The organism is Acidobacteriota bacterium, assembly GCA_016715115.1.
GTDB lineage: Bacteria > Acidobacteriota > Blastocatellia > Pyrinomonadales > Pyrinomonadaceae > JAFDVJ01.
The window spans coordinates 1,302,843-1,360,513 of sequence record JADKBM010000011.1 but is presented as its reverse complement, the minus strand read 5'-3'; the positions used below and the strand labels follow the sequence as shown (position 1 = coordinate 1,360,513).

At 55.3% G+C, this 57,671-nt stretch carries 55 protein-coding genes and 1 riboswitch (2 of these 56 cut by a window edge); of the genes, 25 read left to right on the top strand and 30 right to left on the bottom strand.

Annotated features, from left to right (window positions below; translation table 11 throughout):
- The 4 genes in view from IPN69_14605 to IPN69_14590 are tightly spaced (at most 42 nt apart) and all read right to left on the bottom strand, a layout consistent with a single transcriptional unit that may run on beyond the window.
- A protein-coding gene (locus tag IPN69_14605) for an ankyrin repeat domain-containing protein (GenBank protein ID MBK8811944.1) crosses the window boundary here: on the bottom strand, positions 1-581 show its 5' portion. 58 nt of this gene lie to the left of the window's left edge; the window shows 581 of its 639 coding nt (coding positions 1-581); the start codon lies at positions 579-581; its stop codon lies beyond the left edge, outside the window.
- A gap of 8 nt (positions 582-589) precedes the next feature.
- On the bottom strand, positions 590-1,750 hold the full coding sequence (locus tag IPN69_14600; protein MBK8811943.1) for a hypothetical protein: 1,161 nt from the start codon (positions 1,748-1,750) through the stop codon (positions 590-592).
- A 42-nt stretch (positions 1,751-1,792) separates the two neighbouring features.
- A complete protein-coding gene (locus tag IPN69_14595; protein ID MBK8811942.1) occupies positions 1,793-2,302 on the bottom strand; it encodes a hypothetical protein in 510 nt (169 codons plus the stop codon).
- A 13-nt stretch (positions 2,303-2,315) separates the two neighbouring features.
- On the bottom strand, positions 2,316-4,250 hold the full coding sequence (locus IPN69_14590) for an RHS repeat-associated core domain-containing protein (protein MBK8811941.1): 1,935 nt from the start codon (positions 4,248-4,250) through the stop codon (positions 2,316-2,318).
- Positions 4,251-4,287: 37 nt separating this feature from the next.
- Between IPN69_14590 and IPN69_14585 the strand changes: the two genes are divergently transcribed.
- Positions 4,288-4,494 (top strand): hypothetical protein, encoded by a 207-nt coding sequence (locus tag IPN69_14585; protein ID MBK8811940.1) that lies wholly within the window; start codon positions 4,288-4,290, stop codon positions 4,492-4,494.
- 177 nt (positions 4,495-4,671) lie between these two features.
- On the opposite strand, the gene IPN69_14580 is transcribed toward IPN69_14585, so the two are convergent.
- The 18 genes from IPN69_14580 to IPN69_14495 all read right to left on the bottom strand — a co-directional run bounded on the left by IPN69_14580 (position 4,672) and on the right by IPN69_14495 (position 30,695).
- Positions 4,672-4,884, bottom strand: a complete 213-nt coding sequence (locus tag IPN69_14580) for a hypothetical protein (protein ID MBK8811939.1) — start codon at positions 4,882-4,884, stop codon at positions 4,672-4,674.
- A gap of 484 nt (positions 4,885-5,368) precedes the next feature.
- Complete coding sequence (locus IPN69_14575) at positions 5,369-7,948, bottom strand: RHS repeat protein (protein ID MBK8811938.1); 2,580 nt, start codon at positions 7,946-7,948, stop codon at positions 5,369-5,371.
- Positions 7,949-8,075: 127 nt separating this feature from the next.
- On the bottom strand, positions 8,076-8,771 hold the full coding sequence (locus IPN69_14570) for a hypothetical protein (GenBank protein ID MBK8811937.1): 696 nt from the start codon (positions 8,769-8,771) through the stop codon (positions 8,076-8,078).
- A 35-nt stretch (positions 8,772-8,806) separates the two neighbouring features.
- Entirely contained in the window at positions 8,807-9,376 is a 570-nt protein-coding gene (locus IPN69_14565; GenBank protein ID MBK8811936.1) for a hypothetical protein, read from the bottom strand.
- Between the two features lie 82 nt (positions 9,377-9,458).
- Positions 9,459-10,277 (bottom strand): ATP-binding protein, encoded by an 819-nt coding sequence (locus tag IPN69_14560; protein ID MBK8811935.1) that lies wholly within the window; start codon positions 10,275-10,277, stop codon positions 9,459-9,461.
- Positions 10,277-11,488, bottom strand: coding sequence for an IS21 family transposase (locus IPN69_14555; protein MBK8811934.1), 1,212 nt, complete (start codon positions 11,486-11,488; stop codon positions 10,277-10,279). The genes IPN69_14560 and IPN69_14555 overlap by 1 nt, the downstream gene beginning before the upstream one ends.
- 68 nt (positions 11,489-11,556) lie before the next feature.
- The gene (locus IPN69_14550) at positions 11,557-12,390 is read right to left on the bottom strand and encodes a hypothetical protein (protein MBK8811933.1); all 834 of its coding nucleotides are present in this window, start codon (positions 12,388-12,390) and stop codon (positions 11,557-11,559) included.
- The gene (locus IPN69_14545) at positions 12,320-12,886 is read right to left on the bottom strand and encodes a hypothetical protein (GenBank protein ID MBK8811932.1); all 567 of its coding nucleotides are present in this window, start codon (positions 12,884-12,886) and stop codon (positions 12,320-12,322) included. Before IPN69_14545 ends, IPN69_14550 begins: the two co-directional genes overlap by 71 nt.
- Before the next feature lie 73 nt (positions 12,887-12,959).
- Positions 12,960-13,568: a hypothetical protein gene (locus IPN69_14540; GenBank protein ID MBK8811931.1), complete on the bottom strand. Its 609-nt coding sequence runs from the start codon at positions 13,566-13,568 to the stop codon at positions 12,960-12,962.
- A gap of 22 nt (positions 13,569-13,590) precedes the next feature.
- Positions 13,591-15,498: a hypothetical protein gene (locus IPN69_14535; GenBank protein ID MBK8811930.1), complete on the bottom strand. Its 1,908-nt coding sequence runs from the start codon at positions 15,496-15,498 to the stop codon at positions 13,591-13,593.
- A 223-nt stretch (positions 15,499-15,721) separates the two neighbouring features.
- Positions 15,722-16,336 carry a hypothetical protein gene (locus tag IPN69_14530; protein ID MBK8811929.1) on the bottom strand — a complete coding sequence of 205 codons (615 nt, stop codon included), beginning with the start codon at positions 16,334-16,336 and terminating at the stop codon, positions 15,722-15,724.
- Positions 16,337-16,685: 349 nt separating this feature from the next.
- Positions 16,686-17,099 (bottom strand): DUF3805 domain-containing protein, encoded by a 414-nt coding sequence (locus IPN69_14525; GenBank protein ID MBK8811928.1) that lies wholly within the window; start codon positions 17,097-17,099, stop codon positions 16,686-16,688.
- Complete coding sequence (locus tag IPN69_14520) at positions 17,080-18,120, bottom strand: hypothetical protein (GenBank protein ID MBK8811927.1); 1,041 nt, start codon at positions 18,118-18,120, stop codon at positions 17,080-17,082. The genes IPN69_14525 and IPN69_14520 overlap by 20 nt, the downstream gene beginning before the upstream one ends.
- Before the next feature lie 1,559 nt (positions 18,121-19,679).
- Positions 19,680-20,651, bottom strand: a complete 972-nt coding sequence (locus tag IPN69_14515; GenBank protein MBK8811926.1) for a hypothetical protein — start codon at positions 20,649-20,651, stop codon at positions 19,680-19,682.
- Positions 20,652-20,660: 9 nt separating this feature from the next.
- Positions 20,661-26,030: a hypothetical protein gene (locus IPN69_14510; GenBank protein MBK8811925.1), complete on the bottom strand. Its 5,370-nt coding sequence runs from the start codon at positions 26,028-26,030 to the stop codon at positions 20,661-20,663.
- Positions 26,031-26,099: 69 nt separating this feature from the next.
- Complete coding sequence (locus IPN69_14505) at positions 26,100-26,402, bottom strand: VCBS repeat-containing protein (protein MBK8811924.1); 303 nt, start codon at positions 26,400-26,402, stop codon at positions 26,100-26,102.
- 417 nt (positions 26,403-26,819) lie between these two features.
- Positions 26,820-28,556: an aminopeptidase P family protein gene (locus IPN69_14500; GenBank protein MBK8811923.1), complete on the bottom strand. Its 1,737-nt coding sequence runs from the start codon at positions 28,554-28,556 to the stop codon at positions 26,820-26,822.
- 129 nt (positions 28,557-28,685) lie between these two features.
- Positions 28,686-30,695 (bottom strand): hypothetical protein, encoded by a 2,010-nt coding sequence (locus tag IPN69_14495; protein ID MBK8811922.1) that lies wholly within the window; start codon positions 30,693-30,695, stop codon positions 28,686-28,688.
- Between the two features lie 97 nt (positions 30,696-30,792).
- Between IPN69_14495 and IPN69_14490 the strand changes: the two genes are divergently transcribed.
- From IPN69_14490 to IPN69_14470, 5 genes are all read left to right on the top strand, one after another.
- A complete protein-coding gene (locus tag IPN69_14490) occupies positions 30,793-31,395 on the top strand; it encodes a DUF937 domain-containing protein (protein MBK8811921.1) in 603 nt (200 codons plus the stop codon).
- Positions 31,396-31,625: 230 nt separating this feature from the next.
- The gene (locus tag IPN69_14485; GenBank protein MBK8811920.1) at positions 31,626-31,823 is read left to right on the top strand and encodes a hypothetical protein; all 198 of its coding nucleotides are present in this window, start codon (positions 31,626-31,628) and stop codon (positions 31,821-31,823) included.
- 91 nt (positions 31,824-31,914) lie between these two features.
- On the top strand, positions 31,915-32,406 hold the full coding sequence (locus IPN69_14480) for a hypothetical protein (protein ID MBK8811919.1): 492 nt from the start codon (positions 31,915-31,917) through the stop codon (positions 32,404-32,406).
- 100 nt (positions 32,407-32,506) lie between these two features.
- Complete coding sequence (locus IPN69_14475) at positions 32,507-33,985, top strand: hypothetical protein (GenBank protein MBK8811918.1); 1,479 nt, start codon at positions 32,507-32,509, stop codon at positions 33,983-33,985.
- Positions 33,982-34,281 carry a hypothetical protein gene (locus tag IPN69_14470; protein MBK8811917.1) on the top strand — a complete coding sequence of 100 codons (300 nt, stop codon included), beginning with the start codon at positions 33,982-33,984 and terminating at the stop codon, positions 34,279-34,281. Before IPN69_14475 ends, IPN69_14470 begins: the two co-directional genes overlap by 4 nt.
- 105 nt (positions 34,282-34,386) lie before the next feature.
- Here IPN69_14470 and IPN69_14465 read toward each other — a convergent pair whose 3' ends face one another.
- Positions 34,387-34,689, bottom strand: a complete 303-nt coding sequence (locus IPN69_14465; GenBank protein ID MBK8811916.1) for a hypothetical protein — start codon at positions 34,687-34,689, stop codon at positions 34,387-34,389.
- A 33-nt stretch (positions 34,690-34,722) separates the two neighbouring features.
- Between IPN69_14465 and IPN69_14460 the strand changes: the two genes are divergently transcribed.
- Together IPN69_14460 and IPN69_14455 are read left to right on the top strand one after the other, a co-directional pair.
- Entirely contained in the window at positions 34,723-35,022 is a 300-nt protein-coding gene (locus tag IPN69_14460; GenBank protein MBK8811915.1) for a hypothetical protein, read from the top strand.
- A 535-nt stretch (positions 35,023-35,557) separates the two neighbouring features.
- The gene (locus tag IPN69_14455) at positions 35,558-36,076 is read left to right on the top strand and encodes a hypothetical protein (protein ID MBK8811914.1); all 519 of its coding nucleotides are present in this window, start codon (positions 35,558-35,560) and stop codon (positions 36,074-36,076) included.
- 81 nt (positions 36,077-36,157) lie between these two features.
- Here IPN69_14455 and IPN69_14450 read toward each other — a convergent pair whose 3' ends face one another.
- Complete coding sequence (locus tag IPN69_14450) at positions 36,158-36,484, bottom strand: ATP-binding protein (GenBank protein MBK8811913.1); 327 nt, start codon at positions 36,482-36,484, stop codon at positions 36,158-36,160.
- A gap of 804 nt (positions 36,485-37,288) precedes the next feature.
- Positions 37,289-37,364, top strand: a riboswitch (SAM riboswitch).
- 71 nt (positions 37,365-37,435) lie between these two features.
- Between IPN69_14450 and IPN69_14445 the strand changes: the two genes are divergently transcribed.
- From IPN69_14445 to IPN69_14395, 11 genes are all read left to right on the top strand, one after another.
- Positions 37,436-37,813, top strand: a complete 378-nt coding sequence (locus IPN69_14445; GenBank protein ID MBK8811912.1) for a VOC family protein — start codon at positions 37,436-37,438, stop codon at positions 37,811-37,813.
- Positions 37,814-37,993: 180 nt separating this feature from the next.
- Positions 37,994-41,539, top strand: a complete 3,546-nt coding sequence (metH, locus tag IPN69_14440; protein MBK8811911.1) for a methionine synthase — start codon at positions 37,994-37,996, stop codon at positions 41,537-41,539.
- A 42-nt stretch (positions 41,540-41,581) separates the two neighbouring features.
- Positions 41,582-42,178 (top strand): hypothetical protein, encoded by a 597-nt coding sequence (locus tag IPN69_14435; protein MBK8811910.1) that lies wholly within the window; start codon positions 41,582-41,584, stop codon positions 42,176-42,178.
- 1 nt (position 42,179) lies between these two features.
- Positions 42,180-42,383, top strand: a complete 204-nt coding sequence (locus IPN69_14430; protein ID MBK8811909.1) for a hypothetical protein — start codon at positions 42,180-42,182, stop codon at positions 42,381-42,383.
- Between the two features lie 61 nt (positions 42,384-42,444).
- On the top strand, positions 42,445-42,807 hold the full coding sequence (locus IPN69_14425; protein ID MBK8811908.1) for a DUF1428 domain-containing protein: 363 nt from the start codon (positions 42,445-42,447) through the stop codon (positions 42,805-42,807).
- Between the two features lie 11 nt (positions 42,808-42,818).
- Complete coding sequence (locus IPN69_14420; GenBank protein ID MBK8811907.1) at positions 42,819-43,196, top strand: DoxX family protein; 378 nt, start codon at positions 42,819-42,821, stop codon at positions 43,194-43,196.
- Positions 43,197-43,317: 121 nt separating this feature from the next.
- Positions 43,318-43,533 (top strand): hypothetical protein, encoded by a 216-nt coding sequence (locus IPN69_14415; protein MBK8811906.1) that lies wholly within the window; start codon positions 43,318-43,320, stop codon positions 43,531-43,533.
- Between the two features lie 14 nt (positions 43,534-43,547).
- Positions 43,548-44,684, top strand: coding sequence for a saccharopine dehydrogenase NADP-binding domain-containing protein (locus tag IPN69_14410; protein MBK8811905.1), 1,137 nt, complete (start codon positions 43,548-43,550; stop codon positions 44,682-44,684).
- Entirely contained in the window at positions 44,681-45,070 is a 390-nt protein-coding gene (locus IPN69_14405) for a nuclear transport factor 2 family protein (GenBank protein ID MBK8811904.1), read from the top strand. The genes IPN69_14410 and IPN69_14405 overlap by 4 nt, the downstream gene beginning before the upstream one ends.
- Before the next feature lie 22 nt (positions 45,071-45,092).
- On the top strand, positions 45,093-45,740 hold the full coding sequence (locus IPN69_14400; protein MBK8811903.1) for a metallophosphoesterase: 648 nt from the start codon (positions 45,093-45,095) through the stop codon (positions 45,738-45,740).
- Between the two features lie 4 nt (positions 45,741-45,744).
- A complete protein-coding gene (locus IPN69_14395) occupies positions 45,745-46,194 on the top strand; it encodes a GNAT family N-acetyltransferase (GenBank protein ID MBK8811902.1) in 450 nt (149 codons plus the stop codon).
- On the opposite strand, the gene IPN69_14390 is transcribed toward IPN69_14395, so the two are convergent.
- The 5 genes from IPN69_14390 to IPN69_14370 all read right to left on the bottom strand — a co-directional run bounded on the left by IPN69_14390 (position 46,186) and on the right by IPN69_14370 (position 53,258).
- Positions 46,186-46,812 (bottom strand): DUF1211 domain-containing protein, encoded by a 627-nt coding sequence (locus tag IPN69_14390; protein ID MBK8811901.1) that lies wholly within the window; start codon positions 46,810-46,812, stop codon positions 46,186-46,188. The genes IPN69_14395 and IPN69_14390 overlap by 9 nt on opposite strands.
- Positions 46,812-47,420, bottom strand: a complete 609-nt coding sequence (locus tag IPN69_14385) for an NADPH-dependent F420 reductase (protein ID MBK8811900.1) — start codon at positions 47,418-47,420, stop codon at positions 46,812-46,814. The genes IPN69_14390 and IPN69_14385 overlap by 1 nt, the downstream gene beginning before the upstream one ends.
- A gap of 147 nt (positions 47,421-47,567) precedes the next feature.
- Positions 47,568-47,957 (bottom strand): hypothetical protein, encoded by a 390-nt coding sequence (locus tag IPN69_14380; protein ID MBK8811899.1) that lies wholly within the window; start codon positions 47,955-47,957, stop codon positions 47,568-47,570.
- Positions 47,958-48,057: 100 nt separating this feature from the next.
- On the bottom strand, positions 48,058-50,211 hold the full coding sequence (locus IPN69_14375) for a M20/M25/M40 family metallo-hydrolase (GenBank protein MBK8811898.1): 2,154 nt from the start codon (positions 50,209-50,211) through the stop codon (positions 48,058-48,060).
- Between the two features lie 137 nt (positions 50,212-50,348).
- The gene (locus IPN69_14370; GenBank protein MBK8811897.1) at positions 50,349-53,258 is read right to left on the bottom strand and encodes a VCBS repeat-containing protein; all 2,910 of its coding nucleotides are present in this window, start codon (positions 53,256-53,258) and stop codon (positions 50,349-50,351) included.
- A gap of 132 nt (positions 53,259-53,390) precedes the next feature.
- Between IPN69_14370 and IPN69_14365 the strand changes: the two genes are divergently transcribed.
- From IPN69_14365 to IPN69_14355, 3 genes are read left to right on the top strand one after another with little or no spacing between them, the layout of a single operon-like run.
- Positions 53,391-54,257: a 1-acyl-sn-glycerol-3-phosphate acyltransferase gene (locus IPN69_14365; protein ID MBK8811896.1), complete on the top strand. Its 867-nt coding sequence runs from the start codon at positions 53,391-53,393 to the stop codon at positions 54,255-54,257.
- Complete coding sequence (locus IPN69_14360) at positions 54,254-54,595, top strand: hypothetical protein (GenBank protein ID MBK8811895.1); 342 nt, start codon at positions 54,254-54,256, stop codon at positions 54,593-54,595. Before IPN69_14365 ends, IPN69_14360 begins: the two co-directional genes overlap by 4 nt.
- The gene (locus tag IPN69_14355; GenBank protein MBK8811894.1) at positions 54,592-54,933 is read left to right on the top strand and encodes a hypothetical protein; all 342 of its coding nucleotides are present in this window, start codon (positions 54,592-54,594) and stop codon (positions 54,931-54,933) included. The genes IPN69_14360 and IPN69_14355 overlap by 4 nt, the downstream gene beginning before the upstream one ends.
- On the opposite strand, the gene IPN69_14350 is transcribed toward IPN69_14355, so the two are convergent.
- Positions 54,924-55,388: a YraN family protein gene (locus IPN69_14350; protein MBK8811893.1), complete on the bottom strand. Its 465-nt coding sequence runs from the start codon at positions 55,386-55,388 to the stop codon at positions 54,924-54,926. The two genes, IPN69_14355 and IPN69_14350, sit on opposite strands and share 10 nt — an antisense overlap.
- A 198-nt stretch (positions 55,389-55,586) precedes the next feature.
- Between IPN69_14350 and IPN69_14345 the strand changes: the two genes are divergently transcribed.
- The 3 genes from IPN69_14345 to IPN69_14335 form a co-directional block, all read left to right on the top strand.
- On the top strand, positions 55,587-56,048 hold the full coding sequence (locus tag IPN69_14345; GenBank protein ID MBK8811892.1) for a heme-binding domain-containing protein: 462 nt from the start codon (positions 55,587-55,589) through the stop codon (positions 56,046-56,048).
- Between the two features lie 209 nt (positions 56,049-56,257).
- On the top strand, positions 56,258-56,788 hold the full coding sequence (locus IPN69_14340) for a CAP domain-containing protein (protein ID MBK8811891.1): 531 nt from the start codon (positions 56,258-56,260) through the stop codon (positions 56,786-56,788).
- Between the two features lie 124 nt (positions 56,789-56,912).
- A protein-coding gene (locus IPN69_14335) for a TIGR04222 domain-containing membrane protein (protein ID MBK8811890.1) crosses the window boundary here: on the top strand, positions 56,913-57,671 show its 5' portion. Its footprint extends 216 nt past the window's final position; the window shows 759 of its 975 coding nt (coding positions 1-759); it begins with the start codon at positions 56,913-56,915; its stop codon lies off the right edge, out of view.

Genomic DNA, 57,671 nt, shown 5'->3' with positions numbered 1-57,671 from the left:
CCCTTATCAACCGCGACATCGAGAGCGGCTCTTATTTCTCCAGTTCCGCCATTGGACGATATGCAGACATCGGCGCCTTTCTCGATCAGCAACTTCACTACTTCGGAATGGTTGTAAAAGACGGCCGCCATCAATGGAGTCTTTCCCCAACTGTCTCCCTTGTCCAACCGCGCACCATTCTCGATCAAGAACTCGGCGATCTCTTTATGTCCACGCATCGCCGCTGTATACAACGGCGGAAAACGGTGCGAATACCAGCCGTTGACGTTTGCGCCCGAACTTAACAGATACTTGATCCGATCAAGATCGCCGTCAATAATCGCGTTATCGAGCTTTTCGTGAAGATCCGTACAACGAAGATATTTCGGCGTATAGCCCGGATCGTCCTCATACCGCTCGCCGTAATATTCAGCCGGACATTTGTTAGGATCGTCTCGATCCGGAGAAGGCGACGCGGCCACCCGATCTGGTGAATTGTTCGAATCGGTTGTGGTCACAACGGTGCACTGATCGCAACCGATCATTGACAGCGCCAAGCACGCGAGCATAATTGTCACGGTTATAACAGTTTTGAATGTCATGTTTCACCTCACGGTTTTCCTGCGTAACGCCGGACAGTTCGCGGCTCATGCCCTCTCGACATTGCCGAATCAAGAAAGGACAGCGTCTGGGCAATCGGAGTACCGTCAACTCCGCCACCCGCGTAAACGACTATTCCACCGCCGATGTAGATTGCTGAATGACCGCTTTCAGGCGGATTATTGCTTCGGTACGCCACAATGTCGCCCATTCTAAGCGACCCGTCTGTGACGACTGGTATGTTTCGCAGTCTCTGGACATCTCTGCTATCCCCTAACCAGTTGGCCGCCGGATACTTGCCGCCAACCAATGGATAGCCGGTTTTGCCCAAGACCGCCGCTCCACTCGTTGCATTGTTGATGGTTATTCCAACAAAAAGATTACATTTGTTTCCGGAGTAGGGCCCCCCGGTTGCATTCAGGGAGGTCTCGTCTCTGTAGTCAGTATCCCCGATGTGATTTATCGCCTGAATTGCTATGTTTAGCCCAACATCATTGTTATGCCCAGCTTCGATCCGGTTCAGGATTTCCGCTTTTGCCGCAGTCAGCGCTTCACCCAAATCGGTGATTGAACTGAAACCAAAAAATGAGCTTTTCTCCGCAGCAATGAGTTCATCCAATTTAGCGATCGCCTTCTCCTGATCAGGTGACATTGGCGGAGGAGGTGGTGGTGGTGGCGGAACCTGCGACTGCATTTCGCCGGAACCAGCTGACTCGATGCCCGTTTGCGGCTCGCTCGCTGAACTGCCGGCACTATCCTGAGTCGGCGCTGAGTCGTCGAACCACGAACCATCGAGGTGTCCGCCGAAATCGCAATTCGAGGCGGCAGCCGAACAATAGCTTCCGCCGGAGTTGTTGACAAATCCGGGTATCAACCCCAGCGGATCGGTAAACTTGTACGGCGAATTCAGGACGTAAGAATAGCGGTTGAACGTCTGCGGGTTCTTGACGTTTGCCGAGGCTGTCAGCGGATCGACCGACGTGAAGCGGCCGTGTTTCGGGTTGTAGTATCTCGCCTGGGCGTGCGTTGTGGCCCGATTCTTCGTCCTTTTCGTAGCCGGTTTAGCCTTTCCGCGTCTCTGGAACTTCGTCGTAGCCGAGGGCGACCTCGGGCGTATTTCAAAGAACGGTGATTTTTTCAGGGCGCAATCAACGGACGACCAATCCAAAATCGCAAATCCAAAATCGCAAAACGGCCACGATACTCAAGGCACTTAGTACCAACTTAATCCGCTTCCCTTGAGTGGATCCAACTTCAATTCGCGGGCCTTTTCGATACCGATCTCTTCAACTTTTTGAAACCATTTCCGATAACTCACGAAGGCTTCTTTGGCTTGAGCGTCCGTGTTCTTCTCCGGGCGACCATCGGTATAAACTAATGCGACGCCATCCGCGTGCTTATACGTTCCAGTGAAAAGATGCGAGATCCTGTAAAGGGCGCAGATTTCGACGGTAGTCTCGGGAAGTTGTGCTGAAACCCCAAAATGTGTGGCTCCCATGAATGGACCAATCGACTTGTCGCCTTCAAGTGTCAGAAGGCAACGAATTCCGCTCATGACGACAGCCGGGTCATTCCTGTTCGGCGCCGCGTTCGTGGGCCTCACGTTATCCACGCCTGCCCATTGGAACCAATAATCGCAATCCTGACTCCGAACGGAGGTTGCCGAAAGAAAAACGATGATTGCCGGTAAAAGCAATATCATGAGACGACTTAATATGTACATACCTCTCCTTTCTCTATTTTTTTTGTCTAGCTCTCTTTGTCCAAACTGTGAGCGTGGCGCTTGACTGCCAAGCTGTCCCCGAACCGACACCCGCCTTTGCATTTGAGTCTAACGGATTCAGCCCATTCTTCGTTCGTACAGTGGTTTCATCCTGATACCGAACGCTGTGTACGAATGCACCGTTCTTTTCATAGAGTCCAATATCTCGTTCTGCAGGAGTCTCATTAGCGTCAAGCTCTCGGAACCCAAGCTGGACGAGTTTTTCGGCATTTTTTCCACTAATCGCCTCCGGGGCAATCCATACTTCCCCATTAGCAAAGGTATTTCCATGACAATTTGATCGGTTATCGAGATTGGCTGCCTTGCCAGCTTTCTTAACCCGTTCCTTTAGATCAGAAATCTGACCCTTCACAAGCTTCTTGTCATCTTTGGACGCTGCTTTGATCTCTTTACCATTTTCGTCAACGATCTTATACTCAACTGGGCCGCGTCGCTGTGATGCTTCAATGCTTACGTCGCCAATTTTGAAGTAGCCAAAAGCAGCATTCCAAACGATTTCTATATAGGCAGTTCTCCCATCGATAGTGACCGCACTTCCCAAGATATCCTCCGTCGATTGTCTATCGTAATGAAAAATACCAGTGTGTGTCTCATTAAATCCTTCGCTCTCTGGAGTTGGCGCCGATTCGTCGAACCACGAACCATCGAGGTGTCCGCCGAAATCGCAATTCGAGGCGGCAGCCGAACAATAGCTTCCGCCGGAGTTGTTGACAAATCCGGGTATCAACCCCAGCGGATCGGTGAACTTGTACGGCGAATTGAGGACGTAAGAATAGCGGTTGAACGTCTGCGGGTTCTTGACGTTGGCCGAGGCTGTCAACGGATCGACCGAGGTGTAGCGGCCGTGTTTCGGGTTGTAGTATCTCGCCTGTGCGAAATCGAGGCCCGATTCGTCGTCCTTCTCATACCCGGTATAGCCTTTCCGCGTCTCGGGGACTTCGTCGTAACCGAGGCCGGTGGTTCGTTTGTTGAATTCGACTTCCTCGCCGAACGCCATCCAGTCGGTTCGTTTGATGACCGCGCCGTTCTGGTTTGTCACGACGCGCGGACTTCCCAGATGATCCTGTGTCAAATAACTTACCTGCGGCGCCGGGGCCGGATCGTCGCCCGTCAGGGCCGTGTATTCCGCCACAAGTTGACTGCTTCCATCGTAAACGAAAATGGTCGTCTCGGTCGAGGAAATTTTCCTGACCCTGCGTCCCTCGCCGTCATATTGATAGATGGCGTCGGGCGTTTCCGAGTTGTTCGTCGGTCCGAAAAGCTTTGTCTGATGGTTTTCGGCGTCGTAGACGAAACGCCTGTTCTCGGCATCGACGGTGAGGTTTCCGGCGGGATCGTAAGTATGGCCGTTCAGCCTGTTGGTCGAAGTGCTCGCCGAAGGATTCGTGACCGTGTTCGAGGCCGAGATCGTCGTCGTGTTGGCGGCGTCGAACGTTCTGTTCCCGAACCGGTCATAGTTGAACGTCTGTTTCCAGTTCGTGGTCGTTCCGATCTTCTCTTCGGCCGATTTCAGACGATTGAGGTCGTCGTAAATATAGGTCTGATCATAAGCGGTCGTGAGACCGGCGAAGGTGATCTTCTGGCTTCGAAGCGATCCGTTGTTCTGGGTTTCGTCGCCGTAGCCGTATTCGAGTCTGAGCGTTGACTGATCCCCGGCGGAGTTGCCGAGCCCGATCTCCGTGACCTGCAACCGGTCGTTGTACTCGGTCGATTCCCACTTGCCGTTCCCGAGCCTAAGGCGGGTCATCTGGCCGGCTGCATTGTAGGTTATCCCGTTGAGATAGAGCCGGTTCTGCCCCGCGGCGGTCGTTCCCCAGATGCTTGAGATGTCGCCGTCGCGGTTGTAGTCGAACTCGACCTTTCTGCCCGACGGATAGGTTTGCGACAAAAGGCGTCCGAACGGATCGTACTCATAGGTCGAGACCTTGGGATCGGCATTCTCCGCCGACTCCGACCCGAACGGCGTCCGTTGCTCGCTCGTGACGAGCTGTCCGAACAGGTTGAAGCTCGTATACCGAGTTTCGGAAACGGAACTCGCGACGCGCGTCGTCTTGCCCTTCGAGTATGCGGGAACCGAACCGAGTCCGGTTCCGTCGTACCAGAAGGTGACGTCCGGCGTGTCGTCCGAATAGTTCCGCGATTTCAGGCGGTTGAGATTGTCCTAAGTGCCCTCGAGATAAACGCCGCGGGATCCAACTCCAAGCCGATCGATTCAATTAAGCCGCAACGCATAACCATGGATATCGAACAAATCCCACTTTTGGAATTAAAAGCTACGGAAAATCACCTCGGTCGCCGGAAAACATAGATCACATGTCCGTTATCTGATCGTAGGTGTAGTTCTGCTCGATCGGAGCGGTTCCAGGCAATGTGATCTTCTGTTTACGGAGCGCGCCGTTGTTGTCGCTCGTCTGCCCCGAGACGGTCGAATAGTCAAACTCGAGTTTGAACAGGCTCGCGTCGCCGACCGAGCCGCCAACGGCGATCTTCGTCAGCTGCGCCCGCAGGGGTTGGTATTCCATCGTTTCCCAAGAGCCGTTGCCGAGCTTCAGGTTGTTCCTTGAAGCCGATCTTGGGCCATGTTGTGGCGTCACCGGCCCTCGACCACGACCAAAGTATCGGGCAGTGGCCGCCAGGGATCGTAGCGGAGCTCTGGGTAGTGTGGTCCGGACGTCAAAAGGTAAACATGCGCCCCCAAGGTCTGATGTCCCGGCCACGTCGCGATACGATAGGCAGACCGCAGAATACGCGATATCATGCCGGCCCAAATAATTCTCATCGGAAACCGAACCACGCCGTCGCGGTCCGTGTATTGGCGCGAGTCGGGCACCATACACACGTCGATGTCGAGGGTGTAGTCCCTGCATTTTTGGTCAACTAGCCTCCCCTGCAACGGTTCGCCGTTTTCATTCACGACCCTGACAGTCCATTCAGGACAAACGAGGCTCGGATATGGGACGACAAGCATTATCAAAACACAGGCGATCAGCAGAAATTCCCGAGTCTTCATCTTAACTCTCCTGGAAGACCCCGTTCGGCGATTCGTTTTTCAGTGAGTTTTCGCTGCTCCTCGGATACCGCCTGATTGTATGCTTCCTCACCGAATGTGGTCCGATATCGTACGCGTATTTCATCGACCATTAGATTCATCTCCTCGTCGGTCGGCTCACGAAGTTCCTGCGAGGCATGGTACGCCATGGTTGCCGGTGACTCGGACCGTCGATCGTAAACCTGAAAATCCGAATGTGCCGGAGATCTGTTATCCATAACCGGATGCATTGCCCCGCCGAATGCTTCCAAGGCTGCAAGTGTCAATTCTTGCTTTTTCGCTTCATTTGACGTATTTCTTGCGTCATCAAACCTTGCCCTTGCCCTCGACACCTCGGTCTCGACGAAAGTCACTGCCATTCGGCGGGCGGACTCTTTTGCTTCTTCGACAGTGCCCAGTTCTCGAACCTTCGCGCCCGGGGTCATCGCGTGCTGCGGAGCGTTGGCCTCCCGTAATGTCTTCAGATCCAAACCATCCCGATCAACCTTCGCACTCCCTTTTTGAATCCGCGAAATCGTCTTCGCATCTATGAGATTGAACGCGGTCGCTATTATCTTATTGTGGGTTCCCTCCGGCCATTTTCCGTTCTTATCGACATACTTAAGCGGGTTGTTCAAGGTAAAATCGTATCGACGCCAGGTTTGCGGATTTTTGGGATCAATGCTCAATCGCGACGGATCAACGCTTGTAAATCGCCCGTGCAGTTTCGAGTAGTACCTCGCCTGAGCGAAATCCAGATCCGTCTCCCCGTCGCGTTCGTAGCCGGTGAATTGCTTACGGATTGTGTCGGCAGCGTACTGTGAATGCGTCCGTTCGGTGATTTCTTCGCCGTACGGGCGGTAGTCGTGTCTTGAGATCACGGCTCCGTTTTCGTTGGTGTTTATGCGCGGGCTGCCGAGGTGGTCGGTTGTCAGATACGCCACCTGCGGGGTTGGGTTCAGATTTGTCGAGTATTCAGCCACCAATCGGGAAGATGCGTCGTAAACGAAAACGGTCGTTTCCCACTGGCCGTTGATCCAGGCGATCTTTTTGACCCTGCGTCCGTCGCCGTCGTAAACATATTGGCCGAGAGTGCCGGTGACCGTGCCGTTCTGATCGACGGTTTCGACTTTTGTCTGCTTGTTCTCGGCGTCGTAGGTGAATTTGCGGTTCTGCGGATCGCGGATGGTGTTGCCGGCGGCATCGAATTGGTAGCCGTCTGCTGAACTGAGCCGGTTGTTCGATGCGTTGACGCTCGGGTTGAAGATTTTGCGGTCCTCATCGCATATTGCCGGATTCGGCGGCGACTGGTTGTCGAGGCAGTTCCTCGGTATCGTCGTCGTGTTCGCCTCGATGAAGTTGCGGTTGCCGTAGCGATCGAATGTGTAATCCTGCTTCCAGCTCTGCGTAGCCGTCGAAGATCCCGCCGGCGTGACCACCTCCGCCGCATCGTCGATCCGGTTCAGCGAATCGTAGCTGTAGGTCTGAACCGCCGTGAAGCCGTCGGAGCCGGTTAGGTTGGGAACCGTGATCGTCTGCGACTGAATGTTCCCGTTGTTTTTCGCGGTGTTGAGCTGATTGTTCTCGATCACGCCGTAGGTGTAATCGAGTTTGAGAAGATCGGTCGCGTTCTGAACCCTTCCGAGCGCGATCTGGGTCGGCTTAAGGCGCGAGTTGAAGATGGTCTGTTCCCAGGTCCCGTTGCCGAGCTGCATCGAGCCGACCGCGCCGGCGGCGGTGTAGGTGAAGTGATGCGCGTAGTTCCAGTAGCCGTTGTTCGCGTTTCTCTTGCTCTGGACCATCGACAAGTCTCCGTCGTTGTCGAGCACGTTCCTGACAACCCTTCCCGACGGATATTTCTCTTCGACGAGCGCGCCGGAAAGGTTGTAGCTGTACTCCATTTCATTGTACGCCGTTCCATCCGTCGTCTGCCTGCTTTTTTTCACGCGGCCGAGGATGTCGAACTCGGTGTATTCGGTTTTTGAGAGGCCGTTGTCGGTCTTCGTCAGCCTGCCTTTCGAATTGGGGATGCCACCGGCGACGTTTGCTCCGTCGTAAAAATACGTGACGCTCGGCGTCGCCGCGTAGTTTGCCAACGCGCCGGTGCCGGGCGTGCCGTTCGGCGTGGAGTAATTGCGGTTCGTGACCCGGTCCAAAGCGTCATAGAAATAGCCCGTCATCACTCCGCGAGCGTCCGTCTTCTCCGTCAAATTTCCGTTCGGATCGTAGGCGTAGCTTATCGTCCCCGATTCCGGATTCTGCGCCGTCAACAGGCGCGACAGGCTGTCATAGCTAAACGTCCGTGTCTGGAAACAGGGCACGGCCGAGGTTCCGCACTGTTCCGCGGTCGTTCCGTTCTGCTGGACCTGAAGAAGGTTGTTGAGCGCGTCGTAAGCGTAGTTCGTCGGCTGGTTGGGATTTGAAACATCGCCAAGTTGTCCGGCGGAGTTCGGCTCGTCGACCCGGACGAGGTGTCCGAGCGCGTCGGTCACCGAGCGCCGCATCGCGCCGGCCTGATCGGTCACGAAGCCAAACCGCGCCGGTCTGGTTTTGGGCATTGGAGTAAGACGTGACCTTCGTCAGATTGCCGCGCAAAACGTCGCCGGTTCCGCGGTCAAAACATCAAGCAATTCAATAGCAAGCTCTTCACGAAAATTGCCATCCCTCAAAACGTCTTTCCGGACGTCACTTGAAGTTGTCTGAAATCCAGAATCGCAGCAGTAATTCATTTCCTTTGCGCCAACGAACCCATCCGGAGAACCGTTGCTTGTCGGATCTCGGACGGCTGTTCACGAAAATCCATTCGCCCTTGATCTCATACGGCTGGACATACAACAAATCCTCTGGAACCCCTTTTATCGGCCTTCCATCGGGTTGTTCCCGCAACGGATTAACCGAGTAGTCGAATCTGACAGAACCGCCCATGGTAATTGCGGTTTCCCAGTTCTCCTTCATATAGAACGGGTCTGAACGCAAGACGAACTTTGCCGTTTTCGTTTCTTCGTTGACAATCACTTTGTACCAATACTCGGATTCGCCGACCAATCTTAACGATGGCCCCGATGGCATCACCGGCATAATCGGCTTGAAATCGGATTTCGGGTTCTTGCGGAAATAAAGCGGGTTATTCTCGTGTATTGCGATCGCGTACCACAACGTACCGTCGTCGTTATAGATTCGGTAAACATCGGTCTCCGAACGGTCTTTGATAAAGCGTTTTCCGTTTCCGGTCGAATCTGTCAGCAGCCCGAAACTCTCCTCGAAAACGCAATTCGAAGGTTTTGGAGTATTTTGGCCGAAACAACCCATTGCCGTACCGAAGAGGAAAACCAGAACGCATCCTAACTGCACCACAGTGAGACACGGTTTCGTTGTTGTCATTGCTTTTCTCCTATCCTATCCCATGATGCCCGTTGTCACGGTCGCTTCACTTTGTTTTTGTCAGTTGCATTTACAATCACCGTATCGCCTTTAAAATCCTCTGATCCGCTAACTTTGGGGATTGCCAGACCCGGCCCTTGCGCGGCGGCCGCCTCGGGGTCAGGAATCGGTCGCAACGGCATCCCCGCCCGCTGTCGGGCAAGATTCTCTGCATTCAATGAATCTCTATACCGATGGCCATATCCGGGTAATCCGCCGTTTTCGAACGGTGAACGAAGCCTCGGGTTGTTCTCGTCGTTGACCACCCCTTGTACCCCTCGTTGCGAACTCCCATCGTCCACCCGTCCTCGTCCTTGCCCAATGTTAAATGCCTCGCCCGTCAACACACGTGCCAAAGTTACGTAGGTATTGCTTCCCCCGTCCTCATCTAGGCTTATGTCGTAAACTACACTGGCGTCCGACGGCAACCCAAGATTTGCCTCAGCCGGCCCTCTGCCGTCCGGCCCTGTCGCAAGCGAGATTCCGCTTACATCCGAGTCGCCAAAATCACCGGCTTCTATGTAATACTGATTATTTTGAAACTGGTCCGTTGATTTGGCGGCCATTTCGGCTAGACGACTTCCAAGCTGTCAATCAGCGTTAATTTTTGACCCCTTTACAGGCGTTAGTTTTTGACCCCCCCTTTAGTCATTGTTGTCCGGAGTTGTGGAAGAGTTGGCGGCAATTGCCGCCAACTCTTCCACAACTCCCGCATGCCGCGGCGGCCCGCTTTTCCTTGAGCCGGTAGCTTTCGCCCCGGATGTTGATCACCGTCGAGCGGTGGAGCAGCCGGTCGAGAGCCGCGCTCGCCATCACCGCGTCTCCGGCGAAGACCTCGCCCCAGGCCGCGAAGGCCTTGTTGCTCGTCAGGATGACCGCTCCCTTGCGTTCGTATCTCTCCGAGATGACCTGAAACAACAGGCTCGCCTCGGGAGGTTCGAGCTTCAGGTAGCCGACCTCGTCGATGATCAGCAGTTTCGGGCGCGTCAGGTTCTTGATCTCGCGCGAGAGCCGGTTCTCGTGCATCGCCCGCACGAGTTTGCGCGCGATGTCGACGGCGGTCGTGAAATAGACGCGGTGCCCGAGTTCCGCCGTCATCACCCCGAGCCCGATCGCGAGATGCGTCTTGCCCACTCCGGGCGGCCCGAGAAAGACGATGTTCCGCCCTTCGGCCAGAAAGCGCCCCGTCGCCAGTTCGTCAATGAGCCTCCGGTCAACGCCGGGCTGCGCCTTGAAATCGAATTCGCCAAGCCTCTTCGGGTACGGAAAGCGCGCGAACTGCAGGCTCAGCGCGACGCGCATCTCCTGCCGGTGCCTGACCTCGCCTTCGAGCAGCCGCCCGAGGAACTCCGTGTAACTCCAGTCCTCGGCGGCCGCCCGCTGGGCGATCGTGTCAAGATTGACCGCGGCGGTCTTGAGATCAAGTTCGCCGAGCGCGGACGATGCCATATCTTCGTAGACCTTCATCAGCCGATCACCTCCTCGTAGGCGACGAGCGGAGCTACAGCCACGGTCTCGAACAGAACCCGTCCCGATCTCTTCGGCGGCGCCTCCTGCGTTTCAACCGTCAGTTTCCACATCGCCGCGACATGCGCCGGATCCGCCACGCTTTCGCCGGATTTGAGCGACCGCCGGTGTTCGGCGATGACCGTCTCGCCCGTGCGCACCGTCACCCGGCGCTCTCCCTGCTCGACCACCACCTTGCGGCCGACCGCTTCCGGCGGCACCGAGTACTTCACGCCCCCGATCGAGACGTACCCGTCGACGCCCACCTTCCGCGTCTTCCAGACCGACGGCCGGTATCGCGGCGCCGACCCGTACGGCGTCAGGCCCTCTTCGGGCAGCAGGTCGAAGGGCCGCTTTCCGGTCGTCGCGTGTTTCCGTCCGTTCGCCTCTTCCAGCCACGCCGCGCCCTGTGCCTGAAGATCCGCAAGGTCGGCAAACTCCCGCCCCTTGATGAAGTTGTCCTTCAGATACCCGACCGCGCGTTCCACCTTCCCCTTAGTTCGCGGCCGGTACGGCCGGTGCGTCCTCGGCGCGATCCCGTAGTGATTCAGAAAGTCGGCCATCTGCGGGTTCAGTTTCCCGCACGGAAGGCGCACCTGCGCCATGTTGTCGAACAGGATCGTCTCCGGCCAGCCGCCGAAGTAGGCGAACGCCCTCTCAAGGCATCCGATCAGCTCCGGCATCCGCATCCGCCGCGTGTACTCGACGTACATCGCCCGCGAGTACCCGAGCACCATCACGAACGCGTAGATCTTTCTCCGGCGGCCTTTTTCGTCAATGTACGACCCGATCTCCGCCCAGTCGGCCTGCGCCTGCTTGCCGGGCGGCGTCTCGAACCTCACCGTCGCCTTCGCCGACACCTTCGCCCCGACGTCCAGTTCCCGCAAGTACCGCCTCACGATGTCCCACGATCCCGCGAATCCCATTCCCCGGATCTCGCCCGTCAGCCGAACCGCGCTCAGACCCGTCTTCTCGTACCGCTTCTTCAAATAGTCCTTGTACGCGTCCAGTTTGGAACCACGTTTCGTTTCGGCGGCGCGCTTCGGCGAACCCTCGCGCAGAACCTTGCGGACCGTGTTCCGCGAATATCCCGTCATCCGGCAGATCTGCTTTATCGAATGCCCCTGCCTTTTCAAGTCTTTGACCTCCATCCATTCCTCCATTCCAAGCATTCCCGATAACCTCCGTTTCACGAAAGTTATCAAAAATGCCGTCCAGGGGGGTCAAAAACAAACGCATGCTAGGGGGTCATTTTCTCACGCATAATGACACCAAGCAACCCGATTCCGGACAGCGTGTTCAAATCTTTAAGAATCGCGAGTGCGGTCGCGTTGTTTCCGGTATACTCCGATTCCCCGTCATAGAGTTTGCCGTTCTCATATCTCAAACGACCGTTGCCATTATCGAAAATAACATAGATTTCCTCTCCGGTTGGGTCGGTAAGCTTCATCGGGTTGTTTCGAACGTAGCCAAATAGGTTCCAGCTCTGGCCGTCCAGCGAATCTGCATCGTTGCTAATACGATCCGGTACCATGAATCGGCCCAGTCTTGAATCAAAGTATCTAGCCTGAGCAAAATCCAAATCCGTCTCGCTGTCGCGTTCGTAACCGGTGAATTGCTTGCGGATCGTGTCTCCGAGGTACTGTGAATGCGTCCGCTCGGTGATTTCTTCGCCGTACGGGCGGTAGTCGTGTCTTGAAATGACGGCGCCGTTTTCGTTGGTGTTTATGCGCGGGCTGCCGAGGTGGTCGTTGGTCAGGTACGCGACCTGCGGGGCTGGGTTTAGATTTGTCGAGTATTCGGCCACCAATCTTGATGATGCGTCGTAAACGAAAACGGTCGTTTCCCACTGGCCGTTGATCCAGGCGATCTTCTTGACCCTGCGTCCGTCGCCGTCATAGAAGTATTCGCCGAGCGTTCCGGTGACCGTGCCGGATGAGTTGACCGACTCGACCTTCGTCTGCTTGTTTTCGGCGTCGTATGTGAACTTCCGGTTTTGCGGATCACGCACCGTATTTCCGGCAGCATCGAATTGGTAGCCGTCCGCGGCGCTCAGGCGGGTTGTTCGATGCATTTACGCTCGGGTTCATAATCTTCCGGTCCTCATCGCATATCGCGGGATTCGGCGGCGACTGGTTGTCCTGGCAGTTTCTCGGAATCGTCGTCGTGTTCGCCTCGACAAAGTTGCGGTTGCCGTAACGGTCGAACGTGTAATCCTGCTTCCAGGTCTCGGTTGATCCGATCTTCTCGGTTGCATCGTCGATCCGGTTCAGCGAGTCGTAGTTGTAAGTCTGAACCGCCGTGAAGGCATTTGAGCTACCGACCGTCGGAACCGTGATCGTTTGCGACTGGATGTTGCCGTTGTTCTTGGCCGTATTGAGCGTGCCGCTTTCGAGGACGCCGTAGGTGTAATCGAGTTTCAGCAGATCGGTCGTGTTCAGAACCTTGCCGAGCGCGATCTGCGTCGGCTGGAGCCGCGAGTCGATCTTCTCCCAGCTCCCGTTCCAGAGCTGCTCGACGATGACAAACTCGCGGTCAAGAAGGTCGTCGCTGCGCTTCTCGTTAAGCACTCTGTTGAGTTAAATGTCCGATGAAAAGTGAAAGTTTGAATATCACGCGTTTTCATGATGAATACAAAGCAGTTTAACTATAACTGTTAGCAAGTTGATTAGCTATTTCTTGCGGAACTCCATCGTCTTGGTGTGAATATACTAAACTCAAGACTTCAGTGATTGCCTCTTTTACATTAAGAACAAAATCGCTTCCGAAAATCGAAATAAACACATTCTTTAGACTGTCTTCTTTGAAGCCAATTATCCCCAACTCAAAATTTCTGTCCGCATAAATAGCCCACTTTAAATTCTCCGAATACAAAATTACTATGTCAGAATTATAAACGAGCGCATCAGCCGGACTATCATTAGGCGTTTCTTCAATACCAGCTAAATAAGCATCAGAAGTATCTTTCACGGAACACTCAACTACGGGATATTTTCCGAAATTTCTGAAGAAATAATTCTCGGGATCAGGTTTAAGAACTGCTAATGTCAGTTTTTCTTCATTACTAGCCTTTAGAAAAGATTTCATCCTTTCAAAAAAATCACCGGTGAAGATTTCATCAAAGTGAAAAAACAAATATCCTGAAATTTCACTGTTGAAAACTTGTTCTGGTAATTGATTTTGCCTCGTTATCAGCGAGTCAATTTCCGATTGTTTTTTCTGAAACAGATTTTTTCTTTCCACAAAACTCATAATCAACCTTAATTCAATATAACTACGGAGTTATTCTGATTTTTCTTACTAATTTTCCATTCTTATAAAAGTCTGCTGTCGGACTACCCTGATTTGACTTATCACGGACAACATATCTGCGGTTTCCTTTTGTAAGAATCAAAACAAATCCATCCTTACTTGTGGAAGTCGAATAACCGTTAGCTTGCAGATTCTTAACAAAATCAGATTTAGCAACGTTGGTTCGGGTATTTGGAATGCTACTGCCTGTCGTATTGTCCTCTACTGAGCTTTGAGGTTTATTATCGTCAGGATCAGGCGTCGCGGCATCGCCTTGAGTGTTTGCAGATGAATTAGAATCGCTCTCTGACGTATTTCCATTCATCATATACTGCGACTGTATGTTCCCCTGAGCGTCGAAATAGTCAAACGGAGACGGTACGGCATCTTTTCCATAAAAATACCTCTGCATATTAATCAAATCCCGCATTGGAATGCCAGGTGCTCCTGTTTGATTTACGGCGCTACCTCCGCAAGAAGCTTGATTTTGATAGCATACATAAGCTGCTGCCAGACCTGCCGCCGCCACCGCCGTTACTCCTAAAGCAATCGCTGATGCTTCAAGTGCCGCCGCCGCCGCTCCCGAGCCAATGAGAAGTCGTAGAGCTTCTCCGGCATTAGCTACTGGTGTAGGAACACCACCAGTTGCACTAAGAACAACTAGTTGATTTGTGCCTGTAATTTGGGCAACAAGCGCATCATATGGCCTGAATCCTTTTCCTAATGCACCATTGAACCATTCAATTCGGCCGGCATCGTTTATTCCGTATTGCTCTCCGGTTGGGTCTGTGTAAATCAGCGGGCTGTTTCCACTATAGCTGAAACGATTAAAAGTCTGCGGGTCAATGATGTCTGCCGAAGCCATCAATGGATCAACAGTTGTGAAACGTCCGATCTTCGAGTAGTAGTAACGAGCCTGTGCGAAATCTAAATCAACTTCATCATCACGTTCATACGAGGTGAACTGCTTCCTGATCGTGTCGACGACGTATTCGGCGTGCGTCCGTTCGGTGATTTCTTCGCCGTACGGGCGGTAGTCGTGTCTGGGAATTACCGCGCCGTTTTCGTTGGTGTTGATTCTGGGGCTGCCGAGGTGGTCGTTGGTCAGATACGCCACCTGCGGCTTTGGGTTCAGGTTTGTCGAGTATTCAGCCACCAATCGGGAAGACGCGTCGTAGATGAAGACGGTTGTTTCCGTTGGCTGGTTGTTCGCGTAGGCGATCTTTTTGACCCTGCGTCCGCCGCCGTCGTAGACGTATTCGCCGATCGTTCCCGTGACCGTGCCGGACGAGTTGACCGATTCGACCTTCGTTTGTTTGTTTTCGGCGTCATAGGTGAATTTCCGGAGCTGGGCGTCGCGCGTCGTGTTGCCGGCGGCGTCGAATTGGTAGCCGTCCGAGGCGCTGAGGCGGTTGTTGGCTGCGTTTACGCTCGGATTCATCATCTTCCGGTCCACATCGCATATGACTTGATTCGGCGGCGACTGGTTGTCGAGGCAGTTCCTCGGAATCGTCGTCGTATTCGCCTCGACGAAGTTGCGGTTGCCGTAGCGGTCGAACGTGTAATCCTGTTTCCAGCTTTGAGTTGCCGTCGAAGACCCCGCCGGCGTGACCATTTCCGTCGCGTCGTCGATCCGGTTCAGCGAGTCGTAATTGTAAGTCTGAACCGCAGTGAAGCCGTTTGAGCTTCCAACGGTCGGAACCGTGATCGTCTGCGACTGGATGTTGCCGTTGTTTTTCGTCGTATCAAGCTGACCGTTCACGACAGTGCCGTAGGTGTAGTCGAGTTTGAGAAGGCTCTGGTCCGATGCCGATCCGCCGAGGCCGATCCTTGTCGGCTGAAGCCTCGAGTTGAACGCCGTCGATTCCCATTTGCCGTTCCCGAGCCTCATCGCCGAAACCGCTCCGGCGGCCGTGTAGGTGAAGCCGTTGGCATAGTTGCGAAGCGTGTCGTTCGCTTTCCTGCTTTGTACCTGCATCAGGTCTCCGTCCGCGTCGAGAGTGTTTCTACTGTTTCCGAGTAATGGGGGGTTCTATCAACAACAAAAACAATGGTTTCGACGTCGTGCCATTGGTCAAATGAAGAAAAAGTGCGCCGCGAAACGGACCGAAAGATCAGTAAGTTTTGCTTTCGAGTATCTCGACGAGTGATTCGAACCCGGGACGATAAAAGTCCTCTACTTTCTTTCGATAGATCTCAACTAGCTCCGCATAGCGCGGGTTGTCTGCGAGTTTGGCAACGACGATACCTCGATAGCACATATAGTCCTCGAACCCATAAATGCTGATAGGTTCCGGTCGCGAGTTGATTAAGCGGTCAACGTCCGAAAGCGTCCGGTTTGCGTCAAAAAAGGGCAACCCGAATTCGACGAAGGCGCGATACAGGATGTCGAACATCTCGTCGATCGGTCCGTTCCTTTTGATGAACAAATTGCCGAAATCCGGATTCTTCGTCAAATTCTCGATGGAGACCGTGACAGTGTGGGTGTCCTTCTTATATTTCTCCTCGAATCCGGATACTCGATGAAACAAATTCTCGACCTCCTCGAATCGCAGACCAAACACCGGGTCGACTTCGTAACCTTCATACCGATCTGTAAAATACAGAGTGTAAATCTGCTTCGGTTCTCCCTTTTTGATGAACGAATTAAGTAGCCGCAACAGGCGAAATCCGCTTTCGCCCAACTTCTCGCCAAGTCTTTCAATTAGTTCTTTTCGATAAACGTTCATAGTTCTTAAAGCTAGTTCCGCGGACGAATCACACGAACGAGGGTTGGCTGTATATCGGTACCGCCCTTAAAGCCCTCCTTTCCTTTTCCGACAACGACACCTCCGCTTTCCTCAAGTTCCTTGAAACCGTTCTTCTGATTCTGAGATAGCGGCGCTGTTTTTGAATCGGCGACCACTCGTAGACTTCAAACTCCCTGTCCTAACGAAGGCTAACTCCGCCAGGCGCAAAGACTCTACTTCAATAACACATATGGTTCTCGAAACCGTAAACGCTGACAGGTTCCGGTCGCGAGTTGATCAACCGGTCGAAGGCATTCAGTTGTCCGAAATTCGGTGCTGTCTGAAACATCTAAACAAACTCCAGTGATGAGACAATTTCATTTGCTATGCCCACCTCGGTCCCATGACTTCCCATTGGGCAATTATAAGTAATCAGAGTCACAAATTTTTGGGTTGTCGCAACCCAAATCCTGAAGTAGTCATCGTCATCAACGTAACTACACGTCGCAAAATCGACTCGGTTCGTTGACTCGGTGTACAAACTGACATTCTGCGCTCCAACCGACGCGAGAAATTCCCTAATCACAATTGAGCTCGTGACGTCAGTATCAGTGCAGTACTGCGATATCTGTAGCGCCCCATTGCCGTCAGGATTGAAAAAACTAGTGCAATCCTCTTCTTCATCCACGACCCATCCCTCGGGTAGCATCAAAGAATAGTGGTCGTTTTTCGAGACAAATTTGTTATTGTTGTTTTGGATCATAGTAGACAACCCGGCCTTTCTTTGCAGTCGCACGTTCTTGCGCGGGCAACTGTCTTGCGCCTTTTTTCTTTCCATTTGGCGTCTTTGGTTTTAGTTCAATCGGTCGACCGTTTTTCGTTACCGCGTCCGGTTTTACCACACGTTTCGTTTTCGGATCAACTAGACTTGGTTCTGATTTCCAGCCCTTTTTCTTGACCCTTTCGGCAAAGGCCTTATGTGCCTTCCTTCCTTTATTAAGTGCGCTGCGAACAACCGGGTTGTTTGCGCCGCGCTTCACTACCGTTTTTGCAACGGGTTGCAACGCGTTGTTGCGCGCTTGTTGACGTAGCGCGGCTCCAGATCCGCGCCTCAGAAGTCCACCCGTGCGACCACCACCGGGTATCAAGTTAAGCAACGCATTCCCGCCGTAAGTATTCCGATACTCTCGGTTCTCTTCGGGAGTCTCTCGTCCCGTCGGAGCAACCACGTAGTCGGGGCCGGTCAGGACCGCGAATGCGATCACGGCTGCTACTATACAAAAAGGACAATGTCCATCGGGATCGTTGAACCGATATGGGTTGTTGTAGCTGTACTGGTATTTGTTGAGACTCTGCGGATTCGTGATATCTGCGTAGAAAGTCGGATTGCCGGACGCGTCGTCCTCGAATTCGAACAATTCGTCGGGGCCGCCCTTGAATTCGTCGGGCGAGGTGAACCGGCCGAGCATCGGCGAGTAGTATCTCGACTGCGCGTAATCGAGATTCGTCTCTGAATCGCGCTGGTAGGTGGCAAATTTCTTGCGGACGTCGTCGCCCGGAACCCAGTATTTCTGCGCCGAAGTGCGATCTCCGACGCCCGCCGGGATTTCTTCACCAAACGGCAGAAAATCACGTCGCGCGCGGAGTTCTCCGTTCGAATCGGTCACGACCCGAACAGAACCGAGAGCGTCCTGCGTGAGGTAGCTGATCGTCGGATTCTGCGCGGCGGGAGCGCCAGAGACATATTCGGCGGCAAGATCGCCGTCGGAATCGTATACAGACAAGGTTGTCGATCCGGTGATGTGGTTTACGGATTTGATCCGTTTTCCGTTTGGATCGTAAACGTACGACTGACTAAGATTCGGCCCCGTACCGGTGATCTGCCTGTTCTCGGCGTCGACACTTCACACCTTTTTCAGCGTAACAATCACAAATTGTCATTATGCGTGAGAAAATGACCCCCTAGCATGCGTTTGTTTTTGACCCCCCTGGACGGCATTTTTGATAACTTTCGTGAAACGGAGGTTATCGGGATGTTGGAATGGAGGAATGGATGGAGGTCAAAGACTTGAAAAGGCAGGGGCATTCATAAAGCAGACTGCGACGATCGCCAGCCCGGCGCGGGTGAAGGGTCGGCAGGAGCAACCCCCCGCACGCGCGGCCGACTGGGCGGAGATGGTCGTACAAAGGCCGCATCTCGCTGCTCGGTACTCGCCCACACCCCCCCCCGGCTGGGGCGCGCCTACTTCGGCGGCCGCACGGGCGCCTTCCAGAACCCGGCCCTCTGAATCACCGATCGCGCCAGGCACCGGCAAAGGTGGACTCTGGGACAACTTCTAAGGGCGGAGTGCCGACGGGCTCGGTGAAGGGAGGGAAACCCCCCGGGGGCCCAAGGTGGGCTGAGGGACGTCTCGAGGGGGTGACTGGTGCCGCGCCAAGGTGGTGGTGAGGGAGCCCGGGTCTGCCAACACCTCGCCAAATCCGGCAAAGCGTGGCGGATCCGGCGCATGGCGGCGAGGGTGGAACCGAGGCGCCGCCGAGGGCGGTTCTGTTCGAGACCGTGTGTATCCCGTCGCCGGCTGGAAGGTCTAGAAGATATGGCATCGTCCGCCTCGGCCTCCAGACCGCCGCGGTCACTTGACACGACCCCGCCCCCGCGCGTCGCTGAGCTGCAGTTCGCGCTCCGTACCCAAGAGGCTTGGCGAATTCGATTTCAGGCGGCGTGACCGGGGCTCGACGAACTGGCGACGGGGCCTTCTGGCCAAGGGCGGAACATCGTCTTTCTCGGGCCGCCCGGGGGGCAGCGCTGGCGGGGTACCGAAGCTCGAACCCCGTTCGGTCATCTCGGAGATACGAACGCAAGGGAGCGGTCTCCTGACGAGCAACAAGGCCTTCGCGGCCTGGGGCGGTCTTGCCGGGGGCGAGCGCGGCTCTGACCGGCGCTCCACCGCTCGCGGGATCAACATCCGGGCAAGCCGAAAAAACCCGGAAGATTGGCGGCAATTGCCGCCACTCTTCCCAACTCCACAACAATGACTAAAGGGGGGGTCAAAAACTAACGCCTGTAAAGGGGTCAAAAATTAACGCTGATTGACAACAAATATGATCTGTTTTGATAATGCCCTTATTTGAAGTAATTTTTTGGTCTGCAATTCGGAACCAGACGAGCCTCTAGGCGAGCGTATTGGCCAAGATAGTCTTTGCCATGAGAATTGGCGCACCGGAGCGGACGGCAATCTTCCGGTTCCGGCGGCGTGTGTTCGCTGGATGCAAAAGAAATCGCCACCTTCGGCGGTGTTGTGAACGGACGGTTTTTCGGAATCGGCGGAATGCTCTGATTAGATTAATGAAACGTTAGAACATTGATCGTTTCCTCACCAAGAACCAACGCACTTATTTCTGTTAAGAACTGGACCGCGATTAAGTCTTCATCGTGGCAGTTGCCAAGTCTCAGCCAAGAATCTCCGTCGTCTCTGGTCAATAATATGCCCCCTTGACTAGTAACACCAATTCCGACACCTGAGGGTCTGATTTGCACAGCGTTAACAAACTCGTTTTCTCTTGACCTCCAAACATGAACGATCTTCGTGTCATCATTAGTGGATTTGATGATACCGGACTCACCAAATAGAAGAAGTCCTTTGCCTTGCAGGACTTCGACCCCCGCCAGTTCGCCGTCCATCGAAAACGCGCGATTCCACGAGTTACCGAAATCTTGCGTCCGATGGATAAGGCTTGAGATGTTGCCCGCGGAGTCAAGAGATTCGCTGAGGATGACCAACGACGAATCCGCCGCAAATCGAATCTTTCGCGGCTCGCCAGTGATCGGCAAAGTAATCTCCCGCCATCCGTAGTTGGTCTCAGACCCCACGAAAACCGCGACTTGGTCGCGACTCGCGCGGTGCCTTGTTCCGATGACCGCAATCTGACCGCCGCAAACGTCGAAATCAGCGAGCGCAACACGTCCTGAAAAATCGACATAATGCCACGATTGGCCTTGGTCAAACGTCCTGCATAGACCGCTGTGAAATAATCCGAGAAGCCAACAACCATTCTCGCCGAACGCAGCTACTCGCCTTGGTTCTGCAAATGGTAGCGTTGCCCCTTCCACGAAAAGATTGCGCCAGGTCAACCCCTTATCCGTTGTCAAAAGCACGTTCTGCGACCCGACACACCATCCAACGCGTGATGTTCCGAAATCTACATCCGCAAGGAAGTAATGAACCGAACCCGAACCATTTGCTCTCGGACCTGTTCGATAGACCGTTCTTAAGCCAGTATTCATTGGTTCCATAAAAGAATATGCTGTTGCCATCTTGGCCGGTTACGCATAACAGATGCGCTTTATTCCTTTGTCAGTCTGCTCCAGTACACAACCAGGATCTGACAGATCGACCATCTTATCGCCCTTTATAATGTAGAAATGCCCCCCGAAATCGTAGATCTGGTCTGTGGGCAGAAAACGAATCGCTTTGTTCAAGTCGACGATTACAATTTGACCCAAAGTGTTTGTGTGATACCCAAATTCCTTATCGTCCTGCATCTCCTCGTACAGCTGCATAAAGAGGCTGAACCCCATCAGCGCTCCTCCTAAGGCGTTCAATGTCGTTCCGCTTGATCCACCCCGACCGCCCCTGCCCTTCGAACCCGATCGTGCGGAATCGGGCGCAGCAGTCTCTGCTGGTCGCACCGTTCCTTGTGGTACCTCAATGCCGGCACTGACTCTTGGTTGCAGCGGAGGCCTAGGCGCCCAACCCTTCTTCTGAATCAAGCGTTCGATTGCCAATCTAACCTGGCGCGGAACGCCCGCACCGAAATAATTCCATTCGAGTCGTGGGTTATCCGCAGTTCCCTTGATCGCCACCCTACCCACTTCTCTACCTCTGTAAAATATGTGAATGTTCGGCGAATCATTTAGGTTGTTGATGTCAGCTCGATAAGTATAGCGCTGGTGACCTGGCACTCGGGGAAGGTGACCATCTGGGTCCTCTAGGCGCAACGGATTGTTGAGCGCGTAAGAGTAACGATTGAATGTTTGAGGATTGACACGGAAGGCAAATGGAATTGCTCCGTAGGCGATCGAAACGGGAGTACTTTCAACATAATCAGCGACGAGAAAGCGTCCGATCGTTGAGCTTAGGTTGCGCGAACCGAAGTCAGTCAGTTGCAACTCAACGTCAAAAGTCTTGCCCGTGTATCTTTGGCGCACAAAATCAACCGCGTATTGGTCATGAATTCGTCCTGCGATTTCTTCACCGTAGGGCTGATAATCGTGCCTTGCAACGATATTGCCGTTCTCGCTTAAGTTTATCCGCGGTGTACCCAGGTGGTCGGTGGTTAGATACACGACTTGCGGGGTCGGGCTAAGAATTGTCGAGTATTCGGCCACCAAACGGGAAGATGCGTCATAGACGAATACGGTTGTTTCCCACTGGCCGTTGATCCAGGCGATCTTCTTGACCCTGCGTCCGTCGCCGTCATAGAAGTATTCGCCGAGCGTTCCGGTGACCGTGCCGGATGAGTTGACCGACTCGACCTTCGTCTGCTTGTTTTCGGCGTCGTATGTGAACTTCCGGTTTTGCGGATCACGCACCGTATTTCCGGCAGCATCGAATTGGTAGCCGTCCGAGGCGCTGAGGCGGTTGTTCGATGCATTTACGCTCGGGTTCATAATCTTCCGGTCCTCATCGCATATCGCGGGATTCGGCGGCGACTGGTTGTCCTGGCAGTTTCTCGGAATCGTCGTCGTGTTCGCCTCGACAAAGTTGCGGTTGCCGTAGCGGTCGAACGAGTAATCCTGCTTCCAGCTTTGGGTCGCCGTGGTCGAGCCTGCCGGCGTGACCATCTCGGTCGCGTCGTCGATCCTGTTCAGCGAGTCGTACGAATAAGTCTGAACCGCCGTGAAGCCGGTCGATGTTCCGACGGTCGGAACCGTGATCGTCTGCGACTGGATGTTGCCGTTGTTTTTCGTCGTATCAAGCTGACCGTTCACGACAGTGCCGTAGGTGTAGTCGAGTTTGAGAAGGCTCTGGTCCGATGCCGATCCGCCGAGGCCGATCCTTGTCGGCTGAAGCCTCGAGTTGAACGCTGTCGATTCCCATTTGCCGTTCCCGAGCCTCATCGCCGAAACCGCTCCGGCGGCCGTGTAGGTGAAGCCGTTGGCATAGTTGCGAAGCGTATCATTCGCTTTTCTGCTTTGGACCTGGATCAGATCGCCGTCATTATCAAGCGTGTTCCTGACAACCCTTCCCGACGGATAGGTCTGCTCGATCAGCGCGCCTGAGAGATTGTAACTGTAGAGCATCGGGTTCGGCGGCGCGCCGTCGGTCAACTGTTTGGAACTCAAGACCCGGCCCGCGGAATCGAACGCGAGATACTGCGTTTCCGACACCGAGGACGAGACCTTTGTTAGCCGGCCCTTCGAAAAGGGAACCGCCGGGTCGTCGTATACATAGGCGACGTTCGGCGTCGCCGTCTGGCCCGAAGGTTCGTTCGAATAACTCCGCGACGTGGCGCGGTTCAGCGGATCGTAAACGTAATCGGTGACGACCTGCCGCGCGTCGGTCTTGCGGGTCAGATTTCCAAGCGAGTCGTACCTGTATTGAATGGTTCCCGATTCGGGATTCGTCGCGCTTACGAGGCGCGACAGCGAACTGTAGGCGAAGGACCTGGACTGGACGCCCTGCCCGACGCCCGTCAGGTTAGATGCAGTGTCGTAGACATAGCTTGTCCTGAGAGCGATCAGCTGCTCATTGCCGAACGTGACGGTCTCGGTATCAGCGTCCTGCGGCTTGATCTCCCAGACGTCTGAAAGCTGGCCGAGGGCGTTCGTCTTCGACATTCTCCGGTTTCCCGCCTGATCGGTGACGAGCGTCAGATTCGAGACGATCTCGGTGCGGACGATGCCGGTCGATGCCGTGTTCTGCGAACCGAAGGGCGCGGGGAGCGCGGAGCCGGCAAACGTCTCGGTTTCGGACAATCTGCCGGTGTTGCCGACGCCGGACAGCGTCCAACCCATCGATTCCTCGCCGGTCGCCGCTCCGGCCGCCGCCCCGCGGTACGGATTCGAGATCAGCTTCCAGGTTTTTCCGCCGGAGACCATATACCGCGTCTGCACCTTTATTCCGTCGGTTTCGTCGTAAGAATCTTCAGTGCCGAAGTTCTCGATCTCGCGGGCGAGCCTGATCCTTCCGAGTTCGTCATAATGCGCGACGGCTATTTTGCGTCCGTCGCCCTTCGTTTCGAGATCGGACCGCGTAATGACGCGCCGCTCGGTATCATTGTACTCCGTCGTCGTCCAGATCTCGAGGGAATTGTTGACCGGGGACTTCACTTTCCGCGGGCGTCCGACCGGGTCGTATTCGGTCTCGCCGACGACGTTTTCGGCCGGGGTGTTGCCGAGCGCGGTGACGCGTGTCGCGAGTCCGGTGCTGGGATCGTATTCGGTTTGGACGGTTTGCTGGACCGGGGTTCCGTACGCGGATCTGACTTCAGTCGGATAAAGGCCGCTGAAGCCCGCGACCGGGCCGTAGATCATCTGGGTCTGGTTGCCGTTGGCGTCGGTCGTGAGCACCGGATTGCCGAACGCATCATATTGCACGGTCGTCGAGACCGAATTCGAGGCCGTCAGCGGATCGGTGAACGCCTGATAGGTTCCTCCCTTGTGCGAGTCCCACGCCCGGGTCTCGATGACGTTGGCGGTCGTCTCGAAGTTGTCGTAGAAGAAATCTGAGAAAGAAGCGACCGATCCCGTGCCGGATTTGAGCGCGGTCGTGCGCGCCGCGTTCCGCACGTTCGGCGACGAGGTGTTCCAGTATGAATCGGGATTGTTCGCGGCGTTCTCCGACGCGTCCTCGGTCTGGTTGTGGTATGCGGTTTCGATGACGCGGAGCGGCGTCATCCCCGTCGGAATCGCGGTCACGCGGCCCGTCACGTCGCGCCCGATCAATGACGGCGAAATGAAGTCGTATTCGGCGGTGCGCGTCGGGTTGCCGTTCTTGTCGAACGAGAACTCCCTGATCGCCGAAAGATACGGGTTTCCGGCGGCGTCGGGCAGGGTGACGATCTCGGCCCTGACATACTGGTTGAACCTCAGCTCCTGGGCGCGCGACGCGGGCAGTCCGGCGTTCGGAAGATTGTGCATCCAGAATTTTTCGACCGTCGTGCCGTCGGGTTTGGTCTGTTTGAATACGAGACCGCTGTACGGGTTGTCGTATTCCGTGTTCCCGTGAAGCTGGGTTTCGACCGACCCGTCGGGGCCGGTCACTTCGCTCGTCGTCTTGCCGATCCGGTAGTTCCAGGTTTCGGAACGGTTCTCGGACTGGCCGTCGTGCTTTTCGGTGTAGTTGAGCGTCTTCGTCTTCACCGACCGCTTGATCACGTGGTTCGGATTGATGAACACGGCACCGAGAGAGTCGTACTCGTCTTCAAGCAGACTGTTTTCTCCGAGCAGGATGTTGTAGGTATAGAGAGTGTTCGCGCCGCTCGGGAGCGTGACGGTCTTCAGCTCTCCCCATCCGGATGAAAATGTTCCCGAAGGTGGTTCGGAGTCGCTGCCGTAATAGGTGAACGAGTATTCGAGGCTCCCGACCTGCTCGGGGAGCGTTATCTTCTCGACGGCGTCGAACACCTCGAGCGCGATCTGGTTTGAACTCCCTCCGCGTTCGCGTCCCGACGACATCCCGAGCGTGCGGTACTCTTTCCGTACCCAGACCTCTTTCCATTTCACGGTCCATTTCAGGACTTCGCCGCCGACGCCCTTGCGGTAGATATAGTCCTCGTGCTTCGAAGCGTCGGTTCGTTTGACGGTGTAGCGCCCGAACTGGTCGATCCAGCCGGCGGCGGTCGTTCCGTCGGGAAGCGTGACCGTTCCTTTTTCGACGAAGTTTGAGTTGCGGTCGATGATCCGCTGTCCGTTCGCGTCGTTCTCTACACGGCTCCCGTCAGGAAAGAAGAGCGTCCATTCGCCGGTCCGCTGGTAGACAAGTTTCAGGAAGGAACCATCGGCGCTGTGATAGGTCATGGACGTCACGGGGTGATAGCCCGTCGAGATATTGCAGCCCCAACGAACCTCGTTGGTGTACGGGTCCTGCTGAGATGTGAACGTCACGTTCCGGATCGTGCCGTCCGGATGCACGTTGTAGAAACCGTCGGGCTGGGACGCGCCGGAGAGCGGAAACGTGTCCGAGTAGCCTGTCGGACGGAACTCGCGGTTGCTTCCATCCGGAAAATACAGTTTTACCTTCCATTGGTAAACGCTTCGGTAATCGGGCTGGCGGCTCGAGGTCGTGCATTGGTAACCATTGTCCGACTCCAGCTGGCGGTTGACGATCTCAAGGCGATAATCGATTCCGTATTGCCAGCCGCCTTCATCGCTCGAATTGAGGAATCCCTGCTCGACCAGGTGATTGCTTGAATCGAGGGTCTTCTCGGTCCTCATATCCCAGATCTTCGAATTGTAGGAAAGGGCGATTCCGGCACCGGCCGAACCGCGGCCTTTCGGCAGCGTTCCGAGCGGGAAATTCAGCAACAGATTGCCGTTGGTCAGATTGATGCTTTCGATGTCGGAGAGCGCGAACGACTGGCCGGGCTGGAATCCGCGGTCGGGAGCCTTGATCGGCGTGTCCTGTGGAAAAGCCTGCGCGAATAGAAAGAGCGCGATGATGATGGCGGCGAATATGTTTCTGCGATTCATGATTCCTTACCTCATTTCAACTCCGTGGGTGTTTGTCCGATGTGTGATGACGACTCCTGTAATCCGGCGCTACCTCCTGTAGAAGGCCGGGACGGGGATGTCATTCAAGACTCCGAACTGCTGCTGGCGAAGCGAGCCGTTGGTCGCCGACTGGCGGATGTACCAGGTGCCTTCGGACGGGCGCCAGACGGCGAGGTCGGTTTTGCCGTCGCCGTCGTAGTCGTTCTGGACAAGCTTGTCTCCGGAGATGCCCCATTGGGTTTGGGTTACCGTCCCGGTCGAGCTTTCGCGGATGTACCACTTGGTGTCGGAGGGCCGGAAGAGCGCGTAGTCGGCGCGGCCGTCGCCGTCGTAGTCGGACGGGACGGGCACGTCGTCGTCGGTTCCGATAACCGCCGATTGGGTTTGGCTGTTGCTGCTGTTGCGCGAGTAGAAGGTGTTGTTCGTGTCGCGCCGGACCCCGGGCTTCGTTGATCGATGCCCAGGGTTGGTTTCCGGTCTGCTGCTTGGCGATCAGCGCCTGCTGCTTTTCGTCCTTGCGGTGCATGATCGGGTAGGAGAACTCAATGTTGACTTCGCCGAGATATCCGTAGCGATCGAGAAACGCCGCGTTCTCGGCTTCGATGATCCGGACGAGGTCGCCTTCGAGCGATTCAAGATGGTGTTTCATCATCGCGATTCGCGCGCGAGTTGTCCGTGGTCTGCGAATCAAATCCGGTCTGCCCGCGGAATGTGCAGGGGATTCGCCAAAGCAAAGCACATTCCGCGGGCAGACATTTTATGAGAATCCTATTCAGCCGTCCGGTGATCGTCCGAATGATCATGCGCCGGTGCGTTCCAGCCAATGCGGATCGTTCGGCCGGTCGGGCGTGAATTCCAGTCCACAAGCCCCGACTCGCTGCCGTAAAAGGCGAGCGTCGGGTTGAGCGGCGACGACGCAAGTGCGACGTTTCGCATCTCCTTGGCCGCTCTGGCCATCGATTCCTCAATGTCGGAGATCTTTCGCGGCAGCGCGCGGGTCATCCATTCGACGCCGGTTTCGGTAATGAGCATATCGTCTTCGATCCTGACACCGACGCTCTTGTATCGTTCGAATGAGGGCCGTATTTTTGCAAGGAACTCCTTCATTCCAGGTTTCGACTGGTCGAAGTAGTCGAGCGCGTCCTCGCGAATGTAGATTCCGGGTTCGTTGGTCATGATCATTCCGGGCTTCAGCGGCGTTTCATAGTCGCCGACGTCGTGAACGTTCATTCCGAGCCAGTGTCCCAAACCGTGCATATACCAGATCCGGTATTGCGGTATTCCGACCTCGCGCGTTCCGCCCTTGCCATCCGGGACCTTCTGCAGCGTTCCCGGGATGACCGCTCCGACTTTTTCGATCAGCCCGAGTTTCGCGAGTCCTTCTTCGATCGTCTTCGCCGCAGATTGGCCGGCGGCGCTGAAAAGTGCGCCGGGCTTGAGTTCGGCGGCGGCGGCTTCCTGCGCATCGTAGACCACCTGATAAATCTCGGCCTGCGGTTTCGAAAATTTGCCGTTCACCGGAAAAGTGCGCGTGACGTCCGCCGTGTAATGGTCGTATTCGGCGCCGACGTCCATCAGCAAGAGGGCGTTTGGGTCGATCGCGCCCTGCGATTCGACGTAATGCAGCGTCGTCGCGTTCGGCCCGCATCCGACGATCGACGGATAGCCCCAATAGTCGGCGTTCCGCCGTCGGAATGTGTATTCGACCTCAGCCTGAACCTCGTACTCCCAGTTCGCGCGTTTCACGATTCCCATCGAACGCATATGCGCTTCGGCGGTGATGTCGATCGCGTGCTGCATAAGACGGATCTCGTACGGCGATTTGATCAGCCGGAGTTCGGCGAAAATATCCTGCGCGTTGACGGCTTTCGGGCCGAACGATCGCGCAAATTCGGCTTCCTGGCGAAATTCGCGCTTTCCGTCGTTGTCCCGCTCGTCGAAGGGAAGCAGCAGATAAAGCTTGTCGAACGTCGTTGGAACGCCGATGCCGTCCTTCGACGTGAACGACGTTTTGTCTTTCAGCGCCGCAAGATAGGCCTTTTGTTCGGCCGCGTTGACGATCGTTTTGAGGCCCGAGATCCGCGTCGCGTCCTCGTTTGAATACATCCTTCCGTTCCAGGTCTCGAACTGCGGGTTGCGTTTCGGGATGAAAAGAAACTCGGATGCGGCGCCTCCCGATTTAGCCAGAACGAGCGTCGCGCCGGTCTGCTTGAGACCGGTCAGATAATAGAGATTGTTCTCTTGCCGATACATAAAATCGACATCGTTGGTGTAGATCCTGGCTTCGGCGCTAAAAAGCACCATCAGCGAATTGTCAGCCATCTTTTCAATGACGCGCGAGCGGCGGGCGGCGAGTTCCGCTTGCCTTTCGGCATCCGAGAATCTCGGCGACGGCGGGGCGACGCGGATCGCGGCCGGTTTTGCCTTCAGGTCATTGGTTTCCGCAAGAATTGTTGAACTGCTCAAGATTGCGATCAGCAACAGCGAAGCGATTTTATTGATCATTGATTTCTCCAAAAAGTTCGAATGTTTTCAGAACGTCTTGCGACGAACTTGGAAAGCGATGGACCAGGACAAAATCATCGCCGTTATCGTCACCGATCGAATCTGATGACAGCCCCAGGCGAAAAAAGCTCAGCGAGCGGCTTCGAACGCCAGATCCGAAACCGCCGTATTCCCAAAGAAGTCCGCCGCATAGACACGGACGACGTAGTTCCCGGGTTCGAGCTTCGCGGACTCAACGAAGTTTTCTCGCGAAGTCTCGCCAAAGACCTCGTTCGTCGCGATGTACCGAAAAACAGTCTCGCCGGTTGCCCCGGATTTGCTCCCGTTTGCAAAAACGGTCGCAACGGAATCGGGATCCGGAAGCCGGTCGAAACGGATCGTCCAGTTTACATCGCCAAGCGGCGTCTTGTCTGCTTTTAAGATTTGGTAACCGATTCGATAGATTCCGAGACGCCGGCGGTCGGCGTTTCCATCCATTCGGTCATAAGCGCGGGCAACAATTCGCGTTTTTCCAACGATCTTTATACGGCCGTTTGCCGGATCGGTTTCAAACTCGCGGAAATTTTCATCGGTCAGCGCGATCTTTTCGATGACGGGCGCGATCTTGTCGGACGCGCCGGGCAGTTCGAGCGCCGCGAGCGCGTTCATTTCGGCGCCGCTCCGGCCGGCGATCAGATGCACGTGATTCATCGCGTTGAGCGTGCCGATCGCCTCTCCTGACTTGAAGCGGGCTCCGCGCGGCACGCGGACTCCGGCGAGTTTTCCGGCTTCGTCCCGGTTCCATACGAAACGCGGGTCGTCGTAAACGGTTCCGGACGCATCGCGGCCGAGCCGTATATGGATGTACCCGAGCGTCGGCATACGAAGCAATTCGCGCAGCGTCCCGAAATTCTCGGCAGCCGACGCGCGCAGGACCTTTTCGTCGCGGATGAATCGCGCGGTTTCGCCATAGCCGCCGACTATATCGAGGCCGTTGTGATACCAAATGTTGTCCCCGCTGCCGTCGTTCTCGCCGCGGATCTCGCCAAGCGTCCCGGCGATCTCTCGAGTCTTTGTCGGCGGATCGTACGGCCAGCGGGGCGGCGCAAGCGCGCGAAACTGTTCCGCCGCCGGGCGGGATCTCTCGATCTCCTCGGCGGTCACGACGCGTCCCGGTTCCTTCGACGAGATGATACGGACGGTTTGGTTCTCACTGTCGGCGACCACGAGATCGCCCGCGCCATCGACGGCAAGCCCGTTCGGGCGGTTGAACTTCGATTCAGCCAGCGCGCCGTCGGCGAATCCGCGATTTTCGCTCGAGATGGTCGTCACCCGAATCGGGCCGGTCGGATCGATCTTTCGGATAGCGCTTCCGTCGGTGAAATAGATGACGCCCGATCTGTCGACGGTGACCGCCGTCGGTTGATAAAGGCCGGCCGCGTTCGGCGGCCCGTCGCCGAATTCCTTTCCGCCGCCGGCGAGCGTTTGGGTCGCGCCGTCGCCGCGAACCGCTCGCAAACGGCCGTTGCCGCTGTCGGCGACGATCACCGAACCGTCGAAGCCGAGGGCGATCCCGGTCGGTGTGTCGAATCTTGCAATCGCGGCCGTTTCCGAATCGGCGAATCCGCGGGTCGAACCGGCGAGTGTCCGCACCTGTCCGTTCTCGACGATGCGGATGCGGTCGTTGTATGTGTCCGCAACGTAGACACGCGAACCCGAGACCGCGATCCCGACCGGGGCGCGAAAAAGCGCTTCGGCGGCGTTCCCGTCCTGAAACCCGGGGCGACCTTCAACGCCCGCAACGGTCTCGACATTGCCGGTCGACGAGATCTTTTTGATCGTATGGCTTCCGGAATCGGCGACGAAGATCTCGCCCGATTCGGATACGGCGATCTGCGACGGCGTGTCGAATTTGTCGTTGACGACCGAGTATTCGCCTGATTTCGAGAGTTTTACGATCCGCCCGTTCTCTCCGTCTGAAACAAGAATGTCGGTTCCATTGGACGCGACCCCGAACGGTTCGCCGATCTTCGACGGTTCGAAAAACAGCGTCCTTGTGTTCCTTAAAGGTGCGGTCTCGGGCGTTGGCCGGTCGCAACCCGCGATCAGGCCGAGGGTTGCGATGAGCAGAAGCAAATGGCGAAGATTGGTTGCGAACATCAGCAATTACAATAACGTCTCATCCGATTACAAATCAAAATATATTTGCTATTATCTCGAAACAGCCCCAAACAACTTTACCAAAGGAGAATTACCAATGTTTTCACTCGAAGATCTATTAGGACAACAACAGGGATCGGAGGTCGTCAATCAGATCGGCCAACAGGTCAACGCCGAACCGAGTCTCGTGAACACCGCGATTCAGATGGCTTTGCCGGCGATCATCAGCGGGCTGGCGAAAAATGCCGCGACTCCGGACGGCGCGCAGGCGCTCGACGGCGCGCTCGCCAACGACCACGACGGCAGTATCCTCGACAATCTCGGCGGACTCGGAAGCCTGATTTTCGGCGGCGGACAGGCGCCGCGGCAGGCTGACGCCGGCGGAATTCTCGGTCATATTCTTGGCGGGAATCAAGGTCAGGTGACGGAGAAGATCAGCAACGAAAGCGGGCTGAATATGGGACAGGTCGCGCAGATCCTGATGTTTCTCGCGCCGATCGTGATGGGCTATCTCGGTCGCCAGAAACAGCAGAACAATCTCGACGCGGGCGGCATTTCCGATCTTTTGACCGGCCAGCAGCAGCAGATCCAGCAGGCGTCGCAAGGTTCGTTCATCGAACGGATGCTCGACAGCGACGGCGACGGTTCGGCAATGGACGACATCGCCTCGATGGCGCTCAAATATATGACGGGCAAGTAGTTCAACACGGTTTGGATTTTCGGCGGGACGCGTCCATCAGGCGCGTCCTGCCATTTTATTGCGCTACTTTCAAATGCACGGAGCGCTCAATGCCGTCCGCCGAAAGACCTCTTCGGTGTTGACGGGAAACAGGGAATCAGGAAACTTGGTTCCGTTGGCGGAATCCGAAGCCGCAAGCTCAAGATCTCAGGCACGTCCGGATCGATCCGCGCTTTTCGAAGGGCAGGCTGATGAAGGTCCCGTCTTCGGTGTCGGAAACGCGATATCTCGCGTTCGACGCGGCGGGCCGGCTCCTCAGTTCCAAACAGCTGACCGACGGCGCTCCGCCGAATCCGACGCTTTACAGCTACAACCTTCCGGGAGCTATAATCGAGGAGACCTATCCGTCGGGACGCATTGTCAGGAACACGCTCGACGCGGAGCGTTGATTTCAACAATCAATAAGAAGAAGTAGAGGTGAGTATGAATTTCCAAAGAATCATATGTGTTTTTGTATTCTTAAGCGTCTCAATTTTAGTCGTGAAAGCCCAATATAACAACGCCGTCGTCTTGAAGGCATCATCAGAAACTACTGACAAACTAAGGTTTTCGATTTGGACTCAGAAAAGTGAAATTGATTTAGGGCAAAACATTACAGTCGATTATTCAGTTGAAAATAAATCAAGCAGAACTTTTTACTTAGTCAAGGACAAAAGCTATAGGATTAGGATTTTTGGTGAAAACATGATTGTCGAAGCCCCAAGTGCGTTGCCAACAAACCACGGAGATTTCGACTTTACCTATATTCAAATTAAACCTAAGAAAAGAATACTTGGACAAATAGAAATTCCAAAAGAAAAGATCGAGTCGGAGGGTGTTCTACCAATTTCAATTGGCTTCGGGTATGTTGACAATATAAACGGTATTGATCAAACGCTCAAAGCAGGAGATGATCCCTTCCCTCTGAGAAGCGGGCTAGAAAAACGCATCAAAAGGCTCTATATTGGGGACTTGGGAGTAAGTATTAAATAGTTCTTTTTGAGAATAATCGATCTACTTTCGAATCCCTCCGGTTCGTTGTCAAGCGACGGCGTCCAACCCGAATTTCTTGGGGATCGATGACGCGACCGAGATGGTTACGCCGGCGGGGTCGACGACGGTGACTCTGAGCTGGCGGCAAGACTACTCGTTCGACCGTTTCGGCAACCGCAACTTCGTCGAGGCGAACACGACGACGATTCCGAGGAACTGCCTCGACAACCAGACGCCGCCTAACCTGACGGTCTGCGATGAGGACCGAAAGGCGTTCAACCCGAATGTAAACGCGTCGAACAACCGGCTCAGTTCATCGGACGGCTACCAATTCGACGCCGCGGGAAACACTATCCGCGATCCGCAGTTCCGCAAATTCACCTACGACGCCGAGAACAAGCAGACGAAAGTCGAAACCGTCGACGCCAACGGCACGGTCACCGGCACGCTCGGCCAATACTTTTACGACGGCGACGGACGCAGGGTCAAGAAGATCGCCTGGATCAACGGCCAGTGGGAAACAACCGTCTTCGTCTACGACGCATCTTCACGCTTGGTGGCCGAATACTCGACAATCCTGAACGAAACCCCGCAAGTGGCATATCTGACCAATGACCACCTCGGCAGCCCGCGGATCAACACCAACGAAAACGGGGCCGTCATCTCAAGACACGACTACCGCCCGTACGGCGAGGAAGTCTCCGAGCGGACTCACGCGCAGTACGCCGGCGACCGGATCCGCAAGCAATTCACCGGCTACGAACGCGACATCGAGACGGACCTAGATTTTGCTCAAGCAAGGACATATTCATCAAGAATCGGACGGTTTACGGGGGCGGATGCACCATTAATGGATCAAGATGAAAATGCCCCGCAAAGCTGGAACTTATTCACTTACGTAAGAAATAGTCCACTAAAGTTTATTGACCCAACTGGAAACGAAGCAGATGAGCCGGGTTTTTGGGAGAAGTTCAAGAATCTGTTTAACTGGGGTATATGGGGCGGAGAAGAAGATGTTCAGAAAATGGAGGATGCCCGACGTGACTGGCTTGTTCAAAACAATTTTTATCAACAAGCCCCAGATGGGACTTGGTATCCGATAGACGCTACGAATATGAATCGATCGGCCATTTGGTATTGGTATAACAAATTCCAAAACGCAATTGCGTACGGCAGGTTGACGGATTTGACTGCCGAACAACAGGCCGCGGCAAACATCTTACCAGCTATTACGACCGCACCGATGGCAGCTACACCTGTTGCGCCAGCGCGACCGTCGCAGGTTTTGCAGTTTGGTCAAAAACAACTTCAAAAGAAATTCAAGCACGCGAAGGACTTTGGAGTGCAGGGAAACTATAATGCAAATACCGCACAACAGTTTCAACAAGCTGTTCAAAATCACGTAGCTAACGCAGGTAATCAGGTTATTAAAGGGACTTACAGAGGGCAACAGGTAATTCATCACTATAATCCGCAGACAGGACTTAATGTGATAACCGACAGAGCCGGAAACTTTGTAAGTGGCTGGAAACTCAACCCGGCACAAGCGCAAAATGTTACGACAGGAGGTAGTCTATGATGGAAGCAAGAGAAAAAGAAAACTCGGTAAAACTCAAGGACTATGTAACCTTAATCAATGAATACTTATCAGACAAAATAAGTGTTCTTGATTTCGAGCAGAGGTATCTTGAGATGTTCAAACAGGATGAAACATTATGGACTGGAGAGGAGTTTGCTGTATTAAATGACTTATTCAGCGACCTTGACGCTTTTTGTTATGATTCTACAATTCGGGATTCCGAAGACTTGGATGAGCCACAGTTAAGAAATAGGGCTGAGATAGCTTTAGAAAAACTAGAGAAATTACTAAGTTAAGTTAGTAATTGCGGCAGAGTTAGGAAACCTCGACTTTTTTATCAATCGCGGCTTGACCCGATGTTTGTTGGCTTTTACGCGGCTTTCGCTTTGAGAGCCTCTTTTTTATTGGCTTTTATTACTATCGGCGGTCAGACGTTCGCCCATCGTTTGGCTTCGTGTTTGAGTATCATTCCTTCCAAGAGGGCTTTGATAATCTTCTTTTCTTCTTCGGGATTGTCCAGAGTAAAAAGAACGCAAAGCTTGGGGAGCAATAAAGGATAATTTTTGGGGAAAGATATAACAAATTATCTTGGTATCAAAGTGCGTCGCATTTATACAAGGAGAATGATCAGCGGTCACTTCAGGTTGAAAATTGGCAGAGAGACCGTTTAGGGCTTCCGCATAGGAAAAGTCATTAATTGTCACATCGTTTTGATGAATTGATTGGGAGCTTTTATTGTGAAAAAAGTCATAGACTCTATTAGCTTTTGGATAGGATTTACCTTTGGCGTAATTCTATTCTTAGTCATTAATGTTAGCGATGTTGTAAAGCAATCTTCAAGAATTTGTTTTGATTGTGATAAAGGATATGGAAAACCTTTTAGGATTTATGAGTCAGGAAGTATGATACACAACAGGGAAATTCTTTGGGGGGGGGTAATTGCGGATGTTCTAATCGCATTGATTGTCAGCACAATAATTGGCTGGGTCTTTTACTTTATAGTGGCGGAGCTTTTCAAACCCTCGTCTCTAAAATAAAAATTGTATTTAATTTACCGAATATACGTGTGGCAGAAATCCCTGTTCGAGGAAAAGGAGAATCCTCGTTTTACGGCAATCCTCGTAGTTTCGACGTTCCAGATGTTCAACAATGGCCTTTGATTTGTTGGTCGAGTACTTTTTCGGTTGTCGAATCGCGACCGCGCTTTCGACATCTATCGTGCTAATTGCGATCAACGGTTTCTATTTCATTTACTTGGGGAATTTCGAAAAGCTGATAGAGAGGTTGTCGAGAGAATCGGAAGCGAGCAGGCAGGAATACACGATATTGCTGGGCATACATAATGCGGAGAGGCTGATCGAGCAAAGTTGAGAGATCAGGGTATTCGGGACATGCTGCAGGATCCGTCGGGACCGTACAGGTACAGATATGTCCCAAGTGCGTTTCCGTCCGTGAATCTGCCCGGCCTAAGTCCGGGTCGCTGGACCAATGACGGCGGACCGTTGTCTTTCTAGTGTTTGTTGAAATCACCATATGCGAATTAGTCGTTGCATTATTGCTTTAGTTATCTTGATGTTAGCCGGCTGCGCCGCGGCACAGGACCAAAAGTCGACAGTGGGGCTCTCGAGGAATGACGTGATCATCGATCGGGCGAAGCCATCGATCTATCTTTGCCGCGATCGGGGCAAGTCGGATGGGTCGTTGATGAAGCCGCGATTTCGGTTGACGAATAACCTCGTTTGGGCTGTCATGGTAGAGAGTCAGAAAGCGGCTGACAAGCTTGAGGTCTTCAAGCTGTCAAATGGCACAAAGGTCGGCGCGGTTGCTGAAGGGACGGTGTCGTATTTGTCCGTCTTGCCGATTAGCGGGGACTCAGATGGTGCGATTGACTCACCCTATCGATCAAGCTTGACCTGGTTAAGAGCCGCCGGTTCGACATACTTTCTGATTCCAGAGCCAATCGCGAAAAGTCAGGAGTTGTACATCGGATTCAAATACGAGTGGGAGATCATCGGAAGCGCGGGTTTCGAGTCATATTCACCGACCCATCGAGTTTATTTCACGCTCGATCAAGTTAGCGATTGTTCGTAAGTGCTAACTCGACGCCGCAGAGTCCTGCAAAATGCGATGAGGACATGAAGGTGTCAATCAGCGTTAGCTTTTGACCCCCCTTTAGTCATTGTTGTCCGGAGTTGTGGAAGAGTTGGCGGCAATTGCCGACAACTCTTCCACAACTCCCGTGCGCGCCGCGGCGGCCCGCTTTTCCTTGAGCCGGTAGCTTTCGCCCCGGATGTTGATCACCGTCGAGCGGTGGAGCAGCCGGTCGAGAGCCGCGCTCGCCATCACCGCGTCTCCGGCGAAGACCTCGCCCCAGGCCGCGAAGGCCTTGTTGCTCGTCAGGATGACCGCTCCCTTGCGTTCGTATCTCTCCGAGATGACCTGAAACAACAGGCTCGCCTCGGGAGGTTCGAGCTTCAGGTAGCCGACCTCGTCGATGATCTTTCGGGCGCGTCAGGTTCTTGATCTCGCGCGAGAGCCGGTTCCCGTGCATCGCCCGCACGAGTTTGCGGGCCGCGTCAGCGGTGCGGTGAATTTAGGCGAGGGGTTCAACCAACGGTAAACGCGGAGTTTTGATCACGTCTCGTCAGCGACGATTGATTCAGCCGTCGCTGACGCGACGAGTCGCAAATTCTCGGGATCCCGTGGGTTGAAACCCATGGCTAAGTTCAGGGCATCGCTACGCGATTCCGGTGGACGTGAAAAACGCGCGAAGTTTTGCCCCGACGAACCCGGCATGCGACGCTGATCTATTCGCCGTACTTGTGGCTTGCCGCCCGGATGTTTCATCGTTCACGCAAACCTTCGGCTTTGCCGCGAATCGGCAATTGGCGGCAAAGCCGCGCGGACAAGTAGCCCATCCCCGGGACTGTCTGAAAAGTCCATATTCCTGAAAGTCGCAAACGGGACAACAAAAGCAGCGTGCGGCAAGGCGAAAGAAACGAGCGCCGCCCTTTATTGAACAACGCGACATCATGATGCTGCAAGTGTCCAACAATCAACGACTTACCTTCGACCCCTTCAGGGTCGGCGTCCCATCTGACTAAGATCCTGGGGTTACGCTTCGCTCACCCCAGGCTATTATCTGATTCGCTTTCAGCGAATTTATGCACTTTTCAGACAGCCTCCACATCCGGCGGCAAAGCCACCGTAAGAGGACATCCGTGCGGCAGCCGCTTTTAGTGCACATCCGGGCGGCAAGGACCTGATTCGATTTTGACTTTGACTGTCTGAAATGCTTCAATTTAAGCCTAGCGTGGTGAGTTAGAGCGACTTGCGACCACGTAAAATAAGCCGCTAAACAGCTATGAGTTTAAGTTCGAAAGGTTGTGAAACTCTGTGCTTGTTGAGCGCGGAGTTTTTTCTTTCAAGTTTGTGAATCCGGATTCTTGAATGACGATCGTCAGATCAATCAGCCGCGTTATTTTGTTTGTCGCCGACCCTGCGTTGATGACGCGCTTTTACCGCGATGTGATCGGGCTTGCGGTTGTCGGCGACGGTGATCCGGGTTTCGTCATTCTCGGCGGGAATGGCTGCCAACTGGCGCTGCACCGGATTCCGGACGAATACTTGAGCGACAGCGAGGCAAATTCGCCGCGTGAGGATTCGTACGTGAAGTTTGTTTTACACAGCGACGATGTCGAGTCGGACCGCGAAAGACTGGCTGCCGCGGGCGCGCGGATGCGCGAGATCCAACGTTACAATGGGCTGACGTTCTGTGATGGCGCCGACCCTGAAGGGAATGTTTTTCAGATCAGCAGCCGGGTTTAGCCCGGAATGCGCAATGGCCGGTTTTGCCCGCGAATCTTCGCGAATGCGCGCTAATATGAACGACGATTCAAGACCCGCGAAAGAACGTCGATTCTTGAATTGTTCAAACTGGATTCGGATCAGAATCGCATTCGCGCCGATTCGCGGAGATTCGCGGGGAAGTAATTTGGGTTTAGTGTTATGAGTCAATTTCTGGATTTACTGAAAGAGAAGATCGTCGTTTTCGACGGCGCGATGGGTAGCAATCTGCAGTCGCAGAACCTGACGATCGATGATTGGGGCGGGCCGAATTTCGAGAACTGTTCGGAGAATCTGCTTTATACCAAACCGGAAGCGATCGAAACGGTCCACGTCGGATTTCTCGAAGTGGGCTGCGACGTCATCGAGACGAATTCGTTCGGCGGCGGGGAAGTCGTGCTCCAGGAATTCGGCATCGCCGACAAGGCATACGACGTCAACAAACTCGCGGCGAGTTTCGCCAAGAACCTCGCGAACCAGTATTCGACGATGGAAAAGCCGCGATTCGTCGCCGGCTCGATCGGTCCCGGCACCAAATTGCCGACGCTCGGCCACATCACTTACGACGATCTCAAGAAATCCTATGTTCAGCAGGTGCGCGGCCTTTTCGACGGCGGCGTCGATATGTTCATCGTCGAAACCTGCCAGGATATCTTGCAGACAAAGGCGGCTCTGGCCGCGATATTCGATTTCTTCAAAGAAAACCGAGTCAAGATCCCGGTGATCGCGCAGGTGACGATCGAGACTTTCGGGACGATGCTCAACGGAACCGAGATCTCGGCGGCGCTGACCGCGCTCGAGCCGTTTCCGATCGACGTCATCGGAATGAACTGCGGAACCGGTCCGGATCAAATGACCGAAAGCGTCAGATATTTGTGCGAGAATTCGCCGTTTCCGGTCTCCGTTCTGCCGAACGCGGGATTGCCCGAAGTTAAAGACGGTCAGCAGTTTTACACCGAATCACCGGAAGACTTCGGCCTCAAGATCGAGCATTTCGCACGCGATTTCGGGGCGAACGTCGTCGGCGGATGCTGCGGCACTTCGTTTGAACATCTGCGCGAGGCTATCGAACGCGTCGAACGGCTCTCGCCGAAACAGCGTGATGCGCATTTGGTGCCGGCAGCGTCTTCGATCTATTTTCAGCAGCCGTACACGCAGGACAATTCGTTTCTGATCGTCGGCGAGCGCGTCAACGCTTCGGGTTCGAAGAAGATGCGCGACCTTCTGAACGCCGAGGACTGGGACGGACTGGTCAGCCTCGCGAAGGAGCAGGAGCGCGAGGGCGCGCACGTGCTCGACGTCAATGTCGATTTCGTCGGCCGCGACGGCGTCGCCGATATGCACGAACTTGTCCGGCGCCTCGTGACGAACGTCCGCATTCCGTTGATGCTCGATTCGACGGAGTGGGAAAAGATGGAGGCCGGCCTGAAACTCGCCGGCGGCAAATGTCTTTTGAATTCAACGAACTTCGAGGACGGCGAGGAGCGTTATTTCAAGGTTCTCAGCATCGCCAAAGAATACGGCGCCGGAATCGTCGTCGGTTTGATCGACGAAGAAGGGATGGCGCGCACCGCAGTCGACAAGATCCGGATCGCACGTCGCGCTTTCAAAGCGGCGACCGAATACGGCCTCAAAGCGCACGACGTCTTTTTCGACCCGCTGGCCTTGCCGATCTCGACGGGTATCGAGGAAGACCGTCTGAACGCCGCCGAAACCATCAAGGCGATCCGCGTGATCCACGAGGAAATGCCCGAGGCGAACATCATTTTGGGAGTTTCGAATATCTCGTTCGGGCTGAACCCGGCGGCGCGTGTCGTTCTCAACTCGATCTTTCTGCACGAATGCGTCGAAGCCGGAATGAATTCGGCGATCGTCAACGCTTCGAAGATCCTGCCGCTCAACCGTTTCAACGAACACGAGATCGACGTCGCGCTCGAACTGATCTACGACAAACGAAAGTTCGAAGGCGAGATCTGCACCTACGATCCGCTCGGCGAGTTCACGACGATGTTTGCCGGCAAGACCGCGAAATCGATGAAACAGGACATTTCGAATCTGCCGGTCGAGGAAAAACTCAAGCGTCACATCATCGACGGCGAGAAGATCGGGCTCGAGGACAGCCTCAAAACGGCGCTCGAAAAATATGAGCCGCTCGAGATCATCAACACCTTACTTCTCGACGGGATGAAGGTCGTCGGTGACCTGTTCGGATCCGGCCAGATGCAACTGCCTTTCGTTTTGCAGTCGGCCGAGGCTATGAAGACGGCGGTGAAATTCCTCGAGCCGTTTATGGAAAAGGTCGAGGGCTCGAACAAGGGAACGATGATCCTCGCGACCGTCAAGGGCGACGTCCACGACATCGGCAAGAACCTCGTCGACATCATTCTGACGAACAACGGCTACCGCGTCATCAATCTCGGCATAAAGCAGCCGATCGAGGACATCCTCCACGCCTACAACGAGCACGGCGGCGACGCCATCGGAATGTCGGGATTGCTTGTGAAATCGACGCTCATAATGCGCGACAACCTCGAAATAATGAAGGAGCGCGGGATCAATGTTCCGGTCATCCTCGGCGGCGCGGCATTGAACCGAAAGTATGTCGACAACGACCTCGTGCCCCTTTACGACGGCAAGCTCTTTTATGCCCGCGACGCGTTCGACGGACTTCACGCGATGGATGAGGTCACGTCGGCTGCGCCTGCGGTCGGCAAAACGCCGGCGGTCGGCGATGATTCGGGATCTGCGGCGGAAGGATCGGGTTCGACGTTCGACACCGTTGCGGATTCGGAAGACCTCGTCGGCGAGGACGCCAAACTCGGGATGGTCGCGGCGCGTGTTTCGCGGCAAGCGGCGATCGAGGAACGAACAAGACACACGACGCCGTCCGATGTAACCAAAGCGGTTACAATTCCGAAAGCGCCTTTTTACGGCTCGAAGGTAGTCGAACTGACCGATCTCAACAAGGTTTTCGACTTCATCAACGAAACCGCTCTGTTCAAGGGCCAATGGCAATACAAGCAGGGCAGGAAATCGGCCGCCGAGTACGCTGAGATCCTCGAAAAGGAAGTTTATCCGCGCTTTCGCGAGGTCAAAGCGCAGGCGATCCGCGAAAAACTGCTCGAAGCGAAACTCGCTTACGGCTATTTCCCGTGCCGCTCGGAAGGAAACGACCTCATTATTTTGAACGACGATGAATCGACCGAACGCCTGCGGTTCACCTTCCCGCGCCAGCCGCTCGAACAGCGCGGATCGAAGAACCTTTGCCTTGCCGATTACTTTGCCTCCGACCGTACGGACGTCGTCGCATTTCAACTCGTGACGATGGGCCGCAAAGCGTCCGAGCACTCTCACAAACTCTTCAAATCTGACAATTACACGGACTATCTGTTGTTTCACGGACTTTCCGTCGAAGCCGCCGAGGCGCTCGCCGAACTTTGGCATAAGCGCGTCCGCGAAGAACTCGGGATCGCCGGCGACGATTCCCCGGAACTCAACAAGCTCTTCAAACAGGGCTATCAGGGATCGCGCTTCAGTTTCGGATACCCGGCGTGCCCTGATCTCGAGGACCAGTCGAAGATCTTCGAACTCCTCGGCCCCGAACGGATCGGCGTCGAACTGTCCGAGGAATTCCAGCTTCATCCGGAACAATCGACCTCGGCGATCATCGTTCACCACCGGGACGCGAAATACTTCAATGTGGAGTAAGCTTCATTTTGAAACATCGGCCGTTTGGTATAAATTCCAGTTGTGGGAGACGTTTTGGAACAACTCGATGTCCTTCAGAGTTTTACGCGGAGACTGGAGAAAATTGGAATTCAGTATATGCTCACGGGTTCGATGGCGCTGAGCCAATATGCGATTCCGCGATCGACCGTGGACATTGACATTATCGTTGCCATCAATACGGCCGTCCTGCCGGAATTTTTCGATGAGTTTCAAAGCGATTACTACATTCCGGTCGGAAGCGCGCGAAATGCGGTCGCCCGGAGTTCGATGTTCAACGTTTTGAACAACGCAACGTTGGTCAAGGTTGATTGCATTCTTCTCAAGTCAGACGAATTTCAGCAACACGCTTTCAAACGAAGGCAGCACGTCAACTACGCCGGCGAGGTTGATCTTTGGATCATCTCACGCGAAGATTTGATGATTTCCAAATTGCTATGGTCGCAAAAATCCAGATCGAGCCGGCAACTCGATGATGTCGCAAGCATTATCAAGAACGGTTTTGACGCGGGTTATTTAAGTTATTGGGTGGAAAGATTAGGATTGCAGAACGAGTTTGATGAAAGTCAAAAACGGGCAGAGACCCGGCATATTGACGGATACGACACCGGAGATCGATGATTTGAGCAATCGACGCTGGATGTCGAAAACACCGCAAGAACGCAATCTGTTCGCGGCGCGGATGAATGCCGCGGCGAGACGGGTCGTTGTCGCATCGCTTGGGGCCGGACTTTCCGAACGCGAATTCAAGCAACGACTGCATCGAAGGCTCTACGGTGAGAAACTTCCCGACGACTTTTTCGATCAACACCCGCCGAAGGACTGATCCGAGGGTCGGCGCCGACGCATTTCGTGTTATAGTCTCAAAAAAAATCGAGGATAATCCGATGTCTAAATTCGTTGACGTGTATCTTTTGCCGATCCCGGAAGAGAATGTCGGGGCGTACCGCGACCTTGCGGCGATTGCTTCCAAGTTCTTCTTGAAACACGGCGCGCGCCGATATCGTGAGTATGTCGCTGCCGATCTCAACGCGCCTGAGTTGATCCCGTTTCCGAGTGTGGTCGAACTTCTGCCCGGCGAGACGCTTGTTTACGCCGCCGTCGAGTTTGATTCCAAAGAGCAGCGTGACGCGGCAAACAAGCTCGCGTTCAACGACCCGGAGATGGCCGCGATGATGTCCTGCAAACCGCTCTTCGATTACAAACGGATGGTTTACGGCGGGTTTTCGATTCTCGTCGATGAATCTTGAGGGGACGATATATGAAAATTGCCGTAATTGCGGTTCGCGTACTGCTCGGACTCTTGCTCTTGTTCGCATCGGTTGCGTTCTTTGCGAATCTCGTTCCGCCGCCGGAGCTTTCCGGAAACGCAAAGGCGTTCTTCGAAGGACTCGCCGCGTCGAAGTACATCGTTCCGGTCGTAAAGGTCTTTGAGTTTCTGTGCGGGATCGCGTTTCTTTCAGGCCGTTTCGTGCCCCTCGCGGTCGTTGTCTTTTTCCCGATCGCAGTGAATATCCTGCTCGTACATCTCCTCGTGATGCCTGACGGTTTGCCCGTCGCGATCGCCGTCTTCGCCGCCGAGGCATTTCTCGTTTTTGCCAACTGGAGATCTTTCGAATCGCTTCTCAAAGCGAAGTGAGCGATCGGGATAGCTTGAATCGCCGCGAACGCCCGAGGCATCCTGCTCGCGCATCCGGTTCTTTCAAACCGCGTCTCCGGCCGGTTTCCGAATCCCCGTCTGTTCGGTGTAGAATTTAGCTATGACCGAAGAGAAAAAGCAGCACGATGACCAGTCGACGAAAGAAAAGCTCGGTGCCGTCGGGCAATTGATCGTCGGCGAACTCGAAAAGATCGGCGGGATACTGACCGGCGATCCGACGACTCAGGCCGAAGGCGATTACAACCTCGAAGCGGGCAGTCTGCATCTTGAGAATGCCGATGCCGGTTCCGATAAGGCTGCCGAAGAAAACTCCTAAGTGTCCCTAAATCAATGAAAAAGAAGATATTTATTGCCGGTTCGGGGGGAATCGGGGAAGCCGCCGCGCTGCTCTTGCGCGAGTGGTCGGAATTTGAGGTCGAGCTCTGTCTCGGCGATGTTTCGGAAGAAAATCTCGAAAGTGCGCGCCGCTTCGTCCTTGACGGATCCAACAAAACGTCAGAAGTTGAATCGGTTCTGATGGCACGCGACGGCATCAATGACGCGATGAAGTCCGCATTCGACGAATGCGACTGTCTGCTCGACTGTTCGCCGGGCGGGCAGGCTCCGAAGATGGCGCGGTTCGCAAAGGATTTCGGGATGCATTACGCGAATCTGACGGAATATGTCGCCGAGACCGACGAGATCATGGAACTCGCAAGGGACGCCCAAACGGGATTTGTCCTGCAAACCGGACTGGCGCCGGGTTTTATCAACGTCCTCGCGATGTCGCTTTACAACGAGTTCGTCGCGAAATACGAGAACGACAAGGTCGAGCGCATCGGGATGAAGGTCGGCGCGCTCACGGCGCACGCGCACGAGCCGCATTTTTACGGCTTTACCTGGTCGCCGATCGGCGTCGCGACCGAATACGTCAAGAACTCGCGCGTCATCCGCGACTTCAAGATCACCGAACGACCGGCGCTTTCGGCGCGCGAAACGATCGTCATCGGAGCGCGCACCTACGAAGCCGACCTGACATCGGGCGGTGCCGCCGATCTGCCGGATTTCTTCGTCGGCAAGGCGAGATCGCTGGATTACAAGACGCTCCGCTACGTCGGCCACTACGAATGGGTCGAACGGCAGGTGAAGAAATTGCCGAAAGACGAAAATCTCCCGAATCGGTTGCAGGACGTTATGCTCCAAGCCATCCCGTCGGTCGAGGACGATCTGGTTCTAGTTCACGCGTCCGTTGACGGATTCGATTCGCACGGCCGTCGCCGGATGATCGAAAAAGCGTATTACGTTGAACCGCTTGAGATCAACGGCAAGAGCCTTCGGGCAATCCAAACGACGACCGCGGCCCCGCTTTGCGAGTCGGCAATGATGCTGCTCAAAGGCGACAGAAAAGGCGTTGTCCTTCAAAGCGAGGTCGAACCGCATTCGTTTATGCACGGCACCTTTGTTTCGAGAGTTTACTCGATCCTATGACGGCAAGCAGTACGAACCGGTTGCACCTGGTCCAGGGATACATCGACGCCTACAACCGTTGCGATGTCCCGGCGATGTTGCGGACCCTTCATCCGGACATCGAATTCAAGAATGTTTCCGGCGGGCGTGTCACATCAAACACGGTCGGGATTGCTCAATTTGAAGAGAAGGCCAGAGCGTCGGCGAGGCTCTTCAAGACAAGGCATCAGCACATCGAGGAGATTTCGTTTCTGGAAGACAGGATCGAGGTCCGGATCGGGTACAGCGCGACGCTCGCGGTGGATCTCCCGAACGGTCTCAGGGCGGGACGAACCATCGAACTCAATGGCCGCTCGATTTTCCGGTTCTCCGGCGACCTCATAATCGGGATAGAAGACATCAGTTAAGGATTTAAGTCCTGTTTCTTTTATGCGGATCGTTTGCCTGTCAGACACGCACAATTGCAACGAACAGATCGCCGTTCCGGACGGCGACCTTCTGATCCATTCGGGCGACGCGACCAACCGCGGATCGGAAGACGAGGTCAGCGCGTTCCTGGAATGGTTTGCTTCGCTCCCGCACAGAAACAAGATCTTCGTCGCCGGCAACCACGACTGGCTCTACGAGACGAACAACGAACTCGCGCGTCGTTTGACATCGGATTTCGGGATCATCTATCTGCAAGACTCGTCCGTAGACATCGACGGATTCAAGATCTACGGCAGCCCCTGGCAGCCGCGCTTTTTCGACTGGGCGTTCAATCTCGAGCGCGGCACCGAACTCGCCTCAAAGTGGCGGCTGATTCCTGACGACACGAACATTCTGGTCACGCACGGTCCGCCGAACGGGATTCTGGATGTCGTCGAGCGCCCCTATTTTTCGGAGAACACGGGATGCGAGGAACTCGCAAAACGGGTCGAATCGCTGAGCGTTGGGGGGCATTTGAAACTCCATATCTTCGGCCATATACACTGCGGTTACGGTGTCGACGAAAGGTTCGGCATCAAGTTCGTCAACGCTTCGAACTGCGACGAGGAATACGGGCCGACCCAGCCGCCGATCGTCGTCGATATCTAAAAAGATGTCCGGTTTGATCCGAACAAACTCGGGAAACTCCGATTTCCGCGAACTCGTCGCGATGCTCGATGCCGAGCTTGCCATTCGTGACGGCGCGGAGCATTCGTTCTATGCCCAGTTCAACAGGATCGATTCGATCGCGAATGTGGTAGTCGCCTACGACGGCGATCGAGCGATCGGTTGCGGCGCGTTCAAGCCTTTCGAAGGCGCGATCGTTGAGATCAAACGGATGTACGTTCGACCGGAATACCGCGGTCGGGCCGTCGCCGTGAAGGTTCTGAACGAACTCGAAAAATGGGCTCGCGAAGAGGGGGCTGTCGAAGCGGTTCTGGAAACAGGTTTCAAGCAACCGGAAGCGATCAGGCTATACGAAAAGTCCGGCTACGATCGAATCCCGAACTATGGTCAGTATGCCGACGTCGAAAACAGCATCTGTATGCGCAAATCATTCTGAAAGCGGACCGGGATCCTTACCGAGCGCCGTCGACCGCGGGAAGATGAAATAGATCGTCACGAACGCGTAGATCGCAAACGCCAGATACGGATGGATCCAGGCAACGCCGATCGCGACGAGATAAGGCGTCGGACCAAAAAACAAAACATTTCGAAGGCCGCGACGCAACTCCGCGTTGGATACGCCTTGCGTGATCTCAACACGTTTGAGCATATACCATCTGATCAGCAGAAAAGCGATCCCCATCATAAACGACACCGCCCCGTAAACGCTGACCGCCAACGGGTTATGCGGATAGTCTCCCATCAGCGCGGTCGGAAAGGGAATCAGCGAGACCCATAAAAGCAGATTGGCGTTCAGCCAGAAGAACGGCTGGTCGATCGTCCTGACGGCCTCGAAGATCCGATGGTGATTGACCCAGATCACGCAGACCGTCAGGAAACTTATCATCCAAGCGACGACCTTCGGGAGCAGATTCCAGAGTGCGGCCGAAAGCAGCGCGACCGAATCGTGGTCGGCGATGTGCGGGACCTTGATCTCGAGCACGAGCAACGTGACGATGATCGCAAAGATCCCATCGCTGAACGTCTCGACGCGGCCCTTGGTGAAGTATCCCATCAGCGCCTGAAGATCTGAAACGCGAAATCTCTCTTCAGATCGGTCGAGTATGCGAGATGGATCCAGAGCATCGCGAGCGGTTCGAGCAGACGGGATTTCGTCAGGTCGCCGATCGCGATCGCCTCGAAACCGATGTCTTCGGCGAGTTTGCGTACGGTCTCGACGGCGTCGTGATCATCGCCGCAGACGAACATCATCGATTTCGAGGCGTCCGCCATATTCGCGAAACCCGTTGAGTTAAAACATTTTACGAGGTTGGCTCCAGCCGTGAACGGCGCGATCTGTTCGGCGCCCGAAGTGTCGAAACCGCAGGTGAGCGCGAGACCTTTGTCGGTCATCGTGAGCGGGTTTGTCGCATCAACGATGATCTTGCCTTCGATGTCGCCGCAATCCCGAAGCGCGGATTCGACCGCGCCAAACGGCACCGCAAGAATTATGACCTCCGAGTCGTGAGCGGCTTCAGCGGTTGTTTCGAACCTCGTCCCGGGAACCGCTTCGCGTGGCTCGGCCGGATTTCGCACGCCGAATTCGACTTCGTGACCGACTTCGGCCAACCGCCGTCCAAGTGCCGCGCCGACGTTTCCGGCGCCAAGAATTGCAATTTTCATTCTGTACTCCTTCTGGTGGAAGCTGATCGCGTCGAGTCCGAGCGGATCATCAGCCCGCCAAACGCCGCAAGTGCGCCGTCGGCGATCAGCGAAAAAGTCCTGAACGCGACGACTCGCGAGTGCGATTTCGGTTTCGAATTCCCCGGTTCACGTGGCGTAGGCCGACGATGTCAAAAGACTCGCCATACGCTTTAGCCACTTGTCAACCATCGGAGGATAGGGACCCGGTTCGGCGATCGCCACAATCGTGTAATCATCAAGGACAGCCGCCAATACCCAGCCAATGCGCGTCAGTTCGACGCCGATGTTATGTTGGCCGCCGAACCGATCGCACATATAATCCCGGCAGGCGCGGGCCGCGTCTTGCAGTTTCACCCCGGCCTGGGGATCATCCAAGAAGATTCGTGCCGAGTCCTTCAAGACAATCTTCTCTTCAATTTGACCGTTGCGCAACAACACGACAGCCGTCATCTCCGATGGCCAATAGCCGATGGAAAAAGCCCAGGCGTTGATCATGCTCTGAGGTCGAATCATCATAACTTGCCTCCACTGTCTGCAGATGACGGGATCCTCAGTTTCGCGGGGGCTCCGCCGGGAATCGACAGGTTTGCCGTAACCTGCCGCGTTCAAGGACCCGTCAGCGTACCGACGAACTGGGAACCGCGACGTCGCCGTTCGCGCCGAAGCCCTGGATCAGAGTTCCCGCCGTCGAGCGCTGGACGTACCAAGTGCTGTTCGTCGAGCGAAAGACCCCGCCGTCGTACTTGCCGTCGCCGTCGTAATCTCCGGGAACCGGCGTGTCGGACGAGATTCCGAACGGGAAGGAATAGAACGTCGAGTTTTCACTTCTCAAAACAAACCATTCACCGTTTCGGAAAAAGGCCGGGTCGGCCTTGCCGTCGCCGGTATAGTCGCCCTGAACCGTCTTGTCGGTGCTCGTTCCGAAAGTCACGGCGATGACGCCGGACGTCGAACGGTTCAGCCACCATTGTCCGACGCTTGGCCGATAGATCGCGATATCGGCTTTGCCGTCGCCGTCATAATCGGCCGCGACCGGTTTGTCGCCCGCGGAGCCGAATGCCTGGATCGTCGTTCCGCCGCCGGATCTCTGGATGTACCAAGTCGAGTTCGAAGCTCTGAAGACCGCCGCGTCCGTTTTGTTGTCGCCGTCGTAGTCCGCCGGAACCGGCGTGTCGGTCGAAACGCCGAACGGGAAAGAGTAAAAGGTCGCGTTCTCGCTCCGGAAGACAAACCACTCACCGTTCGACGGTCGGAAGAACGCGAGGTCGGCCTTGCCGTCGCCGGTAAAATCGCCCGGCGTCAGCGTGTCGGTCGAGGTCCCGAACTGAAACGCACGGTTGCCGCCGTCGCTCGACCGCAAATACCACCATTCGCCGACGCCCGGACGAAAGATCGAGATGTCCGACTTGGCGTCGCCGTCGAAGTCGAACGGAGCCCGCGCGGTTGGCGCGAGCGAGCCTTTTGCAAGTTCGCCGACGAACGAGAGCGCGAGTTTCGTGAATTTCAAAGCGTGGTTGGCGTTGCTGCCGCTCTGCGATATCGTGTCGTTGATCGAATGGATCGTTCCGTTGTAAGTCTGCATCGTCGATTCGAACGGCATCGACGTCGGATAGCCGCGGTTGAACCACGAAGCGTGATCCGAGCAACCGTATCCGCAGACCGATGTGCCGACCGAAAGCGACGGCTGATAGGCCGTGACCAGGTCTTGTACAAACTGATTCTGGGCCGCATTTGAGAAATCGGTCATCAGCACGATGTCGAACGCCGATCCCTTGTAATTCGTCATATCGAGCTGCACGACGCCGACGACATTCTTGTTTTGATTTCGGTAGTCGAGAGCGATCGCACCCGAACCCTTGAGCCCGACCTCTTCGGCCGCGTAGGCCATAAACTTGACCGTCCGATTCGGGCGAAAGCCCTTTGCCATCAACACGCGGATCGTTTCCGTGAGGCTCGCGACGCCGGACGCGTCGTCATCGGCGCCGGGCGCGTTCAAGGTCGCCCCGCCGGTGTTGATCGAATCCTGGTGCGCGCCCAAAACGACGATCTCGTCGGGGAGCGTCTGTCCCTGAATAGTCATCACGATCGACGGCTGCGGAGTGGTTGCCACCGGATGCACGTAGTTTTCAACGGTAACGTCGGAACGACCGGCGGCAAGTGCGGTCCATTTGTTCTTGATCCAGTTTGCCGAATCAAGGCCCGTCGGTTGATTATGCCGTCGGGTCGGGAACGCCGAAAGATCGATGATCGCCTGACGGTTCTGGAGTTCGCTCGCTTCGGCGAGCATCGGCGAAACCGCGGCCTGATTGTCGATCGTGTACGTCACGAATTGCTGCAAAGGGTCGACCGCCTGCAACGCCTCGACCGAGGCGATCGCATCGTCCTTGCTCGGATGCGCGATGAAGCCGCTGCATTTGTGAAAATGCTCGTGCATCAAGCGCGACATCGATTCCATCTGAGCTTCCGTCAGACGCAGAAGGGCGATTCCGCCGATTGCCATCTCGACTTTGGCTTCGGCCAGTCCGCTCGGGTCATCGACGAGGCCGTTCCGGATCTGTGCCAGTTCATTCTGATCGAAGGACACCCAGACCTCGGAATTCTCGGCGTTCGCGCGCGTGTACTGGAAAACAGAGAAACCGAAGACCGCGATCATCAGAGCGGTCAATGAATAGAATCGTTTTGTTCGCAACATAAATGTGTAATCTGGCTTGTAAACTATGACCGGTCCGCAGGCAAACGCCGAAAGAGCCGCCGGTGGAACTCGTGACACCTCTAATTTATTCGCAAATCGCGGTTTCGACAATCGGTGTCGACATTAGGAAATCCGATGCGGATTATTAGACAAAGTAACGAATCGAAAGGGCCGCCAACGATGTCGGCGGCCCTCGATGAGAATTACAGGAACTCTCAGCGGACAAATGCGTTCGGGACTGCAATGTCGCCCGCAGCGCCGAAGGCCTGGATCAGCGTTCCGGCGGTGCTCCTCTGGACGTACCAAGTGTTGTTCGAAGAGCGATAGACAGCGCCGTCGAACTTGCCGTCGCCGTCGTAGTCTCCCGGAACCGGCGTGTCGGTCGAGATGCCGAACGGGAAGGAATAGAAGGTCGAGTTCTCACTTCTCAACACGAACCACTCGCCGTTCCTGAAGAACGCGAGGTCGGCCTTGCCGTCGCCCGTGTAATCGCCCTGAACGGTCTTGTCGGTGCTCGTTCCGAACGTCACGGCGATGATGCCGGCCGTCGAACGGTTCAACCACCACTGGCCTGATCCCGGCCGATAGATGGCGATGTCATCCTTGCCGTCGCCGTCATAATCCGCGGCCACCGGCTTGTCGTTCGCGGCGCCGAACGCCTGGATCGTCGTCCCGCCGCCCGAATTCTGTATGTACCAGGTCGAGTTCGAAGGCCGGAAAACTGCGGCATCGGTTTTGCCGTCGCCGTCAAAGTCACCGGGCGCGGGAACGTCGTTGGCAGCGCCGAACGGGAACGAATAGAAGGTCGCGTTCTCGCTCCGAAAGACATACCACGTTCCGGCCGATGCGCGGTAGAAGGCCAGATCCGTCTTGCCGTCGCCGGTGAAATCTCCCGGCGTCAGCGTATCCGTCGACGTCCCGAACTGGAACGCACGGTTGCCGCCGTCACTCGAACGCAGATACCACCATTCGCTGACCGACGGACGGAAGATCGAGATATCGGTCTTCGCGTCGCCGTCGAAATCGACGAACCGGCGGCCCGTTGCCGAAGCCGATGTGATCGTGAAATTCGTATCGGAAATATCAAAGAAAATGTTGCCAACTGCTTCGACCTTGATGCGTGCCGTCGTCGTCGGAATGTTCGGGATGAGGATGGCGTCGCTTCCGTCGTTCGGAGTGCTTGCGACCAAGACGTTCGGGAAAGTCTGTCCGCCGTCGGTTGAAAGCGTGATCTTGACGTTCGTCGCGCTGACCGGCGCGGCGGTCGTGTTCGCGACCGACCAGGTGATCGTCTGGACCGAATTGGCGGCAATCGACACCGCCGTGTTTGGCGACGTCACGGCAAACGGACCGGAATTGCCGTCGACCGCGACCGTCGCCGTCGCGGTGTTGATCCCGCCGGCGTTGGCACGGTTGTCGCGGGCGATCACCTGAAACGCCATCGACCGCGTGATCGCCGGCAGAAGTTCGCCGATCAGGCAGGGGGTCGCGCGGTTGCAGGAAAACGTCGATGGCGGAACGTTTGCGTTGTTCAGGATGTACGGAAGCGAAGGAAAGGTGCGCGCTCCGCTCGTCGTCGGCAAATATGATCGGAAGATGGGTTTCGCAACCCCGTCGGAATCGGTGTTCGGGACGGCAGTTGTCGAAGCGCCGAGATTATACTCCTGCCAATCGTACGTCAGCGAATCGTTGTTGACGTCCGAGCCCGTTGCGGTCAGCGTGAACGGCGTCTGTTTCGGAATGTTGAAACTCGGACCGCCGACGACCGACACGGTCGGCGGCGTGTTGCCGCTCGCCGTCGTCGCGGCGCAACCGTTTCCGCCTCCGGTCTGGCTGAAGGCGACTATCACCTCGAGACTGCGGACGTGGAATGTGTCGATGCTGTTGCGCGCCAGATCCTGATTTCCGCAGATTCCGGCGTACGCCATTATCGTCACGCCGCTTCCGGGTTCGTAGGCGTTCGTGGCGCTGCGATTGCCGCCCGAACAGTTGCTGACCGCGCCATTGAATGTATGGTTCGAGCCCCATTGGTGGCCCATTTCGTGGGCGACGTAATCGATCGCGAAGGGGTCGCCGACCGGGTTCGTCAGCCCCGTCACGCCGCGCGCCTTGTTGGCGCCGCAGGGTCCGTTGAGCGTCGCAACGCCGCCGCCGCCGGTTGAAAACACGTGGCCGATGTCGTAATTGGCGGTTTGGATGACAGTATTGAGGTTGTTGGTATTCTCGGTCAGCATCGTCGAACCGCTTGAATTCGTATACGGATCCGTCGCGCCGTCGGTGTAGATCAGAAGGTCATTGTTGGCGATGATGTTCATACGGATCGCGAGATCGCGCTCGTAGACGCCGTTGACGCGGTTCATTATCAAAACCTGCTGCTCCAGCGCGCGCGTCTTCGCCTGGGCGTCCGAATCTCCGGCCTGCCGGAAAACGGCCGTATACTCGCCGGTCGCCGCCACCGCCAAGCGATACTGGCGCAACTGCGTCCCCGATGTGACGTCCTCGTCGTTGCCGTTGAAATACTCGTCGAACCCGTCCGAAAGAAACTCGGCCTTTTCGACATCCTCGAATTCGCAGATGAACGGATTGAGCTTCGGAGCGTCCGATTTCCGGTAGCTGATGTAGTTTTCAGTGTCGCCAGATTTGAAGTACGGATCGACCAAAACGGTCCCGCGCGACGAGAGGATCATCGAATGAAATCCGGTTGGCAGAAAGTCGAACCTGACGGTCGCCGTCACGTCATCGATCCCCTGGCCGCGATAGGTTCGGGCGAGTTCCGGGTACTTTTTTGCGAGCCCGTCTTCGATGATCGGTGAACGTTCGATCCTGAAACGCTGAAACGAACCGTCAGGCATCGGCAGCGTCAGGATCACCGCACGCTCCGACGCGTCGTTCGAAAACTCGCGCGGCGCGTTTCCTAGGATCGTTTCGAGCGCGTTCTTGCCGAGTTTGAAAGTTCGGTAGTCGCCCGGTATCAGCGATCGCTCCGACTCGGTCGAGCGAAGCGACGCGTCGTCGATCGCGCTCCAAACGCCATCGGACGAGACGTCGCCGGCCGCCGTCACGGTCAAGGAAAGACTAAGAAAGATCGCCGAAACGAAGGCGAGTCGCAAGAAAATAAGGTTCATTTGGTTCTCCGGATATCGTTAATCAGAAATGACAAGAATCAAAGGTCAGTTAAGCAATTTTGCACATTTCTTCGGCCCCTGTCCACCGAATTTTTCGGCAGAATCATTTGTGTTAGACTTTGCTAATCGAATATGTCCGACGAAAAACTGGTTTCAAGACAAACGACGGCGCTCGATCCGTATCCGTCGGCAAAGGAACTTTCGGTGCTCAACCTGACCGAGCGGCTCGGATTCCGCCTCACGTACGCGATGAACCGCGGGGCGTGGAAGAGTTTCTGGGGCTTTTGCCAAAGGCACATCGGATCGCTCTGGATCAAGATCTGCACGTACAACCTGATGAACGTGTTCGGTATCGAGAACGTCGCGAACTCCTCGATCGAAAAGCCGCTCCTGCTGGTCGCGAACCATCGGTCTTTCTTCGATATGTACGTCGTTTCGAGCGTCATATTCCGCCAGACGTCGCGTCCCGTAAAACTGTTTTTCCCGGTTCGTGCGAAGTTCTTCTATACCTCGCCGGTCGGCTGGTTCGTGAATCTCGTGATGGGCTGGTGGTCGATGTATCCGCCGTTCTTTCGCGAGGCGAAAGAGGCGGAAAAACGTGAGTTCGACAAGTTCAGCCTCGCCGAACTGATCCGCATCGCGTCCGAAGGGAAGTCGACCGTCATCGGCTTTCATCCCGAAGGCAAGCGCAACCTCGACGGCGATCCGTACAATTTCCTGCCCGCGCAGCCAGGCGTCGGCGCCGTCATCCGCAAGGCGCAGCCGCAGGTCATACCGGTTTTCATCGCCGGGCTGGGCAATGACCTGCCGAAACAGATCCTCGGAAACTGGACGGGCGGCGAAAAGGTGCGAATCTGGTTCGGAGAGGACGTCGATCTTTCGGAGTTTTATGAAAAGTCGGATCGCCTGCGGACGCACAAGGAGATCGCCGATCATCTGATGACGAAGATCGCCGAACTCGGCGAACTCGACCGCGCGAAGTTCGGAGTTCAGAAATGACGGTCCCAGTTTTTTCGTCGGAACTTGGCTTCGTTCCAGTAATTCCTGAAATGCTCGATCGACGGCCTCTCGCCGGCGACGACGGCGTTTACGCAAGCGGGGTTGAACTTGCGAGAGCTTTGACTTGTCACGTCACAACGTCCACGGCTTGTGTGCTTTTTTTGGATGCAACGTGTTTCGGACGCAAGCCATTCGTGAGATTCGTGAAATGCGTGGCAAAATCGCCCACAACGTTACGTTTCTGGTTCGGCGAGGACAAGGAGATCGCCGATCATCTGATGACGAGGATCGCGGAACTCGGCGAACTCGACCGCGAGAAGTTCGGCGTTCAGAAATGACGGTCCCAGTTTTTTCGTCGGAACTTGGCTTCGTTCCAATAGTTCCTGAAATGCTCGATCGACGGCCTCTCGCCGGCGACGACGGCGTTCACGCAAGCGGGGTTGAACTTGCGAGAGCTTTGACTTGTCACGCCACCTCGTCCACGGCTTGTGTGCTTTTTTGGGATGCAACGTGTCTCGGACGCAAGCCATTCGTGAGATTCGTGAAATGCGTGGCAAAATCGCCCACAACGTTACGTTTCTGGTTCGGCGAGGACAAGGAGATCGCCGATCATCTGATGACGAGGATCGCGGAACTCGGCGAACTCGACCGCGAGAAGTTCGGCGTTCAGAAATGACGGTCCCAGTTTTTTCGTCGGAACTTGGCTTCGTTCCAATAGTTCCTAAAATGCTCGATCGACGGCCTCTCGCCGGCGACGACGGCGACCGCATCGTAGCGGTAACGCATCTGTTCGACTCCGAAGATCTTGCGGTAGATCCGTGCGGTGCGTATGATCTGCCGCTGTTTCTTGAGGTCGACGGCCGTCACGGGCGATGCGAAGTCGGCCGAAGTTCGGGTCTTGACCTCGACAAAGCAAAGGACGTCGCCGTCGAGCGCGACGATGTCGATCTCGCCGGTGACGGCCGCGCCGCGCAGGTTTCGGCCGATGGGAACGGTAAAATTGGAACAGACGATGCGCATCCCGCGTCTAACAAGAAATTCCGCGGCAAGGCCTTCGCCGGTTTCGCCGAGAATCCGGGTCGCGGTCTTTTCGGTTTTTGAATTGAGGTCGAGTTGAGTCAGTTCGTTCATATCGTGAGTTGTTTTCGCGCTCTGAGTTGGCGAAAGCGTTGACCTCAGAATGTTCTCCGTGGACGCAAACCGCGCGAGGTCGTCGGCTTCGCTTTGCTTGTTTTCTCAAAAACTACGTGCTCAGCGCGCGAGGCCATTCGTGAGATTCGTGAAATTCGTGGCAAAATCCTCGGGAAAAGGTCGCAACAAATCCAAACTATGAAGAAAGCAATCTTGACCGTTTTCGCAATCCTGTTCATCGCCTTCATCGCGATTCAGTTCGTTCGTCCGGATTTTACGAATCCGCCGGTCGTCGCATCGGAGTCGATCGAGTCGGGCACGCAGATTCCCGATGAGGTCGCGAGGATCCTGAGCACTTCCTGCAAGGACTGTCATTCGAACGACACGGCCTACCCTTGGTATTCCAGGATTCAGCCGGCGGCGTGGTTTCTTGCCGATCATATCACGGAGGGCCGCCGCGAGCTAAATTTCTCAAAATGGAACACGTTCGAACCGCGACGAAAACGCAAGAAACTCGACGAGATCTGCAATCAGGTCAAATCCGCCGAGATGCCTTTGCCGTCTTATCTATGGATTCATCGCGACGCGGCATTGAGCGAGTCTCAGATCAAAACGCTCTGCGACTGGGCAGAAGCCGAAAAGGCCAAGATCGTCGATTAAGCGCCGCGACCGGAGCGCCGCGACCGGAGCGCAAGCGTCCCGCTTGCATTGAGCGCGCAGCGCGAACAAACCACGGATCTCTGCCGACTGGACAGAAACGGGAAAATCAACGATATTCAATCAACCGACAAAGTTCGGAGCGAACCCCCAACTACAAGTTCGCGGCGAACGTTTTCCCCCGGAAATAAAAAATCAAGGCAGGACGATCTATGATTTCAAGAACGGCAACGTTTTGGGGACAGCTGTTTGTTTGCGCGGCGTTACTAACGATTTTTTCAGTCAGCACAGGCGCTTCGGAAACTTCGCGCTTTTTCGAAAATTCCTTCATTTCATTCGGCAACGTCGGAGATCTCGAGGATGAGATCTTCGACCTCGTCAACCGCGAGCGCAAAAAGGGAAGACTCTCGGAGCTTGAATTCGATGAGCGGTTGGGACGCGTCGCACGGCGCTATTCGCGGCAAATGGCCCGCGGCGGATTTTTCTCTCATTACGATCCGGAAGGGAATTCGGTGGTTGAGCGGGTCACCGACGAAAAGGTCGCGGAATGGGGGAAGATCGGCGAAAATCTCTTCTTTTGCGAAGGGTACGATGACGTCGCCGCGGCGGCGGTCAAGGGCTGGCTGAAATCACCAAGCCACCGGCGGAATATTCTCGACGGAGTTTACACGCACACCGGAATCGGCGTCGCCGAAACAGGCAGCGGCGGATTTTATGTGACGCAGGTCTTTCTGCGGCCATAGGCACGTCGACGCGACAGCCGTATCCGCAACGTTGTCCAACGAATAATCCGGGTTAATTCTTCGTTACATTAAAAACCCGCGCGCCGCGAATTTCGTTATAATCCACTCAGGAGGAATTCTTTGAATGGAAATTCTTTTCGACAATCCGCTCGCCAATATGTACGGGCCGTATTTTTTGGCGCTTTACGGCGTTTTCATCGTCGCGACGGTGGTCGGCGTCTGGGTCGCCAAGCGATCTTTGGACAAATCCGATCGGCTTACGCTGCCATCGATCCCGCCGAACATCGATCCGTACGAGATCGCGTATCTTCGCGGAGGCCAGAATGAACTCGCACGCGCGGCCGCCTTCAGTTTGCGTCAGCGCGGGTTGGTCGAGATCAAAACCGAGGGCTCGACAACCTCTGTCCGCCGGACCGATGTCAAACCGGCAAACATCAATCAGATCGAATGGGACGCGCTCGATTGGATCGGCCCCGGGCGCCGGCCGCAGGAGTTCTTTGCCGGCGGCGGACTCTCTTCAGTCCTTGAGCGTCACGGCAACGCGTTTCAAACGCGGCTTGAGCGCCAGCAACTGATCAACGGAGCTTCTCAGAAAGCCGGATTTGCACCGTTCAAATGGGCCGCACTGCTCTCGATCTTCGGTCTCGGAGCGTACAAGGCGACCGCGGCACTCATACACGGCCGGTCGAACATCGGTCTTTTGATGGTCTTCGCGCTTGGCGGTATAATCCTGACCCTTGTCGTCGGACAGATGGCGCGGCTGACCAAACTCGGCAAATCGTATCTCGAACGGCTTCAACTTGCGTTCGATTCGCTGAAGTACGAATCGCAGCGTCCTTACAACGGAGCCGCCGAACCGGTCGCGGCGCAGGCGGGACTCGCC

Coding starts and splice junctions, on each gene's coding strand:
- IPN69_14350 (MBK8811893.1), bottom strand. CDS start 55,388: ATGAACGAACTGACTCAACTCGACCTCAATTCAAAAACCGAAAAGACC.
- IPN69_14405 (MBK8811904.1), top strand. CDS start 44,681: ATGACGGCAAGCAGTACGAACCGGTTGCACCTGGTCCAGGGATACATC.
- IPN69_14410 (MBK8811905.1), top strand. CDS start 43,548: ATGAAAAAGAAGATATTTATTGCCGGTTCGGGGGGAATCGGGGAAGCC.
- IPN69_14525 (MBK8811928.1), bottom strand. CDS start 17,099: ATGATCCAAAACAACAATAACAAATTTGTCTCGAAAAACGACCACTAT.
- IPN69_14510 (MBK8811925.1), bottom strand. CDS start 26,030: ATGAATCGCAGAAACATATTCGCCGCCATCATCATCGCGCTCTTTCTA.
- IPN69_14445 (MBK8811912.1), top strand. CDS start 37,436: ATGACGATCGTCAGATCAATCAGCCGCGTTATTTTGTTTGTCGCCGAC.
- IPN69_14455 (MBK8811914.1), top strand. CDS start 35,558: ATGTTAGCCGGCTGCGCCGCGGCACAGGACCAAAAGTCGACAGTGGGG.
- IPN69_14540 (MBK8811931.1), bottom strand. CDS start 13,568: ATGAGTTTTGTGGAAAGAAAAAATCTGTTTCAGAAAAAACAATCGGAA.
- IPN69_14380 (MBK8811899.1), bottom strand. CDS start 47,957: ATGATGATTCGACCTCAGAGCATGATCAACGCCTGGGCTTTTTCCATC.
- IPN69_14560 (MBK8811935.1), bottom strand. CDS start 10,277: ATGAAGGTCTACGAAGATATGGCATCGTCCGCGCTCGGCGAACTTGAT.
- IPN69_14570 (MBK8811937.1), bottom strand. CDS start 8,771: ATGACAACAACGAAACCGTGTCTCACTGTGGTGCAGTTAGGATGCGTT.
- IPN69_14470 (MBK8811917.1), top strand. CDS start 33,982: ATGATGGAAGCAAGAGAAAAAGAAAACTCGGTAAAACTCAAGGACTAT.
- IPN69_14580 (MBK8811939.1), bottom strand. CDS start 4,884: ATGGAATACCAACCCCTGCGGGCGCAGCTGACGAAGATCGCCGTTGGC.
- IPN69_14355 (MBK8811894.1), top strand. CDS start 54,592: ATGACGGTCCCAGTTTTTTCGTCGGAACTTGGCTTCGTTCCAATAGTT.
- IPN69_14385 (MBK8811900.1), bottom strand. CDS start 47,420: ATGAAAATTGCAATTCTTGGCGCCGGAAACGTCGGCGCGGCACTTGGA.
- IPN69_14565 (MBK8811936.1), bottom strand. CDS start 9,376: ATGGCCGCCAAATCAACGGACCAGTTTCAAAATAATCAGTATTACATA.
- IPN69_14390 (MBK8811901.1), bottom strand. CDS start 46,812: ATGGGATACTTCACCAAGGGCCGCGTCGAGACGTTCAGCGATGGGATC.
- IPN69_14535 (MBK8811930.1), bottom strand. CDS start 15,498: ATGAGGCTCGGGAACGGCAAATGGGAATCGACGGCGTTCAACTCGAGG.
- IPN69_14530 (MBK8811929.1), bottom strand. CDS start 16,336: ATGAACGTTTATCGAAAAGAACTAATTGAAAGACTTGGCGAGAAGTTG.
- IPN69_14425 (MBK8811908.1), top strand. CDS start 42,445: ATGTCTAAATTCGTTGACGTGTATCTTTTGCCGATCCCGGAAGAGAAT.
- IPN69_14485 (MBK8811920.1), top strand. CDS start 31,626: ATGAAGGTCCCGTCTTCGGTGTCGGAAACGCGATATCTCGCGTTCGAC.
- IPN69_14415 (MBK8811906.1), top strand. CDS start 43,318: ATGACCGAAGAGAAAAAGCAGCACGATGACCAGTCGACGAAAGAAAAG.
- IPN69_14395 (MBK8811902.1), top strand. CDS start 45,745: ATGTCCGGTTTGATCCGAACAAACTCGGGAAACTCCGATTTCCGCGAA.
- IPN69_14550 (MBK8811933.1), bottom strand. CDS start 12,390: ATGCATCGAACAACCCGCCTGAGCGCCGCGGACGGCTACCAATTCGAT.
- IPN69_14490 (MBK8811921.1), top strand. CDS start 30,793: ATGTTTTCACTCGAAGATCTATTAGGACAACAACAGGGATCGGAGGTC.
- IPN69_14515 (MBK8811926.1), bottom strand. CDS start 20,651: ATGGCAACAGCATATTCTTTTATGGAACCAATGAATACTGGCTTAAGA.
- metH (MBK8811911.1), top strand. CDS start 37,994: ATGAGTCAATTTCTGGATTTACTGAAAGAGAAGATCGTCGTTTTCGAC.
- IPN69_14340 (MBK8811891.1), top strand. CDS start 56,258: ATGATTTCAAGAACGGCAACGTTTTGGGGACAGCTGTTTGTTTGCGCG.
- IPN69_14595 (MBK8811942.1), bottom strand. CDS start 2,302: ATGTACATATTAAGTCGTCTCATGATATTGCTTTTACCGGCAATCATC.
- IPN69_14420 (MBK8811907.1), top strand. CDS start 42,819: ATGAAAATTGCCGTAATTGCGGTTCGCGTACTGCTCGGACTCTTGCTC.
- IPN69_14370 (MBK8811897.1), bottom strand. CDS start 53,258: ATGAACCTTATTTTCTTGCGACTCGCCTTCGTTTCGGCGATCTTTCTT.
- IPN69_14575 (MBK8811938.1), bottom strand. CDS start 7,948: ATGCCCAAAACCAGACCGGCGCGGTTTGGCTTCGTGACCGATCAGGCC.
- IPN69_14400 (MBK8811903.1), top strand. CDS start 45,093: ATGCGGATCGTTTGCCTGTCAGACACGCACAATTGCAACGAACAGATC.
- IPN69_14555 (MBK8811934.1), bottom strand. CDS start 11,488: ATGCTTGGAATGGAGGAATGGATGGAGGTCAAAGACTTGAAAAGGCAG.
- IPN69_14495 (MBK8811922.1), bottom strand. CDS start 30,695: ATGTTCGCAACCAATCTTCGCCATTTGCTTCTGCTCATCGCAACCCTC.
- IPN69_14475 (MBK8811918.1), top strand. CDS start 32,507: ATGGTTACGCCGGCGGGGTCGACGACGGTGACTCTGAGCTGGCGGCAA.
- IPN69_14345 (MBK8811892.1), top strand. CDS start 55,587: ATGAAGAAAGCAATCTTGACCGTTTTCGCAATCCTGTTCATCGCCTTC.
- IPN69_14500 (MBK8811923.1), bottom strand. CDS start 28,556: ATGATCAATAAAATCGCTTCGCTGTTGCTGATCGCAATCTTGAGCAGT.
- IPN69_14365 (MBK8811896.1), top strand. CDS start 53,391: ATGTCCGACGAAAAACTGGTTTCAAGACAAACGACGGCGCTCGATCCG.
- IPN69_14360 (MBK8811895.1), top strand. CDS start 54,254: ATGACGGTCCCAGTTTTTTCGTCGGAACTTGGCTTCGTTCCAGTAATT.